56 protein-coding genes (2 of these 56 only partly in view) are annotated in these 56012 nt (G+C 61.3%); 36 read left to right on the top strand and 20 right to left on the bottom strand.

Annotation, left to right across the window (positions count from 1 at the left end; translation table 11 throughout):
- Together purM and purN are read left to right on the top strand one after the other, a co-directional pair.
- Positions 1-452: the 3' portion of a phosphoribosylformylglycinamidine cyclo-ligase gene (gene purM / locus FFR93_RS24285; protein WP_138395061.1), read on the top strand. It extends 622 nt beyond the left edge of the window; 452 of the gene's 1074 nt are visible here — the last part of the coding sequence; its start codon lies beyond the left edge, outside the window; it ends in the stop codon at positions 450-452.
- The gene (gene purN / locus FFR93_RS24280; RefSeq protein ID WP_064706835.1) at positions 449-1120 is read left to right on the top strand and encodes a phosphoribosylglycinamide formyltransferase; all 672 of its coding nucleotides are present in this window, start codon (positions 449-451) and stop codon (positions 1118-1120) included. The genes purM and purN overlap by 4 nt, the downstream gene beginning before the upstream one ends.
- A gap of 257 nt (positions 1121-1377) precedes the next feature.
- Here purN and FFR93_RS24275 read toward each other — a convergent pair whose 3' ends face one another.
- The 3 genes from FFR93_RS24275 to FFR93_RS24265 form a co-directional block, all read right to left on the bottom strand.
- Positions 1378-2547 carry an alpha-D-ribose 1-methylphosphonate 5-triphosphate diphosphatase gene (locus tag FFR93_RS24275; protein WP_138395060.1) on the bottom strand — a complete coding sequence of 390 codons (1170 nt, stop codon included), beginning with the start codon at positions 2545-2547 and terminating at the stop codon, positions 1378-1380.
- Between the two features lie 147 nt (positions 2548-2694).
- Positions 2695-3285, bottom strand: a complete 591-nt coding sequence (locus FFR93_RS24270; RefSeq protein WP_064711163.1) for an NUDIX domain-containing protein — start codon at positions 3283-3285, stop codon at positions 2695-2697.
- A complete protein-coding gene (locus FFR93_RS24265) occupies positions 3282-5420 on the bottom strand; it encodes a molybdopterin oxidoreductase family protein (RefSeq protein ID WP_245296714.1) in 2139 nt (712 codons plus the stop codon). Before FFR93_RS24265 ends, FFR93_RS24270 begins: the two co-directional genes overlap by 4 nt.
- 81 nt (positions 5421-5501) lie before the next feature.
- Here FFR93_RS24265 and FFR93_RS24260 point away from each other — a divergent pair, with 81 nt between their 5' ends.
- Together FFR93_RS24260 and FFR93_RS24255 are read left to right on the top strand one after the other, a co-directional pair.
- A complete protein-coding gene (locus FFR93_RS24260; protein WP_064711161.1) occupies positions 5502-6371 on the top strand; it encodes a 23S rRNA (adenine(2030)-N(6))-methyltransferase RlmJ in 870 nt (289 codons plus the stop codon).
- Between the two features lie 60 nt (positions 6372-6431).
- Positions 6432-7028, top strand: coding sequence for a glutathione S-transferase (locus FFR93_RS24255; RefSeq protein WP_064706830.1), 597 nt, complete (start codon positions 6432-6434; stop codon positions 7026-7028).
- Positions 7029-7123: 95 nt separating this feature from the next.
- Here FFR93_RS24255 and FFR93_RS24250 read toward each other — a convergent pair whose 3' ends face one another.
- Positions 7124-7759, bottom strand: a complete 636-nt coding sequence (locus FFR93_RS24250; protein ID WP_064706829.1) for an outer membrane protein — start codon at positions 7757-7759, stop codon at positions 7124-7126.
- A 363-nt stretch (positions 7760-8122) separates the two neighbouring features.
- On the opposite strand from FFR93_RS24250, the gene FFR93_RS24245 reads away from it, so the two are divergent.
- The 5 genes from FFR93_RS24245 (at position 8123) to FFR93_RS24220 (ending at position 12614) form a co-directional block, all read left to right on the top strand.
- Complete coding sequence (locus FFR93_RS24245; protein ID WP_138395059.1) at positions 8123-8890, top strand: SDR family oxidoreductase; 768 nt, start codon at positions 8123-8125, stop codon at positions 8888-8890.
- Entirely contained in the window at positions 8887-10926 is a 2040-nt protein-coding gene (gene uvrC, locus FFR93_RS24240; RefSeq protein ID WP_138395058.1) for an excinuclease ABC subunit UvrC, read from the top strand. Before FFR93_RS24245 ends, uvrC begins: the two co-directional genes overlap by 4 nt.
- Positions 10927-11088: 162 nt before the next feature.
- Positions 11089-11679 (top strand): CDP-diacylglycerol--glycerol-3-phosphate 3-phosphatidyltransferase, encoded by a 591-nt coding sequence (pgsA, locus tag FFR93_RS24235; protein ID WP_011424811.1) that lies wholly within the window; start codon positions 11089-11091, stop codon positions 11677-11679.
- The gene (moaD, locus tag FFR93_RS24230) at positions 11676-11930 is read left to right on the top strand and encodes a molybdopterin converting factor subunit 1 (protein WP_064706826.1); all 255 of its coding nucleotides are present in this window, start codon (positions 11676-11678) and stop codon (positions 11928-11930) included. Before pgsA ends, moaD begins: the two co-directional genes overlap by 4 nt.
- Before the next feature lie 225 nt (positions 11931-12155).
- Positions 12156-12614 (top strand): molybdenum cofactor biosynthesis protein MoaE, encoded by a 459-nt coding sequence (locus FFR93_RS24220; RefSeq protein WP_064706824.1) that lies wholly within the window; start codon positions 12156-12158, stop codon positions 12612-12614.
- Here the strand turns inward: FFR93_RS24220 and FFR93_RS24215 are convergent, their stop codons facing one another.
- Entirely contained in the window at positions 12615-13511 is an 897-nt protein-coding gene (locus FFR93_RS24215; protein WP_138395057.1) for a branched-chain amino acid ABC transporter permease, read from the bottom strand.
- A gap of 64 nt (positions 13512-13575) precedes the next feature.
- Between FFR93_RS24215 and FFR93_RS24210 the strand changes: the two genes are divergently transcribed.
- Entirely contained in the window at positions 13576-14121 is a 546-nt protein-coding gene (locus tag FFR93_RS24210; protein WP_138395168.1) for a CGNR zinc finger domain-containing protein, read from the top strand.
- Positions 14118-14621 (top strand): hypothetical protein, encoded by a 504-nt coding sequence (locus FFR93_RS24205; RefSeq protein ID WP_064706821.1) that lies wholly within the window; start codon positions 14118-14120, stop codon positions 14619-14621. The genes FFR93_RS24210 and FFR93_RS24205 overlap by 4 nt, the downstream gene beginning before the upstream one ends.
- An 86-nt stretch (positions 14622-14707) precedes the next feature.
- On the opposite strand, the gene ndk is transcribed toward FFR93_RS24205, so the two are convergent.
- Together ndk and FFR93_RS24195 are read right to left on the bottom strand one after the other, a co-directional pair.
- Positions 14708-15130 (bottom strand): nucleoside-diphosphate kinase, encoded by a 423-nt coding sequence (gene ndk / locus FFR93_RS24200; RefSeq protein ID WP_011424805.1) that lies wholly within the window; start codon positions 15128-15130, stop codon positions 14708-14710.
- 81 nt (positions 15131-15211) lie between these two features.
- Positions 15212-15901, bottom strand: coding sequence for a glutathione S-transferase family protein (locus tag FFR93_RS24195; RefSeq protein WP_138395056.1), 690 nt, complete (start codon positions 15899-15901; stop codon positions 15212-15214).
- Between the two features lie 138 nt (positions 15902-16039).
- Between FFR93_RS24195 and FFR93_RS24190 the strand changes: the two genes are divergently transcribed.
- From FFR93_RS24190 to FFR93_RS24160, 7 genes are all read left to right on the top strand, one after another.
- Complete coding sequence (locus FFR93_RS24190; protein ID WP_064706819.1) at positions 16040-16549, top strand: DinB family protein; 510 nt, start codon at positions 16040-16042, stop codon at positions 16547-16549.
- A gap of 145 nt (positions 16550-16694) precedes the next feature.
- Positions 16695-17744: a GGDEF domain-containing protein gene (locus tag FFR93_RS24185; RefSeq protein ID WP_138395055.1), complete on the top strand. Its 1050-nt coding sequence runs from the start codon at positions 16695-16697 to the stop codon at positions 17742-17744.
- 109 nt (positions 17745-17853) lie between these two features.
- Positions 17854-19737 (top strand): ABC-F family ATP-binding cassette domain-containing protein, encoded by a 1884-nt coding sequence (locus FFR93_RS24180; RefSeq protein WP_138395167.1) that lies wholly within the window; start codon positions 17854-17856, stop codon positions 19735-19737.
- Positions 19738-19864: 127 nt separating this feature from the next.
- The gene (locus FFR93_RS24175; RefSeq protein ID WP_138395054.1) at positions 19865-20713 is read left to right on the top strand and encodes a polysaccharide deacetylase family protein; all 849 of its coding nucleotides are present in this window, start codon (positions 19865-19867) and stop codon (positions 20711-20713) included.
- A gap of 87 nt (positions 20714-20800) precedes the next feature.
- Complete coding sequence (locus tag FFR93_RS24170) at positions 20801-21232, top strand: hypothetical protein (protein ID WP_138395053.1); 432 nt, start codon at positions 20801-20803, stop codon at positions 21230-21232.
- Positions 21233-21366: 134 nt separating this feature from the next.
- Positions 21367-23406 (top strand): prolyl oligopeptidase family serine peptidase, encoded by a 2040-nt coding sequence (locus FFR93_RS24165; RefSeq protein WP_138395052.1) that lies wholly within the window; start codon positions 21367-21369, stop codon positions 23404-23406.
- A gap of 98 nt (positions 23407-23504) precedes the next feature.
- Positions 23505-24431 (top strand): Gfo/Idh/MocA family oxidoreductase, encoded by a 927-nt coding sequence (locus tag FFR93_RS24160; protein WP_064711152.1) that lies wholly within the window; start codon positions 23505-23507, stop codon positions 24429-24431.
- Positions 24432-24477: 46 nt separating this feature from the next.
- Here FFR93_RS24160 and FFR93_RS24155 read toward each other — a convergent pair whose 3' ends face one another.
- Positions 24478-24927 carry a DNA polymerase III subunit chi gene (locus FFR93_RS24155; protein WP_064706815.1) on the bottom strand — a complete coding sequence of 150 codons (450 nt, stop codon included), beginning with the start codon at positions 24925-24927 and terminating at the stop codon, positions 24478-24480.
- A complete protein-coding gene (locus FFR93_RS24150) occupies positions 24924-26417 on the bottom strand; it encodes a leucyl aminopeptidase (protein ID WP_138395051.1) in 1494 nt (497 codons plus the stop codon). The genes FFR93_RS24155 and FFR93_RS24150 overlap by 4 nt, the downstream gene beginning before the upstream one ends.
- 144 nt (positions 26418-26561) lie before the next feature.
- Between FFR93_RS24150 and FFR93_RS24145 the strand changes: the two genes are divergently transcribed.
- From FFR93_RS24145 to rsmA, 7 genes are all read left to right on the top strand, one after another.
- The gene (locus FFR93_RS24145) at positions 26562-27335 is read left to right on the top strand and encodes a phosphatase PAP2 family protein (protein WP_138395050.1); all 774 of its coding nucleotides are present in this window, start codon (positions 26562-26564) and stop codon (positions 27333-27335) included.
- 99 nt (positions 27336-27434) lie between these two features.
- Positions 27435-28616: an LPS export ABC transporter permease LptF gene (lptF, locus tag FFR93_RS24140; RefSeq protein WP_064707065.1), complete on the top strand. Its 1182-nt coding sequence runs from the start codon at positions 27435-27437 to the stop codon at positions 28614-28616.
- Positions 28613-29701, top strand: coding sequence for an LPS export ABC transporter permease LptG (gene lptG, locus FFR93_RS24135; protein ID WP_064706812.1), 1089 nt, complete (start codon positions 28613-28615; stop codon positions 29699-29701). Before lptF ends, lptG begins: the two co-directional genes overlap by 4 nt.
- Positions 29701-32031 (top strand): LPS-assembly protein LptD, encoded by a 2331-nt coding sequence (locus FFR93_RS24130; protein ID WP_138395049.1) that lies wholly within the window; start codon positions 29701-29703, stop codon positions 32029-32031. The genes lptG and FFR93_RS24130 overlap by 1 nt, the downstream gene beginning before the upstream one ends.
- Positions 32032-32215: 184 nt before the next feature.
- Positions 32216-33160 (top strand): peptidylprolyl isomerase, encoded by a 945-nt coding sequence (locus tag FFR93_RS24125; RefSeq protein WP_064706810.1) that lies wholly within the window; start codon positions 32216-32218, stop codon positions 33158-33160.
- Between the two features lie 6 nt (positions 33161-33166).
- Positions 33167-34195 (top strand): 4-hydroxythreonine-4-phosphate dehydrogenase PdxA, encoded by a 1029-nt coding sequence (gene pdxA / locus FFR93_RS24120; protein ID WP_138395048.1) that lies wholly within the window; start codon positions 33167-33169, stop codon positions 34193-34195.
- The gene (gene rsmA, locus FFR93_RS24115; protein ID WP_138395047.1) at positions 34195-35022 is read left to right on the top strand and encodes a 16S rRNA (adenine(1518)-N(6)/adenine(1519)-N(6))-dimethyltransferase RsmA; all 828 of its coding nucleotides are present in this window, start codon (positions 34195-34197) and stop codon (positions 35020-35022) included. The genes pdxA and rsmA overlap by 1 nt, the downstream gene beginning before the upstream one ends.
- 35 nt (positions 35023-35057) lie before the next feature.
- On the opposite strand, the gene gmk is transcribed toward rsmA, so the two are convergent.
- From gmk to fabD, 7 genes are all read right to left on the bottom strand, one after another.
- Entirely contained in the window at positions 35058-35720 is a 663-nt protein-coding gene (gene gmk / locus FFR93_RS24110) for a guanylate kinase (RefSeq protein WP_138395046.1), read from the bottom strand.
- Between the two features lie 3 nt (positions 35721-35723).
- Positions 35724-36611 (bottom strand): YicC/YloC family endoribonuclease, encoded by an 888-nt coding sequence (locus FFR93_RS24105; RefSeq protein ID WP_138395045.1) that lies wholly within the window; start codon positions 36609-36611, stop codon positions 35724-35726.
- 19 nt (positions 36612-36630) lie between these two features.
- Complete coding sequence (mltG, locus tag FFR93_RS24100; protein ID WP_064706805.1) at positions 36631-37848, bottom strand: endolytic transglycosylase MltG; 1218 nt, start codon at positions 37846-37848, stop codon at positions 36631-36633.
- Between the two features lie 132 nt (positions 37849-37980).
- Positions 37981-39243, bottom strand: coding sequence for a beta-ketoacyl-ACP synthase II (gene fabF, locus FFR93_RS24095; protein WP_064706804.1), 1263 nt, complete (start codon positions 39241-39243; stop codon positions 37981-37983).
- A gap of 93 nt (positions 39244-39336) precedes the next feature.
- Positions 39337-39573 (bottom strand): acyl carrier protein, encoded by a 237-nt coding sequence (locus FFR93_RS24090; protein WP_003547058.1) that lies wholly within the window; start codon positions 39571-39573, stop codon positions 39337-39339.
- A gap of 287 nt (positions 39574-39860) precedes the next feature.
- Entirely contained in the window at positions 39861-40598 is a 738-nt protein-coding gene (fabG, locus tag FFR93_RS24085) for a 3-oxoacyl-[acyl-carrier-protein] reductase (RefSeq protein WP_064706803.1), read from the bottom strand.
- Between the two features lie 30 nt (positions 40599-40628).
- On the bottom strand, positions 40629-41573 hold the full coding sequence (gene fabD, locus FFR93_RS24080; RefSeq protein WP_138395044.1) for an ACP S-malonyltransferase: 945 nt from the start codon (positions 41571-41573) through the stop codon (positions 40629-40631).
- A gap of 200 nt (positions 41574-41773) precedes the next feature.
- Between fabD and FFR93_RS24070 the strand changes: the two genes are divergently transcribed.
- The 6 genes from FFR93_RS24070 (at position 41774) to FFR93_RS24045 (ending at position 47459) form a co-directional block, all read left to right on the top strand.
- Positions 41774-42817: an aldo/keto reductase gene (locus tag FFR93_RS24070; RefSeq protein ID WP_138395043.1), complete on the top strand. Its 1044-nt coding sequence runs from the start codon at positions 41774-41776 to the stop codon at positions 42815-42817.
- 313 nt (positions 42818-43130) lie between these two features.
- Complete coding sequence (gene rpsF, locus FFR93_RS24065; protein WP_064706801.1) at positions 43131-43589, top strand: 30S ribosomal protein S6; 459 nt, start codon at positions 43131-43133, stop codon at positions 43587-43589.
- Positions 43590-43601: 12 nt separating this feature from the next.
- Positions 43602-43850: a 30S ribosomal protein S18 gene (gene rpsR, locus FFR93_RS24060; RefSeq protein ID WP_004680498.1), complete on the top strand. Its 249-nt coding sequence runs from the start codon at positions 43602-43604 to the stop codon at positions 43848-43850.
- Positions 43851-44006: 156 nt separating this feature from the next.
- Positions 44007-44993 carry a DUF2232 domain-containing protein gene (locus tag FFR93_RS24055; RefSeq protein ID WP_138395042.1) on the top strand — a complete coding sequence of 329 codons (987 nt, stop codon included), beginning with the start codon at positions 44007-44009 and terminating at the stop codon, positions 44991-44993.
- Between the two features lie 22 nt (positions 44994-45015).
- Positions 45016-45594: a 50S ribosomal protein L9 gene (gene rplI / locus FFR93_RS24050; protein WP_138395041.1), complete on the top strand. Its 579-nt coding sequence runs from the start codon at positions 45016-45018 to the stop codon at positions 45592-45594.
- A gap of 368 nt (positions 45595-45962) precedes the next feature.
- The gene (locus FFR93_RS24045; RefSeq protein WP_064707063.1) at positions 45963-47459 is read left to right on the top strand and encodes a replicative DNA helicase; all 1497 of its coding nucleotides are present in this window, start codon (positions 45963-45965) and stop codon (positions 47457-47459) included.
- A 24-nt stretch (positions 47460-47483) separates the two neighbouring features.
- Here the strand turns inward: FFR93_RS24045 and FFR93_RS24040 are convergent, their stop codons facing one another.
- From FFR93_RS24040 to FFR93_RS24030, 3 genes are all read right to left on the bottom strand, one after another.
- Complete coding sequence (locus FFR93_RS24040) at positions 47484-47786, bottom strand: AzlD domain-containing protein (RefSeq protein ID WP_138395040.1); 303 nt, start codon at positions 47784-47786, stop codon at positions 47484-47486.
- The gene (locus FFR93_RS24035; protein WP_138395039.1) at positions 47783-48502 is read right to left on the bottom strand and encodes an AzlC family ABC transporter permease; all 720 of its coding nucleotides are present in this window, start codon (positions 48500-48502) and stop codon (positions 47783-47785) included. Before FFR93_RS24035 ends, FFR93_RS24040 begins: the two co-directional genes overlap by 4 nt.
- Positions 48503-48569: 67 nt before the next feature.
- On the bottom strand, positions 48570-49391 hold the full coding sequence (locus FFR93_RS24030) for an AraC family transcriptional regulator (protein ID WP_138395166.1): 822 nt from the start codon (positions 49389-49391) through the stop codon (positions 48570-48572).
- Between the two features lie 187 nt (positions 49392-49578).
- Between FFR93_RS24030 and alr the strand changes: the two genes are divergently transcribed.
- Positions 49579-50742 carry an alanine racemase gene (alr, locus tag FFR93_RS24025; RefSeq protein ID WP_138395038.1) on the top strand — a complete coding sequence of 388 codons (1164 nt, stop codon included), beginning with the start codon at positions 49579-49581 and terminating at the stop codon, positions 50740-50742.
- 9 nt (positions 50743-50751) lie between these two features.
- On the opposite strand, the gene FFR93_RS24020 is transcribed toward alr, so the two are convergent.
- Positions 50752-51387, bottom strand: a complete 636-nt coding sequence (locus FFR93_RS24020) for a LysE family translocator (RefSeq protein WP_138395037.1) — start codon at positions 51385-51387, stop codon at positions 50752-50754.
- A 165-nt stretch (positions 51388-51552) separates the two neighbouring features.
- On the opposite strand from FFR93_RS24020, the gene radA reads away from it, so the two are divergent.
- From radA to FFR93_RS24000, 4 genes are all read left to right on the top strand, one after another.
- Complete coding sequence (radA, locus tag FFR93_RS24015) at positions 51553-52953, top strand: DNA repair protein RadA (RefSeq protein WP_064692464.1); 1401 nt, start codon at positions 51553-51555, stop codon at positions 52951-52953.
- An 89-nt stretch (positions 52954-53042) separates the two neighbouring features.
- Positions 53043-53660: a CvpA family protein gene (locus FFR93_RS24010; protein WP_138395036.1), complete on the top strand. Its 618-nt coding sequence runs from the start codon at positions 53043-53045 to the stop codon at positions 53658-53660.
- 231 nt (positions 53661-53891) lie between these two features.
- On the top strand, positions 53892-55382 hold the full coding sequence (gene purF / locus FFR93_RS24005; RefSeq protein WP_064711146.1) for an amidophosphoribosyltransferase: 1491 nt from the start codon (positions 53892-53894) through the stop codon (positions 55380-55382).
- A 78-nt stretch (positions 55383-55460) separates the two neighbouring features.
- On the top strand, positions 55461-56012 hold the 5' portion of the coding sequence (locus FFR93_RS24000) for an SDR family NAD(P)-dependent oxidoreductase (protein WP_138395035.1). 189 nt of this gene lie beyond the right edge of the window; only the first 552 of its 741 coding nucleotides appear in the window; the start codon lies at positions 55461-55463; its stop codon lies off the right edge, out of view.

Below are 56012 nucleotides of genomic sequence, written 5' to 3'. Positions count from 1 at the left end.
GCCTCGGCTGGGATGCTCCGGCGCCATTCGCCGATGGCAAGAAGCTCGGCGAAGCCCTACTCGAGCCGACGCGTATTTATGTCAAGCCGCTCTTGAAGGCGATCCGCGAGACCGGCGCGCTGAAGGCGCTGGCGCACATCACCGGCGGCGGCTTCCCGGAGAATATTCCGCGCGTGCTGCCGAAGCATCTGGCGGCCGAGATCAATCTTGCCGCCATCAATGTGCCGCCGGTCTTCTCGTGGCTTGCCAAAACGGGCGGCGTCGAAGCCAAGGAAATGCTGCGCACCTTCAACTGCGGCATCGGTATGATCGTCGTCGTCGCCGAAGAGAATGTTGGCGTGGTATCGAAGGCGCTCGAAGCCGAAGGAGAAGCGGTCGTCACGCTCGGCCGCATGATCGCCCGTGACGAAGGCGCTGCCGGTACGGTCTACAAGGGCACGCTTGCCATATGACCACGCCGCGCAAACGCGTCGTCGTCTTCATATCAGGCGGCGGCTCCAACATGATGGCGCTGGTTGCGGCGGCCAAGGCCGCCGACTATCCGGCCGAAATCGTCGGCGTGATATCAGACAGGGCAGAGGCCGGGGGCCTTGCCAAGGCGGAGGCCGAAGGCATCGCCACCTTCGCCTTCCCGCGCAAGGACTATGCGAGCAAGGAAGCGCATGAGGTGGCGATCTTTTCCGCGCTCGACAGCCTTTCGCCCGACATCCTTTGCCTGGCAGGCTATATGCGGCTGCTGACCGCGACCTTCATCCAGCGTTATGAAGGCCGCATGCTCAACATCCATCCTTCCCTGCTGCCGTTGTTCCCGGGCCTGCACACGCACCAGCGCGCCATCGATGCCGGCATGCGGATTGCCGGCTGCACCGTGCATTTCGTCACCGAAGGCATGGATGAGGGACCGGTGATCGGCCAGGCCGCCGTCCCCATTCTCTCCGGCGACACGGCCGAAAGCCTAGCCGCGCGCGTGCTCACCGTCGAGCACCAGATCTATCCGCAAGCACTGCGGCTCTTTGCCGAAGGCCGCGTGACGATGGAAGGCGGCAAGGCTGTGGGTGCTGGGGGTCTGACCGCTGCGCCTAAGGCTCTGCTTATTTCTATGATTGGCGACAGCGCATAAAGCGCATTTCCATGTGGGGCAGTTCGGACAGCTACCGAAATCTGACAACGCCTTATGCTGCTCTGGCTTGTCTCAATGGCTCTGATTCGAGGGCTGCCCCTCATCCGCCTGCCGGCACCTTCTCCCGTTTTGACGGCGAAAGGGGATATGCCGCACCTTCTCGGTCTCCTGCAAACCCCTCGCATGGCACGTCCCCTCTCCCCGTCTTACGAGCAGAGGGTTCGGGTGAGGGGCGAAAACACAATTAGGGTAATGCATCAAGCGGCCAGCGCCCGCAGCGGATGCAGCGTGCCATCGCTGTAGACGAAGCGTCCGGCGCGGAAGGTGGCGCGGATGCGGTTGATCTCACCCCGCTCGACAGCGACCAGATCGGCGCGCTGGCCAATGGCGATCTCGCCGCGGTCGAGGAGGCCGGCGGAGCGGGCTGCGTTGCCGGTCGCCATGGCGACGGCGGCCGGCAGGCCGCCTTCGACCATATCCGCGAGCTTGAAGATGCCGGGAACGAAGGCCGCCGGATGATAATCGGCGGCGATGATGCCCAAGAGACCGGCCCTTGCGGCATCGAGGGCGCTGAGATTGCCTGACATCGACTGGCCGCGCAGCGCGTTCGGAGCGCCCATCAGCGTCCAGAGGCCCCGCCGGCGCGCCTCTTCGGCCGCAGGTGCGGTGACAGGAAACTCGCTTATGGTGACGCCGAGATCATGCATTTCGGCGACTTTTTCGACGCTGTCATCGTCATGCGAGGCGAGCGACAGCTTGTGTTTCAGCGAAAGCGCGACGATCCCCCTCAGCTTCGCCTCGACCTCGGGATTGTTGCGCATGGCGATGCGCTTGGCGACGATCTCCGCTGCAATTTCCTCGGAGATTGCGCGGCGCTCGGAAATGCTGAGGATGTAGCTTTGCAGGTTGTTGTACTGACCTTGGCCCGGCGTGTGGTCGGTCAGGGACACCATATCGATCTGATCGGCATTCAACAACCGCTCGAGTGCGGGAGCGGCGCCGACATTGGTGATCTCGTAACGGGCATGGACGCGGTGGTCGACCAGAAGATCATCACGCAGCCGGTTGATGCCCTCGATCACCGCCGACGTCGTCTCCAGCGAGCGGACGTGACCATAGACGCTTTCGGTCGCGAAAGAGACGGCGGCAAAGGCCGTAGTGATCCCGGCGGCGGCAAGTTTTTTGTCGAGTTCGTGAATCCCGAAATCGATCGGCATCGTCGCATTCGGCCGCGGCGCGATCTCGCGCTCGATCATATCGCCGTGCAGGTCGACAAAGCCCGGCATCAGCAGCCGCCCGCCGCCATCGATCGCAGCCTGCGCGACCGGCTCCGGCCTGATCTCGGCGATGGCGCCGTCCTCGACACGGACTGACCCTTCGCTCACCACCTCGTCCGGGAGCACGAGGGTGAAATTGCTGAGCCACATGGGCTTTCTCCTGACTGCATCCGATAATCGATAAACCGCAGCGGATAGAACCGCTTCGTGACAGAGGTATGAATTTCCGAGCGCTGCAGCTCAATGCCGGAGCTGTCGTGGGGCAATCGACAATTCCCTCGCAGTCGTCCCTACCCGCTACCTGATTCTATCCCTGTTCAACGCGGCCCATTGCAAAAGCATGATCGTCTTAGCGTCGAAAATCTCGCCGGTCTCGATCATCCGCGCGGCTTCGTCGAGCGGAATTTCCAGCACCTCGATATCCTCATGCTCCTCATCCAGACCGCCGCCTTCGGTCACGCGGTCGGTGGTGTCGATCAGGGCTGCGAAGAAGTGGACGACTTCGGTGATCGCGCCCGGCGACATGTAGCATTTGAAGAGAAAGTGCGCCTCACGCAGGCGATATCCGGTCTCCTCCATCGCCTCGCGGCGGATCGCGGTCTCGGGATGATCGTTGTCGAGAAGGCCGGCCGGCACTTCGATGACCCAGGCGGGATCGCCGTTCATATGCACGGCAAGACGGAACTGGCGGACAAGGACGACGAGATCGCGTTTCGGATCATAAAGCAGAATGCAGGCGGCCGGCGTGCGGTGATAGACCTCCCGCTTCAAGCGCTGCGTCGCGCCGTTACGGTCGATATAGTCGAGCAGATAGCTGCTCAACCGCGTCCACCCGTTCGACAGCGTTTCCTCGCCGACTATTTCCACCCGTGATTTCGACTGCATCATGCTGCGTCCTTGCGAAGCCAGACCTTGTTGTCGTGCACGGCCGCTCCGCCATAGGGCGCGACCGGATCGGCGCCCGTAAGGACGTTGATGCCCTCGCCGTCTACATGCGCCTTGTTCGGCCAGAGCCCCTCGGCAATCAGCACGCCCGGTTTCACCTCGGTGGTGATACGGGCGTGGAGGCGGAGATCGCCGCGAGTGTTGCCGATGCGGACAAGATCGCCATGGACGATGCCGTTGGCTTCGGCATCAACAGGATTGATCATTACCTCGGGCCGGCCTTCCTTCTGACGGGAGGTCTTGGTCTCGGAGAAGCTCGAATTCAGGAAGTTGCGAGCCGGTGACGTAGCGAGACGGAAGGGATGCTCCGGATCGGCGACCTCGATGACGTCGACCTGATCGGGGAACGCTGGCAGCTGGGCATGCGGCCCGAGCGCGCCGATCGCGGCCGGCGGTTTGTTCGGCGCCGGCTGATTGATCCAGTCGGGGCGAAAGTGGAACTTACCGTCGGGATGGGCAAAGCCGTTCAAATAATGGGCCTCCTCGAAAACCGGCTGGCGATCGAACCATTTGTGTTCGAGGAAGTGGTCGTAGTCCGGCAGGTCGCTCGATTTAAGAATGCGGTCGATCATTTCGCGGGCGGTGAAGCCGAAACCCGGGCGATCCGCGACGCCCAAACGTTTTGCCAGTTCCTCGATCACGAAGAGGTTGGTGCGGACGCCAGACGGAGGCTCGACCAGTTTAGGCCCGAGCAGGATGTGGTTCTGGCCGCCGGCTCGATAAATATCGTCGTGCTCGACGAACATGGTCGCAGGCAGCACGATGTCGGCAATCTCGGCCGTTTCGGTCATGAACTGCTCGTGGACAGCGACAAAGAGATCGTTGCGGGCAAAGCCGCGTCTGACGAGGCGCTGCTCGGGAGCGATGTTGGCGGGATTGGTGTTCTGGATCAGCATCGCCGTCACCGGTCCGCGATGGCGCAGCGCCACCGCATCGCCGGTCAGCACTCGGCCGATCTGTGACTGGTCGAGCATGCGGATGTCGACATCCTTCATCGATCGGCCGGTCAGCTCCGCATTGTTCATGCGGAAGATATCGCTGTTCGAATGAAAGGCACCGCCGCCCTCATACTGCCAGGACCCGAGAACGGTAGCGACGGAGGCGGCCGCATGCATGGCGACAGCGCCGTTGCGCTGGCGGGTGAAGCCGTAACCGAGGCGGAAGAAGGTCTTCTTCGTCGTGCCGACCAGGCGGGCAAAGGCTTCGATCTCTTCGACCGAAAGGCCGGTGATGGCCGCCGCCCATTGCGGGGTCTTGGTCTTCAGATGCGCCTCGAGACCTTCGGGATCATCGGCATATCTCGCCATATAATCACGATCAGCATAGCCATCTCGGAAGGCGACATGCATGGCGGCGCAGGCAAGTGCGGCATCCGTGCCCGGCTTGACGATCAGCGCCATATCGGCCTGCTTCATCGTCGGATTGTCATATATGTCGATGACGACGATCTTGGCGCCGCGTTCCTTGCGCGCCTTGATGGCGTGGGTCATCACATTGACCTGGGTCGAGACCGCATTGGTGCCCCAGATGACGACGCAATCGGTGCGGCCCATCTCGCGCGGGTCGGGGCCGCGCAGCGCCCCGGTCGCCATGGTGAAGCCGGTCCAGGCCGGGTTGGTGCAGATTGAGGAGAAGAAACCGGAATAGCGCTTGGCGTGGCGCAGGCGATCGATCGAATCGCGCTGCACCCAACCCATCGTGCCGGCATAGAAATAGGGCCAGACCGCCTCGCTGCCGTCCCTCGCCTCGGCCTTCAAGAAGGCTTCGGCAATCTCATCCAGCGCGTCGTCCCAGGAAATCTGCTGCCATTGCCCTGCCCCTTTGGGGCCGCCGCGGCGTAGGGGATGCATCAGGCGGTCGGGATGGTAGAGCCGTTCGGCATAACGGGCGACCTTTGCGCAGATGACGCCCGAAGTGTAGGAATGGTCGCCCGCGCCGCGCACCCGACCGATGCGGCCGTCCTCGGATATCTCGACCTCCAATGCGCAGGTGGAGGGACAGTCGTGCGGACAGGCCGTGTGGCCGATCTTGCTGTCCAGCTTCGGGGATTTGGCGTCGATGGGGGTCGCAATGTTCATGGCATTTGTATATGCCAAGGCCTGCATGGCCAAAAGCCAGAAAAACGCCCATGACGTGAATTCATACGGACATCAGCGAAAATGAACTACCGCCACATCTACCACGCGGGCAATTTTGCCGATGTGCTGAAACATTCCGTGCTGGCCCGGCTGATCCGTTACATGCAGAAGAAGGAGGGCGCCTTCCGCGTGCTCGATACGCATGCCGGCATCGGCCTTTACGACCTCTCCTCGGAGGAGACGCAAAAGACCGGAGAATGGGTAGACGGCATCGGCAAATTGATGGAGGCGGAACTGGGGCCCCAGGTTTCCGAGCTACTGGAGCCCTACCTTTCGGCAATCCGCGAACTCAATCCTGAGGGCGGTATCCGCTTCTATCCCGGATCGCCGAAGCTTGCCCGCATGCTGTTTCGGCCGCAGGATCGGCTTTCGGCGATGGAGCTGCATCCCGAGGATTATGCCCGCCTGCACCGGCTGTTCGAAGGCGATCACCACGCCCGCATCACTGAACTCGATGGCTGGCTGGCGCTCGGCGCACATCTGCCGCCGAAGGAGAAGCGCGGCATCGTTCTGGTCGACCCACCTTTCGAGGAAGAGGGCGAATATCAGCGTCTCGCCGCCGGGCTGGAAAAGGCCTATCGCCGCTTTCCCGGCGGCACTTATTGTCTGTGGTATCCGCTCAAGAAGGGCGCGCCGATCAAGGAATTTCATGAAACGCTGCAGGCGCTCAATATTCCCAAAATGCTCTGCGCCGAACTCACCGTTCGCAGCGACCGCGGCATTACCGGACTGACCGGCTCCGGCCTCGTCATCGTCAACCCGCCCTTCACCCTGAAGGATGAGCTGCACCAATTGCTGCCCGCATTGAAGGATCTTTTGGCGCAGGACCGTTTCGCCTCGCACCGCGCCTTCTGGCTGCGCGGCGAGAACAAGACGGTCAAGGACGATTGACCGGGCAATCCGCATCCGGGATAGTCCGTGCCGCAGCCCCACAGTCTCATCAGGTGTCCCATGAAGCTCCTCTGCTCACCCGCCTCGCCTTATTCCAGCAAGGTGCGGATGGCCGCGCATTTTCTGGGCATCGAGTTGAACGCCGTCCGGGTCGACACCAATACCGCGCCGGCGATCCTGGTGGACAGCAATCCGCTCGGCAAGATCCCGACGCTGCTGACGGATGACGGCGTCTCGATCTTCGACAGCGTGGCGATCATGCATTATTTCGATCGGCTGACTAAGGGCGGCCTCTACCCTTCCAAAAACGGCAAACGCACGGATGCGGAAGTGCTCGAGGCGCTCTGCGACGGCATTTGCGACTGCCTGCTCACGATCGTCTACGAACGGCGCTTCCGCGACGAGGAAAAGGTCCATCAGCCCTGGATCGACCGGCAATGGAAGAAGGTGACGGCGGGACTTTCCCATCTCGGCGCCAAGCCGCCTAAGCTCGGCAAGAGGCTGAATGGCGGACATTTCGCACTCGCAGCTACACTCGACTACCTCGACCTGCGCTTCAAGGACCAGTGGGAAGCCGATCATGCGCCGCTGATCGACTGGCTGGGTCAGTTCGAAAAGAAATTCCCGGCTCATCGTGAGCTCAAAGCCAGCGCCTGATGCGGAAATCGCGACAAAGCGTCTGTTAACAACGAGCAAACAGCAAAAAGCCGGGCGATAAGCCCGGCTTCTGCATATTGGAATGTTCAATCGTCTTAGAACTTGACGCCGATACCGAGCTTGACGCTGTTCTCGTCGTAACCGCGCGAGAAGCTGCCGGAGTCGAGGTCGTAGTCCTTGCTCTGGTAGTCGGTGTAGCGATATTCCAAGCGCGTCGTGATGTTGTTGGTCACGAAGGCTTCGACACCGGCACCGACGGTATAGCCGTAGTTCGTCTTGCTTTCATCCGAGGTACCGTCGGAAACCTTGATATTGCCGATGGCAAGACCGGCCGTGCCGTAGAGCAGGAAGGGGTTCATGTCGTAGCCGACGCGGCCACGGACGGAGCCGTTCCAGCCATATTTGTTCTCGACGCCGCCCGACGAAACGTCGTCGCCGCTGTAGCCGAGATCGGATTCAACGCCGTAAACGATCTGGCCTGCCTGCCAGTTGTAACCGGTGAAGACCTGGCCGCCGAAACCGTAGGTGTGGCGATCGGAACCGAAGTCGCCCATGTTGTAGGTGCCGGCGCCGCCGAGGTAGAAGCCCTCCCAGTTGCCGGCCGGCTTGACCGGAGCGTCCTGAGCAATCGGTGCTTCCGGAACCTGATCGACAGCATCGGCCGCCTGAGCTACCGAAACGCCCGCAATCGCAAAAGCGGAGGCCATGAGGCCAGCAATGAGTACACGCATACTTTTCTCCTTTCAGTCCCGCGCCGCTTTCATCTGTCTCTCAGCGAAGCATTGGCGGGAAATTGCCAGATGTCCCTTCCGGATCGAGACTGAAATTGGAACTGAATTGCGGATTTGAAAGAGCCAAATTGTGATATCATTGTGGCTGCCACATGGCGGAAATTCGATGTTGCTTGCGAGCAACATACACTTCATTAACCTTACTCGGAAGTTAAACTTGAATTACTTATTTTAGGAAATCGCATTATTAAATAATACATATAATATCCTGATCGCGGAGGCAAGCGACACGGCCTATTTATATAATCTCCGCCCGCCCCTATATAGTCTGCCAACAGACTCGCGGGACCAGAAGGCACGATTTTGAACGACAAAAGACTTCGCGCGGCCCTTATAACAGGGGCTGCCAAGAGAATAGGCCGGGCAATCGCCGAAGACCTTGCTGCAAATGGCTTTTCGGTCGCAATTCACGCCAACGGTTCGATCGGCGAGGCCGAGGAACTGGCGGCGGAACTGCGGCGAAAAGGACAGAAGGCGATCGCGCTCAAGGCCGACCTTACCGATCTCGGCCAAACGGGCGAACTGGTCGCGAAGGCGTCGGAAGCGCTGGGGCCTGTCGATCTGCTCGTCAATAATGCGTCAGTCTTCCAGCATGATTCCGCGCGCAGTTTCAACGCCGCCACATGGGCGCTGCACTTCGACCTCCACGCGCGCGCGCCGTCGATCCTTGCGGCCGCCTTTGCTCAGCAGGTGCCCGCTGAGGCAGTGGGGCTGATCGTCAACATCATCGATCAGCGGGTCTGGGCGCTGAGGCCCAGCTTTTATTCCTATACGCTCTCCAAGTCGGCGCTATGGACGGCAACGCAAACGCTTGCCCAGGCATTGGCGCCGCGCATCCGCGTCAACGCGATCGGCCCCGGCCCCTCGATGCCGAGCGAGCGGCAAACGTTGGAGGACTTCCAAGCGCAGGTCTCAGCCCTTATCTTGCAGCGAGGGCCGGCACTGGAGGAATTCGGACAAACGATTCGCTTCCTCTTCGACACGCCCTCGATCACCGGCCAGATGATTGCCCTCGACGGCGGCCAGCACCTTGCGTGGCAGACGCCTGATGTGGCGGAGATTAAGGAATGAACGGACGAAAGCTGCCGGACGGCGGCGTTCTCTACGACGATACGGATGAGAGCGAAGACGATATCGAGGTGGAAGGCGACCTTTCCGCCGCCCCTCTTGCGGCAACGGTCGACTGGAACGCCGGCAGCCTGAACGAAACCGGGCTCGTTGGCGCGGAACTGATCGGCGAATTCGTCAAAAGGCTGCCGAACAGCCCCGGCGTCTACCGCATGTTCAATGCCGAGGGCGATGTGCTCTACGTCGGCAAGGCGCGCAGCCTGAAGAAGCGTGTCGGCAATTACGCCGTCGGCCGTGTGCATTCCAACCGCATCGCCCAGATGGTGCGCCAGACGGCGAATATGGAATTCGTGACGACGCGCACGGAAACGGAAGCGCTGCTGCTCGAAGCGAATCTGATCAAGCGCTTGCGGCCGCGCTTCAACGTGCTGCTGCGCGACGACAAGTCCTTTCCCTATATCCTCATCACAGGGAACCACCGAGCGCCTGCGATTTTCAAGCATCGCGGCGCCAGGGCGCGGAAGGGCGACTATTTCGGGCCTTTCGCTTCGGCCGGCGCAGTCGGACGCACGATCAATTCGCTGCAGCGCGCCTTCCTGATCCGCACCTGCACCGACAGCGTCTTCGAAACGCGCACGCGGCCCTGCCTGCTCTATCAGATCAAGCGCTGTTCCGGACCCTGCACGCATGAGGTCAGCGACGAGGGGTACGCCGAGCTCGTGCAGGAGGCGAAAGACTTCCTGTCCGGCAAGAGCCAGAAGGTGAAGTCGCACATGGCTGAGGCCATGAACCGGGCGGCCGAGGACCTGGATTTCGAGCGGGCGGCGATCTATCGCGACCGCCTGGCGGCACTTTCCCACGTTCAAAGCCACCAGGGTATCAACCCGGCCGGCGTCGAGGAGGCTGACGTTTTCGCCATCCACTACGAAGGCGGCGTTTCCTGCATCCAGGTGTTTTTCTTCCGCACTGGCCAGAACTGGGGCAATCGCGCCTATTTTCCGAAAGCCGATCCGCAGCTTTCAAGCGCCGAAGTGCTGAATGCCTTTCTCGCGCAGTTCTATGACGACAAACCGGTGCCGAAGCAGATCATGCTCTCGGAAACGGTCGAGGAACTGGAACTTCTCGCCGCGGCCCTCAGCGAAAAGGCCGGCCACAAGGTTTCCATCCTTGTGCCGCAGCGCGGCGAGAAGCGCGATCTCGTCGAGCATGTGGTCGGCAATGCGCGCGAAGCGCATGGGCGAAAGCTTGCCGAGACGGCGTCGCAGTCGCGGCTGCTCGAAGGCTTTAAGGAAACCTTTGGGCTCGCCTATGCGCCGCAGCGCATCGAGATCTACGACAACTCGCACATCATGGGCACCAATGCCGTCGGCGGCATGGTGGTGGCGGGGCCTGAAGGCTTCGTGAAGAACCAGTACCGCAAGTTCAACATCAAATCGACCGACATCACTCCCGGCGACGATTTCGGCATGATGCGCGAGGTGATGACGCGGCGCTTCTCGCGGCTGATCAAGGAAGAAGGCATCCCTGACCGGACGGTGCAAACACCTGCTGCCGACGCCGCCGACATGCCTTTCCCCGCGTGGCCCGACGTGATCCTTATCGACGGCGGCCAGGGGCAGATGACGGCAGTGCGTGGCATCCTGGCCGAGCTCGGCATCACCGACAGCGTGATGGCAATCGGCGTCGCCAAGGGTGTCGACCGCGACGCCGGACGCGAGCGCTTCTTTGCGCCGGGACGCGAGAGTTTCACACTGCCGCCGCGCGATCCGGTGCTCTACTTCATCCAACGCCTGCGCGACGAGGCGCACCGGTTCGCGATCGGCTCGCACCGGGTGCGGCGCAAGAAGGAAATGGTCAAGAACCCGCTCGACGAGATCGGCGGCATCGGCCCGTCGCGCAAGCGCGCGCTGCTGCAGCATTTCGGAACGGCGAAGGCGGTTTCCCGGGCGGCTCTGTCCGACCTGATGGCGGTGGAAGGTATTTCGGAAGCAGTGGCAAAGCAGGTCTACAACCATTTCCACGACGACGCCGCGAAATAACCGGCGTCCGTCGCAAATTCCACGCAAAGGCAGTGAAAAGACAGAAAGAATGTTGACGGTCCATGGCCAAAGCCGTCATCTACCGCATCGGCCCGAAAATCGGAATCGATTTCGTAAAGAGGCGCGGCGCTGTGGCGGCGCATCAATTCAGAGAAACGATCCATGGCATCGCGTGCGTACAGCCTTCCCAACCTTTTGACTTACGGCCGCATCCTCGCCGTGCCGCTGATCGTTCTCTGCTTCTTCGTCGAGGGCAGACTGTCGATCAGCAATACGGCGCGCTGGGTGGCGCTGTGGATCTTCATCATCGCCTCGATCACCGATTTTCTCGACGGTTATCTCGCGCGCATCTGGAACCAGACGTCGAATATCGGCCGTATGCTCGATCCGATCGCCGACAAGCTGCTGGTCGCCTCGATCCTTCTCCTGGTGGCGGCCGATCAGACCATCGCCGGCTGGTCGATCTGGGCGGCAATCATCATTCTCTGCCGTGAGATCCTGGTTTCCGGCCTGAGAGAATATCTGGCGGCGCTGAAGGTCAGCGTGCCCGTGACACGCATCGCCAAGTGGAAGACGACGCTGCAGCTCGTTGCCATCGCCTTCCTGCTCGCCGGCCCGGCCGGCGACGAGATTTTCCCCTATACGACTCAAACCGGCATCGCGCTCTTGTGGATCGCGGCGCTGCTGACCATCTATACCGGCTACGACTATTTCCGTGCCGGGCTGAAACATATCGTGGATGACGAGGAATGACGCGGCTTGTCTATTTCGCCTGGGTGCGCGAGCGCATCGGCAAGGGTGAGGAGGAGATCGACCTCCCCTCCTCCGTCGTCACCGTCGCCGATCTCCTGAATCATTTGAAGACGCTGGGCGAGGAATATGAAGCCGCACTTCAATATCCCGACGTCATCCGCGTGGCGCTCGACATGGAACATGTCGAGCATGACGAGCCGATCGGCGCCGCACGCGAGATCGGAATATTTCCGCCGATGACGGGAGGGTGATTGCGGGAGGCTGATAATGAGCAGCATTGCATCTGCTTCTCTCTCCCTTATTCCTGTGCTTGTCACAGGAATCCAGCCATCGCGCGTCCGCGCGGTGAATGACTTCTTCCGGCTGCTAGCAATGTCTCCCGCGCCCAAGGACTTGGGCGCACTGGATTCCTGTGACAAGCACAGGAATGAGGGAGCTTGCGGATTTGGCAGCGCATCAAAGCGAAGGATTTCGCTGTGAACACACCCACCATCCGGGTCCAGCACGAAGACTTTGACCTGCAAACCGAGGTCGATCTCCTCTCCAAGCACAAACCCGGTGTCGGCGCGGTCGTTACCTTCTCCGGCCTTTGCCGCGACGAAGGCGGCACCCTGGCGGCCCTCGAACTCGAACATTATCCCGGCATGGCCGAAGCCGAGATGACCCGCATCGGCGAACTCGCCATCAGCCGTTTCGGGCTGCTAGGGCTGACCGCCATCCATCGCTACGGCAAGATCGTTCCCGGCGAGAATATCGTGCTCGTCGTCGCAGCCGCCCCGCATCGGCAGGCGGCCTTCGACGGCGCCAATTTCGTCATGGATTTCCTGAAGACCGCAGCTCCATTCTGGAAGAAGGAGCACGGCAACGATGGCGCCGAAGGCGACTGGGTTGCGGCAAAAGACGCCGACGATGCGGCGCGCGACAAGTGGAAATGATCAGAGAACCACTCGCTCCCGGCGGCTCATGACCAAGAGCAGGACCAGCAGCGAGAAGATCACCAAGTCCCGCCAGACAAAGGCGCCATAGGCGCCCCACATGGTTTCGACGACTGCAAGCCCGGCAGCACCGCCTGCCGAACGCAGCGGATCGGAATAGCCGCCCACGGCTGCGATCAGCAGTACCTTGAGCCCGAACATCAGGCCCGCGCCGAAATCCATCGAGCCGTAATAGAAGGTGGCGAGAATGCCACAGAGCGTGGCGACGAGGGCTGCTGCCGCATAGGCAACAAGAAAGACAAGCCTGGCGCTGGTGCCGCAGAGTTCGGCGGCCAGCGGATCGTCGGTGACGGCGCGCCAGTGGCGGCCCCAGGCGGTGCGCCTGAGGATCAGCGTACCGATCGCGACGATGGCGCACATCAGCGCCGTGTCGATCACCTGGATATAGGTGAGCGTCACTTTAAACGAACCATCACTCCAGAAGACAACAACTTCGTTCAGGAAGGGCGGCAGCCAAATCGCGCGGGTATCGGCGGCAAGGCGGGCGGTTTCCATCAGCACGATCATGATGCCAAGCGCGGCAACGATGACCATATTCGGCGATTTGCTAGCGAGCGGCAGCATGATCGAGCGGCCGATCCAAATGCTCGCGGCCAGCGAATAGACAATCGCGGCGCAGGCTCCGATGGCAAGTGCGGCCGGCAGCACCAGCCAGAACCTGACATAGGCGATTTCGCTAAAAAGCAGCAGGATCTGGCCCGAGAAGGCAAAGATCGCTCCATAGGTGATGTCGGCCCGCCTGGTCACGCCGAAGGCGACGGCATAACCGAAGGCGAGCGCGGCATAGAGAGCGGCAAGCGGAACCGCATTCGCCAGCTGCTGCAGAAGATAGGCCATTTCGGAGACTCCGCGTTTGCAAATTATAACTGGTAAAGCCCGTTTCGCCAGTTATAATTTCATTATGAGCTTTTCCTGGACCTCTCACCGTTTCGCCGGCGGCGCGCTGGCCCTCGATGTCGCCAACAGCGTCGTACTGCGCCACGATGCGGCGCGACGGATCGACCGCTTCGCGGTGAGCGAACAGATGCGGAGCTTTCCGCGCGCCGCCGCGGAATTCTGCGCCGAACGGGCCCTGTTCGGCGAGGTCGCGCCGGTCGCGGCGCAAGACGAAGTCGACTTCATCGCGCTTCGAGAAGCGATCGACCGCTATTTCCGCAAGCGTATACTGGATGGCGGCGACGACCACTTGCTGGCCGGACTGCTGGAGGCGCTGGCGAAGACCTTGCGCCAGGCAAGCCCCGCAAGCTTGGCGGCGGCGACCGCCCATTCGGTGCTCCGGCTGATCGCCATGCCTGATCCGGAGCGCATGAAGATCTGCGGCAATTGCGGCTGGTTGTTCATCGATCGCAGCAAGAACAGGAGCCGTGCCTGGTGCGACATGGCGGTCTGCGGCAACCGCGCCAAGGCGAAGCGGCACTATCACCGCAAGAAGGAAGAGATGCCATGAGGAAACATCTAATCGCAGCGGCGGCTGCAACAGGTCTTCTGCTTGCCGCCTGCCAGCGCCAGGCCGAAAACCTGGTCGAGGTCACAGGCCACCTCTTCGTCTTCAACTACCGGGTGGCAAGCGCCACCTATCTGCTGACCCTGAAGAAGACAGGTCCTATCCCCGACGGTTCGGTGATCATCGCCGAATTCGAAAATCCCGCGGGCGGCGCCCCGCTGGTGCTGAACCAGAAGATCTATCCGATCGACGACAAGATCGCGCTGCAGAGCGAAAACCTGCACTGCGTGCGCAAGGACCGCGCCTATTCGGTGAATGTCCGGCTGGTCGATAAGGACGGCAATGTGCTGCAGCAATTGAAGACTGAGTTCCGCTCGGACCTCGACCAGACGGTGCTGCCGAGCAAGCCGCTCGTCATTGGCGCGCTTTATGAAAAGAACCCGGAGGTCTTCAAGCCTGACGGCAGTGTCGATTTTTCGAATACCGACAAATGCCCTTCGTGAAAAATTCCGGCACAAAAAAGCCGGAGCGAGGCCCCGGCTTTCGAGAGTCAATTCAAGGCATTGCAAGCAAATGCCGAAGCATGGCCTCAGCCGACGATTTCGGTGTCGGAGAACCAGTACTTGATTTCCTGGGCAGCCGTCTCCGGAGCGTCGGAGCCGTGAACGGAGTTTTCGCCGATCGATAGGGCATGGACCTTGCGGATCGTGCCTTCGGCAGCGTTTGCCGGGTTGGTCGCGCCCATGATTTCGCGGTTCTTGAGGATCGCGCCCTCGCCTTCCAGAACCTGCACGACGGTCGGGCCGGAGGTCATGCCTTCGACGAGTTCGCCGAAGAAGGGGCGATCCTTGTGTACGGCGTAGAAGCCCTCGGCTTCGCGGCGGCTCATCCAGACGCGCTTGGAGGCGACGACGCGCAGGCCGGCATCTTCGAGCATCTTGGTGATGGCGCCCGTCAGGTTGCGCTTGGTTGCGTCAGGCTTGATCATCGAGAAGGTGCGTTCAATCGCCATAGTCAAATCCTCTGTTTTCTCGGGAAAAGTGGGCGGTCTTTACCCGCCCCAACGCCCGAAAACAAGAGGCCGGCGGCAATTTCACGCCGCTGTCACAGTCCTGCCGCGGCTTTCATGGAGATCGAGGCAGCGTTCGAACCAGGCGATGACGGGATCGGCGGCGGCCAGCATCGCCAGCCCTGCGGATACGCGCAGCCATTGCAGCGCGCCGAAGACGATATAGTCGCCAAAAAGCGGCGTCTGGCCGCCGATGAACGGCTGGAACTTCAGCATATGGCGGAGCGGCTCCAGCTTGGTGGCAAAAGCGGCCCTCTCCGCTTCGCTGTCTGCGGCGAAGACTTCCAGCGGCTTGCCGAGCCTGAGCTCGCGACTTTGACGGAAATAGGCCTTGTCGCCTTCGTCCAGGATGGCGTGGATGTCGAGAAGGGCAATGCGCATGATCGCCGGATGGATGATCATCTGCGAATAGCCTTCCACCATGCGCGACAGCGCCTTGCCGCCCTCGCCGCCGAACAGCGACGGACGCTCGGGATAAGCCTCCTCCAGATAGAGGGCGATGGCGAAACTATCCGAGATCAGCCGGCCATTGTCGTCGAGCACCGGCAGGGTCGACGACACGCCGCCGCCGATGTCGCGGATGCGGGCGTAGGTCGTCGGGATCTCCTCGAAATCGAGTCCCTTGTGCGCGAGCGCCATCACCGCCTTCCAGCAATGGGGCGAAAAGAAGCGACGTTCGTCGGCGCCGCAGAGGGAATAGAGGGCTCTGGTCATGACAATCCTTTCGAGGTCCGATCTGCCTGCATTCGACGACACAAAGCGCGCACGATCAAATCAGGAAATTTCATGGCGCCATCACTCGGATTTCTCGGGAAACCGGCTAGACTACTCCAGCAACGGCAGGGGGACCATATGCTTAGACATTTCAGGATGTTCGCGGCCTATAATCGCTGGGCCAATAGCTTGGTCTATACGGCTGCGGCCGAACTCGGGGCGGCGGAATTTCGCAGCGACCGCGGCGCCTTCTTCGGCTCGCTGCATGGCACGCTCAATCACCTGCTCGTCGCCGACCGGATATGGATGAAGCGCTTTACCGGTAGCGGCGAAGCGCCGGCGGCCCTCGATGCCATACTATTCGAAGAGCTGGATGCGCTTGCCGCCGCACGCAAGACAGAGGACGAGCGCATCATTGCCTGGACGGGGACGCTCGATGAGGCGAGCCTTGCCGGCGACTTCACCTATGTCCCGGTGACGCAGCCGATCCGGGTCACTCAGCCGCTGTCGAGCGCGCTCGCGCACCTCTTCAATCACCAGACTCATCACCGCGGCCAGTGCCATATGACGCTGACGGCGCTTGGCAAACCAAGCCTCGGGCTGGACCTTATCTATTTTCTGCGCAGCGAGGGTCGCGAGTGGATGTGAGACAGCCTTTCTGATCAAGACCGCATTAACCGCCTTTGCCAGTTCCAAGGCAAACCCGGCGCTTCCCGCCTAAAAATTCAGCCTCTCTTAAAGCCTTGCAGGCATAGCGGAATGAAGGGAAAAAGCCGGACCGCGAGGGATCGTCATGCTGACTGCAAGCGCAAACGGACTGGTGTCGCGCGAGGCTGGGCGCGCCGGCCCCCTGACGGATATCGAGAAGATTGCCCAGCACATGGCGCGCCTCAACGTTACCTCGCTGCCGCGTAACTACGAACTCTTTCATGAGGCCATCATTGGGCACAATCCTGGTCTTGCGCAAGACATCGCCGCTCTCGGATCGCAGCCGGAACAGGCGATGCTCGACGAACTCGGGCTGAAATACCGCCTCGTCGGCCATTGCGGGTTGGTGGGCGAGACGTCGCGCAACGAGGCCAGCCGGACGCTACGCGAGGTGGCGGAGAGGCTTGCCGAAGGATTGAGGCACAGAGACGCCTTTGCCCGCGCCTGCGGCACGATCCTGAGATCTGTCGCCGGGCATGAGGACCAGAGCCTTGCCGCCTTCATCGGCGAGGTCGATTACCTCTCCGCCTCGCTCGCGACGGTGATGTCGGCGGAGATGGAAATCGGCGCCAGACTACTGGACGACATCAACAAGCTGGAAACGTTGGAGCGCGGCATTTCGGCAATGCAATCGGCCACCATCGCCGACAGGATCACCGGCCTCGCGAACCGCGTCGCGCTGAACCGGCAGATCACCGAGCTCTACGAACGTGAAGAGGGTGCCGCCGGCAGCGCGCTGATCATGGTCGATATCGACGATTTCACCGAGCTCAACGACCGATACGGCACTCAGGCAGGCAACAAGCTCTTGAAGAAGCTTGCAGCCCTTTTTCGAAAATCGGTCAAGAAGAACGACTTCGTCGCCCGCACCGAGGCCGACGAATTCGCCTTGCTGTTTGCCAATGTCGGCATGCAGGATGCGATTGCTATCGCCGAGCGCCTGCGCGCCTCCGTCGAGGAAAATCTCGTTTTCGCCACCTCCGACAAAGGTGACAGCGGCAGGCTGACCATCTCGGTCGGCCTGGCGCTCAGTGCCGATGCGACAACACCGGGACAGCTCCAGGCCAACGCCCGCGTGGCGCTGCTCGCCGCGCAATCGAACCGCCGCCTGCCGGTGCAGGCTTTCGGCCGCTGAGGCGTATGATGCTCTCAGCACGGACGAGCAAGCTCGCCGGGGGACGAGTGAGCTCGCCGGGGGATTAGCGGTCTTGCCTTGGCAGGCAGTTTCGGCCACAACGCCGGCCATGATCACGCTCACCGATATTTCTGCCCGCATTGCCGGGCGCCTGCTTCTCGACAATGCCAGCCTTTCGCTGCCTTCGGGCACGAAAGCAGGGCTGGTCGGCCGCAATGGCGCCGGCAAATCCACGCTGTTTCGCGTCATCACCGGCGATCTCGGCTCGGAGACAGGGTCGGTGTCGATCCCGAAGGCGGCGCGTATCGGTCAGGTGGCCCAAGAAGCGCCGGGAACCGAGGATTCCCTGATCGAGATTGTGCTTGCCGCCGACAAGGAACGCGCGGCCCTGCTTGCCGAGGCTGAAACGGCAAGCGATCCGCACCGCATCGCCGAAATCCAGATGCGCCTCGTCGACATCGATGCGCATTCGGCCGAAGCGCGCGCCGCAAGCATCCTCGCCGGCCTCGGCTTCGACCAGCCGGCGCAGGCCCGACCCGCCTCCTCCTTCTCCGGCGGCTGGCGCATGCGCGTGGCGCTTGCCGCCGTGCTCTTCGCCGAGCCGGACCTGCTTCTGCTCGACGAGCCGACCAACTATCTCGACCTTGAAGGCACTATGTGGCTGGAAGATTATATCCGCCGCTATCCGCACACGGTCATCATCATCAGCCACGACCGTGACCTCCTGAACAATGCGGTCAATTCCATCGTCCATCTCGACCAGAAGAAGCTCACCTTCTACCGCGGCAATTACGACCAGTTCGAGCGGCAGAAGGCGGAGGCTGACGAGCTGCAGACGAAGGCCAGGGCCAAGAATGAGGCAGCGCGCAAACATCTGCAGAGCTTCATCGACCGCTTCAAGGCCAAGGCTTCCAAGGCCCGGCAGGCGCAATCGCGCGTCAAGGCGCTCGAGCGCATGGGAACGGTTGCAGCCGTCATCGAGGACCATGTGCAACCGATCACCTTCCCGGAGCCGGAGAAGCAGCCGGCCTCACCGATCGTTGCAATCCAGGGCGGCTCCGTCGGCTACGAACCCGGCAAGCCGATCCTGAAGAACCTCAACCTGCGCATCGACAACGACGATCGCATCGCCTTGCTCGGCTCCAACGGCAACGGCAAGTCGACCTTCGCCAAGTTCATCTCAGGGCGACTGTCGCCGGAGAGTGGCGAAGTAAAACTCGCGCCGAGCCTGAAGATCGGCTTCTTCGCGCAACACCAGCTCGAGGACCTGATCCCGGAACAGTCGGCGGTGGAACATGTGCGGCGTCTGATGCCCGCCGAACCGGAAGCCAAGGTGCGCGCCCGCGTCGCGCAAATGGGACTGGCGACCGAGAAGATGGCAACCGCCGCCAAAGATCTTTCCGGCGGCGAGAAGGCACGCCTGCTAATGGGGCTTGCCGCCTTCCATGCGCCTAACCTCCTCATTCTCGACGAGCCGACCAACCATCTCGACATCGACAGCCGCCGTGCCCTGATCGAAGCGCTGAACGATTACAACGGCGCCGTGATCCTGATCTCGCACGACCGTCACCTCATTGAGGCGACGGTCGACCGGCTGTGGCTGGTCAATGGCGGCACGGTCACCACTTTCGAAGGCGACATGGACGAATACCGAGACCTGATCGTCAGTTCCGGCAAGAGGAAAGAAGAGAAGCCGCAGGCCGCCGACGAGACGACATCGAAGGCCGACCAGCGCAAGCTGAATGCTGAAAGGCGCGCCTCGCTGACGCCGCTGAAGAAAAAGATCAACGAAATCGAATCCTTGACGGCGAAGCTGGAGAAACAGATTCGGGCTCTTGATGCGGAACTTGCGGATCCGGCGCTTTATGAGAAAACGCCTGCGAAAGCGGCCGAAAAGGTAAAACAGCGCGGCGAGGCCGCCTCAAAACTCGCCGCCGCCGAGGAAGAATGGCTGATGCTGTCTTCCGAATATGAAGAGGCAATGGCGGGATAGTCACAGTCTTCGAGGAAACGCGGCTGACTGCGACGCGTTAACACAATTCCTGCCGATCTCAACCGATCGTTAACCATACTTCGAAAGGTTGTCTCAACATTCATTGCTGATTTGTTGAGCCCTTTCCATGCATCGTTTTTCCGCGCTGGCCTGCATCGCCCTTGCGGCCGCCCTCTCCGCCTGCGGCACGACCAGACAAATCCCCGACACCTCGATCAAAACTGCATCGTTGATCGCGCCTGAGGGGCGGACACCTTTCGGCAAACCAACCACTGATGATGGAACACCGCCCTTTGCCGGCCCGCATCACCTCTCCGGGCGGACGCTGGAGGTCTCCTCGCTCGCCGATCTCAAGCTCAATGACAAGGAAGTGATCCTAAGCTTCGACGATGGCCCGATCCCCGGCCGGACGGATAAGGTGCTCGCGATCCTCGACCAGTTCGGCGTCAAGGGCGCTTTCATGATGGTCGGCGAGATGGCCGAGATGCATCCGGCGCTGGCGCGCAAGGTGGCGATGGAGGGCAACGCAATCGGCAGTCACACCTATGACCATGCCAACTTGACCTCTTTGCGCTTCGATGCGGCGATGGACGAGGTCGTCAAGGGCGAACTGGCAGTGACCAAGGCGACGGGGACAGACGTCTCGTTCTTCCGCTTCCCTTACCTCGCCGAGAGCCACAGGCTGCGCGCCGCCATCGCCATGCGCGGTCTGGTCGTGATGGATGTCGACATCGATAGCAAGGACTATTTCAGCGCTACACCGGTGTCCGTGACGCAATTGACGATGAACCTGCTGCACAAGCGCGGCCGCGGCATCATTCTGATGCACGACATCCACAAGCGCACCGTAACGATGCTGCCCACCCTGCTTTCGAAACTCGAAACCGAAGGCTACAAGGTCGTGACGCTGAAATTCAAGAAGCCGCAGGCGCCGAGCAACCTCGTTGCCTCGGCCGATCTGGTGATGACCCGCTAGGAAATGCTTTTCGGTCGAGTGCTGACTAAAACTTTTAGACCGCAACGCCGCTGCTTCTAGTCGAGAGGATTTTTGGAGGAACGTGGTTTGCTTCGCTATCTCTGCGGCGTGTTGTTAGCTTCCGTGCCGCTCGTTGCCGCCAATGCTGAATCTGCAAATTTCTGTAGAAACAGTTTCAATCCGAACGAAGCAGTCGAGTCCCGATTCATGGGACTTGAATACGCGCTCACTGCTCATGTTCTCGCGGAAAAATATTGCGGGGCTGAACCGAGGCCGTTGCGTCCCCGATTTCTAGGGTACATCGAGAAGCAGGGATGCGATTCAGGAACTGAGATCTACAAAGAAGTCGAGGCAGCTATCGAAAAAATGGAGGACGCAGGCCTAAACCTGCTCGCTCAAGAAAACCCCAAGCTAACGATGTCTGACGAACAGGTGCAGGAATGGGCTTCGACTGCTACGAAGGAGCTTGGGGGATGCGACGCGCTGAAAAAGGCTCATGACGCCGAAATTGGACAGTAAACACTCCATGTGAGCAGGCTGGCTTGCCAGGGATGAGCCCCTTGGACAATGAGAGCGTGAAGGAGAAAACCGCTCACGTTTATCCGCATCATGCGCTAGATCTATGCGGAATCAACGAAGCCGGCAGCTCAGACATGAACCTTCATCTCGAAGCGGACGAGGATCCGCGCACCCGCCAGTTTATCGACGAACACAATGCCTTTTCCGACGCGGCATTAAGAACACCGCAGTTTGTCGAGGATCGCGAGGCGATCAAGGCGCTGATCGAGCGGCAGGACAGGCTGATCGTGCCGATGCGCCGCGGCGGATGGCTGTTCGATTTCCGGCAGAGCAAGGACAATCCCCTCGGGGTCTGGCTACGCTTGCCAGCCGAGCAGCCGCCGTTGCCGGAGGCCGATTGGGAGCCGGTCTTCGATCTCGACGCCTTCTGCCTCGACGAAGGCAAGCGCTGGACCTGGCGCGGCGCCGTCACCTGCCCGTGGGAGCCGACGCGCGTCCTGCTGATGCTTTCGGACGGCGGCTCCGACCCGGTCCGCCTGCTCGAATTCGACGCCGAGCGCAAACAGATCGTGAAGGGCGGATTTGACACCCCCGCCGCGCGATCGCATGCCACCTGGTTGAGCCGCGACGAGATCTGTTATTTCGGCTCGATCGACCGATTTTCGGCGACCCGCTCGGGATGGCCGCGCGTCGGGCGGCGGTTGAAGCGCGGACAGCGGCCGGAAGATGCCGCCATCATGTTCGAAGCGGCGGACGAGGACGTTTACGGCTCCAATCTGGTCATCGACCCCGCCCTTTCCGGTGCTTCGCCGGATGCAGCATTGATAGAGATCTTCGTCGCGGGCCATGAGATCGGCGTCGCAAGCGCTTTCCTCATCGGAGACGACGGCAAGCGCCAACGCATCGATTTGCCTGAAGAAGCCGACTTTCAGTTCAATCGCGATCATTGCCTCTGGCGCGCAAAGACCGACGAGCGCGTTCCAACCGGTAGCCTCGTGCTGCAACGCTTCGAGCCGCAATCTCAGACGATACTCGGACCGGAGCGAGTCCTGTTCCAACCTGGCGAGGGCCAGTCGGTCGCGCAGATGATGCTGATGCGCGAATGGTGCGTGTTCATCATTTCGGACAGGCTGCGCCCGCGTCTTCTCGTGCTCGACCTCACAAAGCCCGATGCTGAACAGCGGGAAATCGCGTTGCCGGCGGAGATGCAGACGGCTCATTTCAAGCCTCTCTATGCAGATCTGCATCATGGGAACGACACGCTCCACATCGTCGGTCAGGGTTTCCTGCAGCCACCCACTTGCTACCGTCTCGAGCTCTCCGATCGCAGCAAACAGCCGGAGCCGATTTTCACGGCAGTGGCGCCGAGCTATTTCGATGCGACCGATATGTCGTCGGAGCTGCTGGAGGCTGTGTCCGAGGACGGGACCAGGGTCGCTTACCGCCTGGTCCTGCCGCGACAGTGGACCAAGGGCGCACTGCCGGTGCTGATCTACGGCTATGGCGGATTCGATGTTTCGCTGTCGCCGAATTACTCCGGCGTAACTGGCCGCTGGCTGGAGCAAGGCGGCGCCTATGTGCAGGCCTATATCCGCGGCGGCGGTGAATTCGGGCCTGACTGGTATCGCAGCGCCAAGCGGCTGGGGCGGGACAAAGCCTTTGCCGATTTCGTCGCTATTGCCAGGGATCTCGTCGCCCGCGGCTACACCGTGCCGTCGCGCATCGCCTGCCAGGGCGGCAGCAATGGCGGCCTTCTGACGGGCGTGATGCTGACACGCTACCCGGACGATTTTGGCGCCGTCTGGTGTCAGGTGCCGGTTCTCGATATGACACGCTTCCACCTGTTCAGCGCGGGAAAAGCCTGGATGGACGAATATGGCGACCCGGACACGCCGGCGGACCGGGACTTCATGCTCGGCTATTCGCCGCTTCACAATATCCGGCCGGCCAGTGAGATCACCTACCCGCCGATCTATATCGAAAGCTCCACCAATGACGACCGCGTGCATCCCTCGCATGCACGTCGATTTGCAGCGCGGCTGGAGGAAGAAGGACATAAGCCACTCTTCCACGAATTCGGCTTGGGCGGACATGGCGGCGATGGCAATTCCGAGGAGCGCGCCGCCCGCGCAGCGATGGGTTACAGCTTCCTTCGCGAGACCATCATGCGATAGGATACACAGGAATGGGGAGCAGAGCTTGTCGACGCTTCTCTTTCTGCTACAAGAACCTCAATAAATCATACTTTTCCTAGAAGCCCGAGCGAAACACCATGTCCCCTATCAATCTCGCCATCGTCGGCGTCGGCAAGATCGTCCGCGACCAGCACCTTCCCTCCGTTGCCAAGAACCCGAATTTCGAGCTCGTGGCGACGGCAAGCCGTCACGGCACGGTCGAAGGCATCAACAGCTACACCACGATCGAAGCAATGCTCGACGCCGAGCCCTCGATCGATGCCGTTTCGCTCTGCATGCCTCCGCAATATCGCTACGAGGCAGCTTATAAGGCGCTCGTGGCCGGCAAGCACGTCTTTCTGGAAAAGCCGCCCGGCGCAACGCTGAGCGAAGTGGCTGATCTGGAGGCGTTAGCCAACAAGCAAGGTGCGTCGCTCTTTGCCAGCTGGCATTCGCGCTATGCCCCGGCCGTCGAAGCCGCCAAGGCGTTTCTTGCTTCGACGACGATCAAAAGCGTGCATGTGATCTGGAAGGAGGATGTCCGCCACTGGCATCCGAACCAGGAATGGATCTGGCAGGCGGGCGGTCTCGGTGTTTTCGATCCCGGTATCAATGCGCTCTCAATCGTCACCCATATCCTGCCGCGGCAGGTCTTCATCACTGGGGCTGTGCTGGAATTCCCGGAGAATCGCGATGCACCGATCGCCGCCGACATTCACTTCCGCGATGCAGACGGCCTGCCGGTTCATGCCGAATTCGACTGGCGCCAAACCGGCAAGCAGAGCTGGGACATCGTCGCAGAAACGGCGGCCGGCCAAATGGTCCTCTCCGAGGGCGGCGCCAAGCTTTCCATCGACGGTACGCTGACATTTGCCGAACCGGAACAGGAATATCCTTCGCTCTATCGCCGCTTCGCCGAGATCATCAAGGCGGGCAAATCGGATGTCGATCTCGCACCGCTGCGCCACGTCGCCGACGCCTTCATGCTCGGCAAGCGGAAATTCGTCGACGCCTTCCACGATTGAGTCATCTGGCGGTCCTTGCCCGTCGACTCCGACGGCAAGGACCCGCTCAAGCCTTCTTCTCCCACCGCCCTTCCGGTGTCTGCTGCCAATAGGTGAGGTTATGCCCCTCGCCTTTCAGCCTCTTCCACTGCGCTCGCGCAGCTTCCAACTGCTCCTGATCGTGGCCGTCGAACATGAAGACAACGCGCTCATAGGCATCGGGCGGCGGCGGCTCGGCGCCGTCGACAATGAAACGAACCGTCGCCGCATTGGCATTGTCCGAGGTTACCGTCAAAAGCACCGGCTGGTTTTCGGCGAAATCAGCCGTGTCGGTCCCATGCGGCAGGAAACTCTCCTCACGAAAAGTCCAAAGATGCGCATCGAGAGCATCGCGCCGCGCGACATCGCGCGTCTGGACCGCTACGCGCCAGCCGCGCTCGACGCTTTTGTCGAGGAGCGGCGGTAGCGCGTCTTCCAGCCTGGTTTCGGTGAGATGATAAAAGAGAATATCCGTCATCGGGATTCATAATGGGTGCGAACGAGCTCGTCGAGCAGACGGACGCCGAAACCGGAACCCCAGGACTGGTTGATCTCATCCTGCGGCGAACCCATCGCCGTGCCGGCAATGTCGAGATGCGCCCAGGGCGTGTCCTGCACGAAGCGTTTGAGGAAATGCGCCGCCGTGATCGAGCCGGCCTGACGGCCGCCGGTGTTCTTCATGTCGGCAAACTTGCTGTCGATCAGCTTGTCGTAATCCTTGCCGAGCGGCATGCGCCAGAGCTTCTCGTTTGTCGAAAGGCCGGCTGCCGCCAGCTGCGAGCAAAGCTGGTCGTCATTGGAGAATAAACCGGCATGCACATTGCCGAGCGCCACGACGATCGCGCCGGTCAATGTGGCGAGATTGATCATGAACTGCGGCTTGAACCGATCATTGCAATACCAGAGCGCATCGCAGAGCACGAGGCGGCCTTCGGCATCGGTATTGATCACCTCGATCGTCTGGCCGGACATGGAGGTGACGATGTCGCCCGGACGCTGGGCGTTGCCATCAGGCATGTTCTCGACCAGGCCGATGATGCCGACGGCGTTGACGGCGGCCTTGCGCGAAGCGAGCACATGCATGAGGCCGGTGACGGCTGCGGCGCCGCCCATGTCCCCTTTCATGTCCTCCATGCCGGCGGCAGGCTTGATCGAAATGCCGCCGGTATCGAAGACGACGCCTTTGCCGATGAAGGCGACAGGGCGGTCCTTGGCCTTGCCGCCCTTCCACTGCATGACCGCCAGACGCGGCGGACGCACGGAGCCCTGCGCGACGCCGAGCAGCGCGCCCATGCCAAGGCGGCGCATTTCCTTCTCGGTCAGGATTTCCACCTCGACGCCCAGCCCTTCGAGTTCCTTTGCCCTGGCGGCGAATTCGACCGGCCCAAGCGCGTTCGGCGGTTCATTGACGAGGTCACGGGCGAGATTGACGCCGCCTGCAATCGCTTCGGAATCGGAAAACGCCTTTTTGGCACCGGCCGCATCGGCGGTGACGATCGTCACCTTGACGGATTTTGCCGGCTTCTCCTCATCGTCGTTCTTCTTTGTCTTATAGGCATCGAAGCTGTAGGCGCGAAGCAGCATGCCGAGCGCGAAATCCGCGGCTGCGCGTGCGTTGGTCTCAAGCCCGGGCACGTCGACGAAGATGGCGGCCTTGTCGGTATTCTTGATTTTAGATGCCGTGGCGCCACCGGCCTTCAGCCAGTCATGGGCGGTTAGTTCGCCAGCCTTGCCCAGTCCGACGACGACGATGCGCTCGACGGGAGCCCCCTCCGGGGCGACAATATCGAGCGCGGCCATTGACTTAGCGGAGAACCGAGCGATTTTCGTAGCCCTTGCGATCACGCCTGCAGGGTCGGCCGTTTCGGCGCCTGCGGCGCTCTCGGCCTCCGCAGTTTTCAACAGGATTGCCAGTCCGCCATTGAGCTTTGCCGACTTCGAGAATGAAATTTCGAACTTTGCTGACATGTCTTCTCCGCTGGGATTCTTTGAAATCCGTCCCTGGCGGATAATTTCGCGTTTGGCGGGTCTGTCAATGGCTTGCGACTATTGTTATGGTCGCCCGCGGCCGTCCAAGCCCTCATGTTTTCGTCAGCTTCGTAGATATTAGCGTTGACAGTTTTTTCGAAAAATCCATGGCGAAGGCCGGTGATCCGCCTGCCGAAAACGGCTTTCGGTGCATTCCTGCTTCTGTTCTGGACGTGGTGGGCGCTGCTTGCCGTCTTTCGCGCCTTCCCCGCAATAGACATCTATTTTTCCCAGCTTTTTTTCGTGGGCGCAGATTGTGACGCGAGTGCCGCTGCCGGAAGCATCTGCGGCGGCTTTCCCTATCGCGATTCGGGGAATCTCGACCTGCTGCGCACCATCTTCTTCCGCCTGCCCTATGTCGTCGCGATCGTAATGCTGTGGAAATTCATCGAGTGTTACCAGCAGCACGGCGCGACCTTCAACGCCGAGCGGGCGCGCAAGCTCAAAGTCGCACTAGGAACGCTGCTGATCGGGCCGGTGCTGCTCGTCAATGTTATCCTGAAGGAACATTGGGGCCGGCCGCGACCGCTGCAGACGGATATGTTTGGCGGGGCCCTGCATTTTGTCGAGGCCGGTTCACTGGCCGGCAAATGTATCTCGAACTGCTCCTTCGTCTCCGGCGAGGCTGCGAGCGCGGGATGGCTGTTCTGCCTTCTGCTCTTCGTCCCGAAATCGCTGCGTTACGCGCTGGTGCCGCCTGTCGCCGTGATCTCGATCCTGACACCGGCCCTGCGGTTGTCCTTCGGCGCGCATTACCTCTCCGACGTAACGCTCGGATGGCTCTCCTCGCTTGTCGTCTTCGCAGCGCTGCTGGCGCTAACTGAGTCGCAACAGAGCCAAAAAAATTCTGAAATTTGAATGAATTTTTGACACCTGCTTGTCGCAAAAGCGCGACAAAGAGCGTAGAGGGTTTCTCCTGCAAGCCGTTTGGGCGTGCAGGTGCTTTCAAGGGCCGGCATGAAACTACTCGAAACATACATATTGCGGCGGGTCGGCCAGATGTTTCTCGTGGCGCTCCTGCCCGTGCTGGCGATCATTTGGACGACCCAAGTCCTGCAGCGCATCAACCTCGTCACCGACAGCGGCCAGTCGATCGGCTCGTTCGCCAAGCTGGCGACGATGATCCTGCCGTCGATCATTCCCGTGGTGCTGCCCTTCGCCCTCGTCATCGCCATCACCCAGACGTTGACGACGATGAACAATGATTCCGAGTTGACCGTCATCGACGCGGCCGGCGCACGGCGCAGCATTCTGGTCCGCCCGATCCTGCTGCTTGCCGCCGTCATCAGCGTCTTTTCCTTCTTCGTCGACAATATCGTCGAGCCACGAGCAAAGACCGTGGCGCGTCAGATGATCGCCGAGACCTACGCCGATCTTCTCTCCTCGGTCATCGAGGAGAAGACTTTCCGCAAGCTCGACGACGGTCTCTATGTCCAGATCTCGCAGCGCCTCGCGGGGCGTATGCTGAAGGGCCTGTTCGTCGCCGACGAGAGGGACCCCGCCTACGAACTCATTTATTACGCCAAAGAAGGCGCCGTCGACGATACCGGAACGACTCTGATCATGCACGATGGCGAGGTGCATCGCAAAACGCCCGACGGCAACGTCTCGGTCATCAACTTCGATTCCTATTCGTTCGACCTCTCGGACATGACGGAGAGCCGCGGTCAGGCGACGCTGAAGGCCAGCGATCGTGACCTGTGGTTCCTGTTCAATCCGGATCCGAACGACAAGGACTATACGATCCGCCCGCAGAGCTACCGCGCCGAACTGCATCGGCGGCTGACGGACTGGATCCTGCCCGTCGTCTTTGCACTGTTTTCGCTGGCGATCGCCGGCGACGCACGCTCGCACCGCGAAGCACGGCTGCACCCGATGGTGAGCGCGCTCGCCTATGCTTTCGCGCTACGTTGGGCTGCCTTCTACGCGGCAAACCAAATCGACACCGATCCGGAATATATCGCCGTTCTCTACGCCATCCCGATCGTCAGCAGCATCGTCTCGATCATCTTCCTTGGCCTGCACAAGCGACTGGTCATGCCTTCGTTCATCTGGGATCGGATATCGCTTTCCTGGAGACGAATGCAGGGAAGACTGCTTGCCGCGACCAGCAGGTCCGGCGGGGGCGCCGCCCAATGATGTTCGGGACATTGTCGCGTTATTTCTTTCGCCGCTACCTGGCGACGACTGGCTGGTTCCTGATCGGCGTGTCGGCCATCGCCTTCCTCCTGGATTTCAGCGAGACGGCCGGACGCATGTCTGGCCTGCCCGGCTATACGATCGGAGGCGGCATCGTGATGACCGCCGTGCGCCTGCCGCTCATATTGCAGCAGACAATCCCCTTCATCGCGCTCTTCGTCGGCATGACAGTGCTGATCGGACTCAATCGCAAATATGAGCTCGTAGTCACGCGCGCGGCCGGCATTTCGGTCTGGCAGTTCATGCTTCCCTTCATCGTCGGTTCACTGGCGCTCGGCGTGCTGACGATGACGGCGCTCAACCCGCTTGCCGCCTGGGGACAGCGCCAGGCGCTGCTTGTCGAATCCGACTGGCGGGGCGAAAATGCGGTTCTGCGCAAGGCGCCGCAGATTCCGTGGCTGCGCCAGATCAGTGGCCGCGACGACGTCATCATCGGCGCCCAGACGGTCCAGGAGAACGGAACCAAGCTGATAGACGCCGTATTGATCCATTTCGATTCGGGCGGTCGAGTCATTTTGAGACAGGATGCCGCCACGGCAAAGTTGGAAGATGGTTACTGGCAGCTTAACAGCGTCGTCGAGCGTAAGCCTGGCGAAATCCCGCTGCGCAAAGCTTCGGTCCAACTTCGCACCAATTTGAAACAGGATTTCGTCCAGGAGCGGCTGACAGCGCCGGAAACAATTGGTTTCTTTGACCTTTCCAACCGCATTGCGGCGGCTAAATCCTTCGGTATCTCGACCAAGGCATTGGAGACACAATTCAACTCTCTGTTGTCCCAGCCATTGCTGTTGGTAGCCATGACTCTCATTGCTGCAACAGTGTCCCTAAAATTTAGCCGGTTCAACCAATCCCGGTCCGTGATTCTGGGTGGAATCCTGTCGGGCTTCATGCTTTATGTCATCACCGTGCTTGTTAAAGCATTCGGAAGCAGTGGAGTCGTGCCTCCCTTCGTGGCGACCTGGATACCGGTTGTCGTCGCGCTGGCCTTGGGCGCGACTATTTTGCTTCATCAGGAGGACGGCTAGTGGCGGTAGGCGACCGCAAGTATTTTAGTAAACAAATGGTTGCCCTGCTTGTCGGTGCGGCTTTATGTTCCTATTTCGGCAGTGCTCCGGCCTCCTATGGCCAGGCCGGCACGCCCGAGCAAAATATCGAGAATAACATTCCCGAGGGGGCCAAGCTTCTGCTTTCGGCCAACGAACTCGTCTATAACCGTGACGCCGAAGTCGTGTCGGCAGTCGGCGGCGTACAGATCAACTATGGCGGCTACAAAATGGTCGCGCAGAAGGTCGAGTACAATCAGAAGACCGGCCGGATGATGGCGCTCGGCAATGTCGAGCTCGTCAGCCCGGACGGTAACCGCATCTATGCCGACAACCTTGACGTGACCGACAATTTCGCCGACGGATTTATCAATTCGCTGCGCATCGAAACAGCCGACAATACCCGTATCGTCGCCGAAACGGGCGAGCGTGTCGGCGGCACGAAGATGATCCTCAACAAGGGCGTCTACACAGCCTGCCTTCCCTGCGCCGAAGATCCGAAGCGCGCACCCTTCTGGCAGGTCAAGGCCAAGCGCGTGATTCAGAACGGTGAGACGCATACGATCCGTCTGGAGCGGGCACGTTTCGAGCTGCTCGGTTACCCTATTGCCTTCGTGCCGTTCATCGAAGTTCCCGACAATACGGTGAAGCGCAAGTCCGGCTTCCTGTTCCCGACGATGAGCCTGTCGCAGAACCTCGGCTTTGGCCTTTCCATTCCTTATTATTACGTGATCTCGCCGAGCATGGATGCGACGGTTACCGCAACCGGCTACACGGCCCAGGGATTCCTTGTCGAAGGAGAATTCCGTCAGCGTTTCGAGAACGGCACGCATATCCTGCGCGTCGCCGGCATCGACCAGGCAAATCCGGGTAATTTCAGCTCTGGTACCAGCGATGCCGAAGCCGAGCAGCGCGGCATGGTGGCGTCAAAGGCCGAATTCCGCATCAATCCGCGCTGGACGTTCGGCTGGGACGTCATGGTGCAGAGCGACAACAATTTCTCGAAAACCTACAAGCTCCGCGGCCTGAGCGGCACGGATCGCACGAACCAGATCTACCTGACGGGGCTTGGGAAACGTAATTATTTCGACATGAGGGCGTTTTATTTCGACGTCCAGGATGCCGACCGGACGAACACGGCCGAAAAACAGCAGGCCATCGTCTATCCCGCGTTTGATTATCACTATGTCGCACCTCAGCCGCTAGCAGGCGGCGAACTTTCTGCAGACGTCAACCTGACGAATATTTCGCGCACACATGATGACTTCTACACCGTGGACGGATTCGACCGCTTCCGCGGTCTAAAGGGCCAGACTTCGCGCCTGACCGCCGAACTTCAGTGGAAACGCACCTATGTCACGCCGACCGGCCTGGTGATCACGCCGCTCCTGGCCGCGCGCGGCGACGCTTTCGCGCTGAACATGGACAATCCGACCGGTTACGCCGGCGATTATCTTGATGACAATTCCGCCACCCGCTCGATGCTCACAGCCGGGCTGGAGGTGCGGTATCCGATCCTGATGACAACTGATAACAGCACGCATATTCTGGAGCCCATCGCCCAGATCTATGCGCGCCCCGACGAGCAACTCGCCGGCCGGCTGCCGAACGAGGATGCACAAAGTTTCGTCTTCGATGCCACCTCCCTCTTCGACCGAGATAAGTTCTCAGGTTACGACCGCGTCGAGGGCGGCACCCGCGCCAATGTCGGCTTCCAGTACACCGGGACTTTTGACAGCGGTTACAAGCTGCACGGCATTTTCGGCCAGTCTTATCAGATCGCCGGCCAGAACTCGTTCGCGACCGATGACCTCGTCAATGTCGGCGCCGATTCGGGCCTCGAAACCGACCGCTCCGATTATGTCGGCCTCGGCGGCGTGGAAACGCCGTACGGTGTTTCCGTTGCCGCCTCCTACCGGCTCGACGAGAAGGATTTCGAGTTTCGCCGTGGAGACCTGACGACGGCCTACCAGAACGACACTTTCCAGACGCAGGTGACCTACACCCATCTCAGCGCCCAGCCGGCCTATGGCTTCGCCGAGGATAATGACGAGATCCAGACGAGCAGCAGGGTCAAGTTCAAGGATTACTGGTCGATCTTCGGCGGCATCGCGTGGGATCTGAACAACGATGTGATCAGCCGTCGGACGCTCGGCCTTTCCTATGAGGACGAATGCACGATCTTCACGATCGCCTACACGGATAGCAGGGACTCTGAAGACGAGTCGGCAAGCGACTGGACGATCGGCGCGCGGCTGACGTTCCGGACGCTCGGCGACATCAAGATCGGCTCCGATACCCTCTCCAATTAATGGGCGAACGGCGCAAACATGGCCTCAAGTCATTCTTTCGCCGTAAGCCTGTGCAGGACATTGCCGCCAGTCGATATTCGAGGCATAGGGGTTTCGCGCCATGGCGGAGGCGATTTCCGCGTGTCTCGCACTGTGGTAAGGACGCCGCGAACAACGGCTCGCGGCGCTATTGGGAGGTCAACAGATGATTGACGCGAAAAAAGCCATAACCGCCTTTCTCACCGGCGCAGCGCTTGCCTTGCTGACGGGCCTTGCCGCCCCGGCGCTTGCAGCAAGCGAAGTCCAGGCCGTGGTGAACGGCACCGCCATCACCAGCGGCGATGTCGCCAAGCGCCAGGCTTTCCTGCGCCTGCAGAAAGCGCCGGCCGACGCCAAGACCGCCAAGGAGCAGTTGGTGGACGAAACGCTCAAGCGCCAGGAGGTCGCCCGCGTCCGCATGTCGGTTTCGCAACAGGACGTCGATGCGTCTTTCGCGCGTTTTTCGGCCGGCAACAAGCTTTCCGTCGAGCAGATGTCGCAGATCCTCGATCGCGCCGGCGTCGGCGTCGACCATTTCAAAAACTTCATCGCCGTACAGATGAGCTGGCCGCGCGTCGTCAATGCGCGCTACGGCTCGAGCTCGCGACTGTCGAACTATGACCTCGTCTCGCGCATGATGCAGAACAACAAACAAAAGCCGGTGACGACGGAATATATGCTGCAGCAGATCATCTTCGTCATTCCTGAGGCCAAGCGCGGCGCCATCACGGGCAAGCGCAAGAGCGAGGCCGAGGCATCGCGCGCGAAATATCCCGGCTGCGATCAGGCTAAGGTCTTTGCCGCGACGATGCGCGACGTTTCGGTGCGCGATCTCGGCCGCATGCTCGCTCCTGAGATCCCGCCGGATTGGAAGCCTCTGGTCGAGCAGGCCAAGGGCAACACGACAGGCACCCGCGTCACCGAGAAAGGCGTCGAATATCTGGCGATCTGCAGCCAGCGCCAGGTCTCCGACGACCAGGCCGCCGAAATGGTTTTCCGCCAGGAAGATCTCGACAAGTCCAAGGCCGGCAAGAATGGCCCGCCGGAAAACGAGAACAGCAAAAAATACCTGGAAGAACTGCGCAAGAAGGCGCAGATCGCCTATCGCTGACCGACGATGGCGATACCCTTTTCACGACCACTTGCGCTGAGCCAGGGCGATCCCGCCGGCATCGGGCCGGATATCACCCTGATGGCCTGGCTCCGGCGGCGTGAACTCGGGCTTCCGCCTTTTTTCCTGGCCGGCGACCCGGATGTCCTGGCCTTGCGGGCCCGCCAGCTTAATCTGGCGGTTTCCATCCGTGAGATCGACAAGGCCGGCGATGCAACAGGCGTATTTGCCGAGGCGCTGCCGGTCATGAGCGTGCCGGCCGGCATCGCGGTCGTGGCCGGCGAGCCGCATCCGGCAACGGCCAAGAGCACGATTGCCGCGATCGAGAAAGCAGTCTCGCTCGTAATCGGCGGCGAGGCGCTCGCGGTCGTCACGAATCCGATCGCCAAGGCCGTGCTGTACGAGGCGGGTTTCGGTTTTCCCGGCCATACAGAATTCCTCGCCGATCTTGCCGCCAGGGCGACCGGAAGGCCGGTGACACCGGTGATGATGTTGTCGGGACCAAGACTCAGGGCCATTCCCGTCACCATCCACATCCCGATCCGAGACGTGCCGCAGGTGCTGACGGAGGAATTGATCATAGAGACCTGCCGGATCGCTCACGAGGATCTGATGCAGCGCTTCGGCATCGAAGCGCCGCGACTCGCCGTAGCCGGCCTCAATCCGCATGCGGGCGAAACCGGGATGATCGGCAAGGAAGACGAGGACGTCATCCGCCCGGCAATCGAGCGCCTTCGCGACGAGGGTATCGATGCGATCGGCCCCCTGCCCGCCGATACGATGTTTCATGACGAGGCGCGGGCGCGATATGATGTGGCCATCTGCATGTATCACGATCAGGCCCTGATCCCGGCCAAGGCGCTTGGTTTCGACGACAGCGTCAACGTCACGCTCGGCCTTCCCTTCGTGCGAACCTCGCCGGATCACGGCACCGCTTTCGGCATTGCCGGCAAGGGACTGGCGCGTGAGCAGAGCCTGATTGCGGCGTTGAAGCTCGCCGCCCAGCTTGGCCGCACCGCGGAAAGCCGCCGCTGATGGCTGCACTCGATGGGCTGCCGCCGCTTCGCGACGTCATTCAGCGTCACGGCCTCGATGCGCGCAAAGCGCTTGGGCAGAACTTCCTGCTCGACCTCAACCTCACGCAGAAGGTCGCCCGCACGGCAGGCGCGCTCGAAGATACCACCGTTTTCGAGGTCGGGCCCGGCCCCGGCGGGCTGACCCGCGCGATCCTGTCGCTTGGCGCCAGGAAGGTGATTGCCATCGAGCGGGACGCGCGCTGCCTGCCGGCGCTTGCCGAGATCGCCGATCACTATCCCGGCCGACTTGAGGTTATCGAAGGGGATGCGCTTAAAACGGATTTCGAGTCATTGGCACCCGAAGGCCCCGTCAAGATCATCGCCAACCTGCCCTATAATGTCGGCACGCAGCTGCTGGTCAACTGGCTGCTGCCGAGGACCTGGCCGCCGTTCTGGCAGTCGCTGACGCTGATGTTCCAGAAGGAAGTCGGCGAGCGTATCGTCGCCGGCGAGGACGACGACCATTACGGCCGACTCGGCGTGCTCTGCGGCTGGCGGACCGAAGCACGCATGGCCTTCGACGTATCGCCGCAAGCCTTCACGCCCCCGCCTAAGGTGACGTCGACGGTGGTGCATCTTGTCCCCAGGGAGAACCCCATCCCCTGCGCCGTCGCCAATCTGGAAAAAGTAACGCAGGCCGCCTTCGGCCAGCGCCGCAAGATGCTGCGCCAGAGCCTGAAGCCGGTCGGCGGCGAGAGCCTGCTCATCAAGGCCGGAATAGATCCGGCGCGGCGGGCGGAGACCCTCTCAGTCGAAGAATTCTGCCTTCTCGCAAATAGCCTTTAGAGCCACACTTGCTGTTGGACGCATAACGAATGCGCTTAGAGTGCTGGAGTCTCTTCCAGCAACTCGCGGACAAAATCGAACATTCCGTGACGGCGATCGCGGCGCAGGCGTTCGGCCTTGACGATCGATTGGACGGCGTCGAATGCATTATTGAGATCGTCATTGACGATGACATAATCATATTCGCGCCAATGGGCGATCTCGGCGCGGCTGTTGACCAGGCGCGTCTGAATGACTTCCGCGGAGTCCTCGGCACGGCGGTGCAGCCGCGACTGGAGTTCCGTCATGGTCGGCGGCAGCACGAAAATCGAGACGACGTCGGCCGACATCTTCTCCTGCAACTGCTGGGCGCCCTGCCAATCAATATCGAAAAGCATATCGCGACCTTCGGCCATGGCCTGTTCGACCGGCTCGCGCGGCGTGCCGTAAAAATTGCCATGCACCTCGGCCCATTCGAGAAGCGCGTCGCTATCGCGCAGCCGCTCGAATTCGCGCACGCTCTTGAAGTGGTAATGCACGCCTTCGACCTCGCTCGGGCGGCGCTGGCGCGTGGTGACGCTGACGGAGAGGCCGATGTGCTTGTCGGTCTCCAGAAGCGTGCGCGCAATGGTCGACTTGCCGGCGCCCGACGGCGACGAAATGACAAGCATTAGACCGCGGCGGGCGATCTGCACGGGCGAGGATTTCGCCGGTTTCATGTCCTACTCCAAATTCTGGACCTGCTCGCGGAACTGGTCGATCACGACTTTCAGTTCGATGCCGGCGGCAGTGATGGCCGAGGCATTCGACTTCGAACAGATGGTATTCGATTCGCGGTTAAATTCCTGTGCAAGGAAGTCCAGTCGGCGCCCTGCAGGTCCACCTTTCAGCAGGAGATCGCGCGCTGCAGTTATATGCGCCTTCAGGCGATCGATCTCCTCGCGCAGATCCGCCTTTGTCGCCAACAAGGCGGCCTCGGCATGCAGCCTGTCACGGTCAAGCGCGGCCATGCCCTCCATCAGCAACGCGACCTGTGCCGCAAGCCGGGACGCGATCTCAGGCTGAGATCGCGACGGATCCGCCTCGATCGTCCGCGTCAGCTCTTCGATCGTCGCGACATGATCGAGAAGAACGCGGGAAAGCGCCGCTCCCTCCTGTTCGCGCATCGCCCGGAGATCGGCAAGCGCGGCCGAGAGGCCGGCGACAATATCGGCATCACGGGCGGCAAGCGCCTCTTCGCCATCCTCGCCTTCACGGAACTCCACGATTCCGCGCACCAAAAGCAGCGTATCGAGCTTCAACGGCGCCGGATCGATCACGTCCACCAACTGCTCGCGCATGGCAAGCACGGCGGCAAGCGCTTGTTTGTTCAGCACCGCCTCGAAACGGTTCTCGTCGGCGGTAACCGACAGGGATGCCTGCAGATTGCCGCGGCTGAAGGTTTCGCCGGCAAGGCGGCGGACCTCCGCCTCCATGCGTTCGAGGCCGGGCGGCAGGCGCAGGCGCAGGTCGAAACCCTTACCGTTGACCGAGCGCAGTTCCCATGCCCAGCGCCAGCGGCCGCTCGTTCCCTCGCGCCGCGCAAAACCGGTCATGGACTGCAAAGCCATCCGAGCCTCCCGAAAGTTGTCAGTTGATCTTCTTTTTCTTCGGCGGCACGACGGCCGCGCCATTTTCGCCCGGCTGCTCTTCCGGCTGACCATCGACCGCTATGTTCGGGTCCGAACCCTTGTCGGCCTCGAGCTTGCGCCAGCGCTTGACGTTGGCATTGTGCTCCTCAAGTGTAGCGGCAAAAACGTGGCCGCCGGTGCCGTCGGCCACGAAATAGAGATCCTGGGTCTTCCAAGGGTTGGCGACGGCTTCCAGCGCATCCTTGCCGGGATTGGCGATCGGCGTCGGCGGCAGGCCCTTGATGACATAGGTATTGTATGGCGTGTCCCGCTTCAGGTCCGACTGGTAGATCGGCCGGTCGGCCGGTTTTCCCTCGCCACCGAAAAGCCCGTAGATGATCGTCGGATCAGACTGCAGGCGCATTCCCTTAGCAAGCCGGTTCAGGAAAACGGAAGCGACATGGGCACGTTCGTCGGGAACGCCGGTCTCCTTTTCGACGATCGAAGCGAGGATCACGAACTCTTCTTTGGATCGCAGCGACAGCGAGGGGTCACGCTTATCCCAAATTTGATCCACGAGCTTCTGCTGTGCGGCCGCCATCTGTTCTATGATTTCCGAGCGCTTGGTGCCGCGCGAGAACTTGTAGGTGTCCGGGCGCAGGCTGCCTTCGGCCGGCAGTGCGGCCGGCAGATCGCCTTCCAGCACCGGGTCCTGGAGCATGCGGTCGAACATCTGGCGGACCGTCAGGCCTTCGGGGAAGGAAACTGAATAAAGAATGGACTTGCCTGATTTCAGCAACTCCATGATATCGCTCATGGAGGCTCTCGCTTTGATCTCGTATTCACCGGCCTTCAGGCTCTCGCCGGCGGAAAGATGCGTCGCCGTGAGATAACGGAAGATACGGGCATCGGAGATGATCGCGTTGCGCTCGAGATTCGAGGCGATTTCCGCCAGGCCCGCACCGTTGCGAACGATGAAATTGGTGTTGGTCTGCAGCGGCCCCGGGCTCTGATAGGTCGAAGTCGCGTAGTAGAAGCCGATGACGGCAAGGACGCAGACCAGGACCGTCATCGTCATGATGAAGTTCAGGAAAAGTACGATCTGGCTGCGGGCGTTCTTGGAACGTTTCGGCGGCTCCGGAACACGTTCGGGACGCAGGGCTTCGCTCGGCGATTTCGGGATGATCGGTCCCTTCTGCGCCTGGGTATCGCTGCTCTGGTTCGTCGTGTCGCTCACCGGCAATCCTCTATAAACTGCGCCCTCATTTCGCTATTTCGCGAAGCAATGCGGCAAAAACAGGTTCTGCCACCGTTCAACGAAGCCGCTGCCGGTCGTTGTGCTTTCACACGGCCTGCTACGACGCGGCCCTTATTGTGCGTAGCGGCTCAGCACAAGCGATGCGTTCGTGCCGCCGAATCCGAACGAGTTGGACAGGGCCACGTTGATTTCTCGCTCACGAGCCTTGTGCGGAACAAGATCGATCGCCGTCTCGCGTTCGGGATTGTCGAGATTGAGCGTCGGCGGCGCAATGTTGTCACGGATGGCAAGTGTCGCGAAGATCGCCTCGATCGCACCGGCAGCACCGAGAAGATGTCCCGTCGCCGATTTGGTCGAGGACATGGATATCTTGGACGCTGCGTTGCCGACCAGGCGCTCGACAGCCCCGAGTTCAATCGTGTCGGCCATGGTCGAAGTACCGTGGGCGTTGATGTAATCGATGTCGGCCGGCGTCAGGCCGGCGCGCTTCAGCGCCATCGCCATGCAGCGGCCGGCACCCTCGCCGTCTTCGGAAGGCGCAGTGATGTGATAGGCGTCACCCGACAGGCCATAGCCGACGACTTCGGCGTAGATCTTGGCGCCGCGGGCCTTGGCATGCTCCAACTCTTCGAGCACGACAATGCCGGCGCCCTCGCCCATGACGAAGCCGTCGCGATCGCGGTCATAGGGGCGCGAAGCTTTCTGCGGATCGTCATTGTGCTGGGTCGACAGCGCCTTGCAGGCGGCAAATCCTGCGAGCGAAATACGGCTGACGGGAGATTCCGTACCGCCGGCGACCATGACGTCGGCGTCACCAAGAGCGATCAGCCGCGCGGCATCGCCGATCGCATGCGCGCCGGTGGAGCAGGCGGTGACAACCGAATGATTGGGTCCGCGCAGCTTGTGGCGAATCGAGACCTGGCCGGAAACGAGGTTGATCAGGCGGCCGGGGATGAAGAAGGGGGAGATGCGGCGGGGACCCTTGTCGCGCAGGGTGTAGCCTGCCTCGACGATGCCTTCGATGCCGCCAATGCCGGAGCCGATCAGCACACCGGTGGCAATCTGATCCTCATCCGTCTCGGGATGCCAGTCGGCATCGGCAAGCGCCATGTCGGCGGCGGCCATGCCGTAGATGATAAAGGGATCAACCTTGCGCTGCTCCTTCGGCTCCATCCACTGATCGGCACTGAACGTGCCATCGGTGCCGTCGCCGATCGGGATACGGCAAGCGATCTTGGCGGGAAGGTCATCGACTTCGAATTCGGTGACCAGACGGGCACCGTTCTGGCCGGCAAGCAGCCGAGACCACGTCACCTCAGTTCCGCATCCCAAGGGTGATACCATGCCGGTACCGGTGATGACGACACGTCTCATCGCGTGGTTTCCCCCGTCTCTTATATTCTATGGAGAAATATGCCGAAAAGAAAAGGGCGGACTCCAGGCCCGCCCTTTCTCAAATATACAGTATCAGGCCTGGGCCTTCTCAATAAACTTCACTGCATCGCCGACCGTCAGGATCGAGTCGGCAGCGTCGTCAGGAATTTCAACGCCGAATTCTTCTTCGAAAGCCATGACAAGTTCGACCGTGTCGAGCGAGTCAGCGCCCAGATCGTCGATAAAGCTGGCGCTCTCGACAACCTTGTCGGCATCGACGCCAAGATGATCAATAACAATTTTCTTTACGCGTTCTGCGATATCGCTCATGTCGGTTTCCTCGACCTTATGTCCTGATCGGAATGCCGTTGCGGCACCCCTACCCTGTTTCAGCCTGCGATGTTTTCAGACATCCTCGGCAAACTCGTTTACCCGGCTTCAGAGATGTCCCAGGCTTGCGAAAAGCCCGCCGGTCCGTCTGCTTTCTCGGGACGACTGTTCACAGTCATGGCCCGCTTAACATGGTTTAAGTCTGCCGCAAAGCCAGAAAATCAACGCTTCGTGATTGCTCAACATGCTATTGGCGGGAAATAATCCGATGCCAACAGTTTGTCGTTTCAGATCATAGCCATGCCGCCGTTTACATGCAGCGTCTGGCCGGTCATGTAGGCAGCCTCGGAGGACGCAAGGTAGGCAACGGCCGACGCGACCTCGCCGCCGGTGCCCATCCGCTTCATCGGAATCGCCCCCATGATCGCTTCCTTCTGCTTGTCGTTCAGCTTGCCGGTCATGGCGCTTTCGATGAAGCCGGGCGCGACGCAGTTGACCGTCACGTTGCGCGTCGCAATTTCCTGCGCCAGGGACTTGGTGAATCCGATCATGCCGGCCTTGGAGGCGCAATAATTGGCCTGCCCCGGATTGCCGGTGACGCCGACGACCGAGGTGATATTGATGATACGGCCGTAACGGCGGCGCATCATCGGATGCGTCAACTCGCGCGTCAGGCGGAACGTCGCCGTCAGGTTGACTTCGAGAACAGCGTCCCAATCCTCGTCGCTCATGCGCACGAAGAGGCCATCCTTGGTGATGCCGGCATTGTTGACCAGAATATCCACCCCTTCGAGATCGGCTTCCGCCTTCTGGCCGAGCGCCTTGACCTCCTCACGGTCGGACAGGTTTGCCGGGAAGATCTTGACGCGCTCGCCGAGCTCGGCCGCCAGCGCCTCCAGCTTCTCGACGCGGGTGCCGTGCAGGCCAACGATGGCGCCCTGCTTATGAAGAAGACGGGCAATTTCCTCGCCGATGCCGCCCGATGCGCCGGTGACGAGAGCCTTGCGGCCGGAAAGATCGAACATGGAAACGTTCCTTATATCTGAAAATATCAATCAGGCCATGAGGGCGGCGACGGCCGCGTCGATATCCGCGGGGCCGCCGACGGAGATGCCGTTGACTGTTTTGTCGATGCGGCGGGCCAGGCCGGTCAGCACTTTGCCGGACCCGAGTTCGTAAAGCGTCGTGACGCCGTTTCCGGCAAACCATTCCACCGTCTCGCGCCAGCGGACCTGCCCTGTGACCTGCTCGACGAGAAGCGCGGCGATCTCCTCGGCATTGGTGACCGGAGCCGCGCGGACATTGGCGATGACGGGCACGGCCGGATCGGCCTTCTTCACGCCAGCCAGCGCCTCGCGCATGGCCTCGGCCGCCGGCGCCATCAGCGTCGAATGGAAGGGAGCGGAAACCGGCAGCAAGATGGCGCGCTTGGCGCCCCTGTCGGTGGCAAGGCCGGCCGCCCTTTCGACGGCCGCCTTCTCGCCCGAGATGACGATCTGACCGCCGCCATTATCATTGGCGATCTGGCAGGCGCCGATTGCGGCGGCCTCCTCGCAGACGGCCACGACGTCGGCATGTTCCAGGCCGATGATCGCCGCCATGGCGCCGACGCCGACGGGGACGGCCGCCTGCATGGCATTGCCACGGATGCGCAGCAGCCGCGCAGTGTCGGCGAGCGAAAAAGTACCGGCGGCGCAGAGGGCCGAATATTCGCCGAGCGAATGGCCGGCAACGTAGGCGACCCGGGACTTCAGATCGAGCCCTTTGGCCTGCAGAACGCGGACGACGGCGATGGAAACCGCCATCAGCGCCGGTTGGGCGTTCGCCGTCAGGGTCAACGTGTCCTCCGGACCGTTGAACATCACATCCGAGAGCTTTTCACCGAGCGCCTCGTCGACCTCTTCGAAAACGGCGCGAGCTTCCGTGAAATTCTCGGCCAGATCCTTACCCATGCCGACGACCTGACTGCCCTGGCCGGGAAAAGTGAAAGCAATGGTCATTCTCATGTCCCTGATTGCGCCTATCGAGGCTGTTTTGCCTCCAATTGACATTCTTTCCGGCAGAGTCAAGTGGCGGCAGATTCTCCGCAAAGCCTTTCGTCCGCGTGCAAAAGCCCGGTTTTTGCTCTTGCGCTCCGCCAAATCCGGCCTAGATTCGCGCAGACTTCCCCAAGGCTTCCACCTCTCTTCCAAGGTTTCCCATGAAGTACAATTCTCTAGGCCGCACGGGCATCTCCGTTTCAGAAATTTGCCTGGGCACCATGACCTGGGGCTCGCAGAACAGCGAAACCGACGCTCATGCGCAGATGGATTACGCCGTCGAGAAAGGCGTCAATTTCTTCGATACCGCCGAGCTTTATCCGACGACGCCGGTCTCGGCCGAAACCCAGGGCTGGACCGAAGATTATATCGGCAGTTGGTTCAGCAAATCAGGAAAACGCAAAGACATCGTGCTCGCCACCAAGGTCGCCGGACGCGGGCGCGATTATCTGCGCGGCGGAGCAGGCGCCGATGCGAAGAACATCCGCCTGGCGCTTGAGGCCAGCCTCAAGCGGCTGAGAACCGATTATGTCGATCTCTACCAAGTCCATTGGCCGAACCGCGGCCATTTCCATTTCCGTCAGAACTGGAGCTACGATCCGTTCAAGCAGGATCGGCAGGAGGCTGTCGCCAATATGCTCGATATCCTGGAAACGCTTGACGCGCTAGTGAAGGAGGGCAAGATCCGCGCGATTGGCCTTTCCAACGAGACCACCTGGGGCATCCAGAAATATCTGACGCTCTCCGAACAGAAGAGCCTGCCGCGCGTTGCAAGCGTCCAGAACGAGTACAATCTGCTCTACCGCCATTTCGACCTCGATCTCGCCGAACTCTCGTATCACGAGGATGTCGGGCTGCTCGCCTATTCGCCGCTCGCGGGCGGCATCCTGACCGGAAAATATGTCGATGGTCAGAGGCCGAAGGGGTCGCGCGCGTCGATCAATCCCGATATCGGCGGCCGGCTGCAGCCGCTGCAGGAGCCTGCAACCAAGGCCTATCTGGCGCTTGCGGCCCGGTACGGCCTCAACCCGGCAGTCATGGCGCTCGCCTTCTGCCGATCAAGGCCCTTCATGACCTCGGTCATCATCGGCGCGACGTCGATGGAGCAGTTGAAGGTCGATATCGGCGCGGCCGACCTGACGCTTTCGGACGAAATCCTGGCGGAGATCGCCAAGGTGCATCGGCAGTATCCGCTGACGCTCTGATCTATCCCCGCATCTGCCCGACGCCTGCCGATTGAGCTGCGTCGGGTTCAAATGTCCGATTGCGCTTGCCTTTCGCCGAAAAATCCGTATAAGCCGCGCTGTTCGTTAACCCGGTCTTCTGGCTGGTGGCTGAACGGAGGGCCGATTTTCACCTGGAAATCGTTCGGAACGGAAGCGTTCCAGCCTCCCGTGTCTCCGCTCTCGACCGTCTCGGAAACGCTTTTCTTGCCTGGGTACGCCCAATCAGGAGCAGTCGTTGAGGCTTAGCCGCCGAATATCGGGTTGAACCAAACGCAAGAAAGGCAAAGCTGTCATGGCTCTTTATGAACATGTATTCCTTGCCCGGCAGGATATTTCCGCTCAGCAGGTCGATGCCCTCGTAGAACAGTACAAGGGCGTGATCGAAGCTAACGGCGGCAAAGTCGGGCGCATCGAGAACTGGGGCCTCAAGTCCCTTACCTATCGCATCAAGAAGAACCGCAAGGCTCACTATGCCCTGATGGACATCGATGCACCGCCGGCTGCGATCCAGGAAATGGAACGCCAGATGCGCATCAGCGAAGACGTTCTTCGCTACATGACCATCGCCGTCGAAAAGCACGAAGAAGGTCCGTCTGCCATGCTGCAGAAGCGCGACCGCGACGATCGCGGCCCGCGCGAAGGTGGCGACCGTGGCCCGCGTCGCGAATTCGGCGACCGTCCCCCGCGCCGTGACGGCGAGTTCCAGCGCGCGCCGCGTCCGGATCGCGCTCCCCGCGAAGACCGTGCATAAGGAGATATAAGAATGTCTGAAGCTTCCTCCGCTCCGGTCCGCCGCCCGTTCCATCGCCGCCGCAAGACCTGCCCGTTCTCCGGCGCAAACGCGCCGCGGATCGACTACAAGGACGTACGCCTGCTGCAGCGCTACATTTCCGAGCGCGGCAAGATCGTTCCGTCCCGCATCACGGCCGTTTCCCAGAAGAAGCAGCGCGAACTCGCCCAGGCGATCAAGCGCGCCCGTTTCCTCGGCCTGCTGCCCTACGTCGTCGCCTGATCGGCTGAGACGATTACTTCAAAGGGAAGGCATTCGTGCCTTCCCTTCTCCCTTCCGCGATGGGCGCGGATCGGAATTCTTAAAACCCATGTTGAGACGTTTCTGAATTCAATTCAGTAACAGCCTCTAACTGCTTGACGAAGCAGGACAGCGACCTTGAAACGACCGGATATCAAAACGCTGCTGATCGGCGCACTCGCCGGATTGACCGCCGCACTGCTGGTGCTGGGCGCGAGCATACAGCCATCGTTTTTCAGCGCGCTCCTTTATACGGCCTCGGCGCTGCCGATCCTGCTGGTCGGGCTCGGCTGGGGCAATGCCGCCGCGATTGCGGCGGTGGTCTCTGCAGCGGCGCTCGCTGCGATCCTCACCTCGCCGTCCTTTGCCCTGATCATGACTCTGGTGACGCTGCTGCCGGCGGGCTGGCTGAGCCACCTCGCCAATCTCGCCCGTCCCGCCTCCGAACTCGGCGGCCCTGACGATCTGCTGGCTTGGTACCCGCTCTCCGATATCCTGCTGCATCTGTGCGGCCTGGTGACGTTCGCCGTCATCGTCATCGGCGTGATGATCGGCTATGGCCCCGAGATCACCGATCCGATCGTCGATCTGCTGATCACCTCGGTCAAGCAGCAGCAGCCGGAATTCATGCCCGATCCCGCGGCAACCGCGCAGACCAAATCGCTGATCCTGCTCATGCTGCCGGTCGTGCAGGGCGGCATGTGGGTCAGCATGCTGTTTGCTGCCTATTACTTGGCCGTGCGCATCGTCGCCGCATCCGGCCGGGGCCTTCGGCCGCGCGAGGATATTCCGTCGTCGCTGCGCATGAACCGCAATTCGATCTTCATCTTCCTGGCCGGGCTCGCTGCCTGCTTCTTCGGCGGCGTCCCGGCGCTCGTCGGCGCCACGGTGATCGGCACCTTCGGCGCCGGCTTCATGCTCTCCGGCTTCGCCTCGCTGCATTTCCGCACACGCGGCAAGGACTGGCGGATACCGGCCCTCATTCTCTGCTACCTGGCTTCGATGCTCATGCTGCTGCCAGCTCTCCTCATCCTGGTCGTGGGTCTCAGCGATACGCGCAAGGCGATCGCACTGACCCCGGCGAAAGATGCCGATGCCCCCAAACAACCCGATACGAAAATCTGAGACACAAGAAAGGAACAAGAAAATGGAAGTCATCCTTCTCGAACGCATCTCCAAGCTCGGCCAGATGGGCGAAACCGTAAAGGTTCGCGACGGCTTTGCCCGTAACTACCTGCTGCCGCTCGGCAAGGCGCTGCGCGCCAACGCCGCCAACAAGACTCGCTTCGAAGCCGAGCGCGCGACGCTCGAAGCCCGCAACCTCGAGCGCAAGTCGGAAGCCCAGAAGGTCGCCGACGTTCTCGACGGCAAGTCCTTCATCGTCGTGCGCTCCGCAGGCGAAACCGGCCAGCTCTACGGCTCGGTCGCTGCCCGTGACGTCGTCGAGATCCTCGCTGCCGAAGGTTTCAATATCGGCCGCAACCAGGTTCATCTCAACACGCCGATCAAGGCGATCGGCCTGCACAAGGTCGAGCTGCAGCTGCATGCCGAAGTCGAAATCAACGTCGAACTGAACGTTGCCCGTTCTGCCGAAGAGGCAGAGCGCCAGGCCAAGGGCGAAGAACTCACTTCGGTCGACGCGATCTACGGCGTCGACGAAGACGCGCTGCGTCCGGAAGATTTCTTCGATCCGGAAGCCGACGGCATCGACGAAGACCAAGCATAATTCTCGCCGGACATTCCGCGAGAGGGAAGCCCGGCCACCGCGCCGGGCTTTTTCGTTTCCGTTCGTCTCGCCGCCATCGGATCACTTTTTAACAGGGGATTGCCCGGATGTTTTTGCTGCGTGCCCGATGTCCTCGCGCTAACATATCCTTCACCGGAACGGATGAGCTGAGTCGGATCCGTACCGTGTCCCGCGGGTGACACTGCCAGTATTTCTTAGTTGTGGCGCCCGGGACTGTGGAGAAGTCGAACAATGGGCACAGCGTTCAGGATTTAGGCGAGACGAGCCTCCGCTCTTTTCGCGGCCCCTTGATTTTCTCTAGCCGGAATTGCAAATCCGGAGTTGGATAAAAGACAGAACGGATGATGATGAACGACGCCGCTCGAAAGATCGCAGCCGTTGCTCCGTCGGAGCAGCATTACCGCGAAGCACCCAACAATATCGAAGCAGAGCAAGCGCTTCTCGGCGCCATCCTGATGAACAACGACGCCTATTACCGGGTGTCGGACTTTCTGAAGCCGATCCATCTCTATGAACCGCTGCACAGGAAGATCTTCGAGGTTGCGGGCGACATCATCCGTATGGGCAAGATCGCCAACCCGGTGACGATCAAGACCTTTCTAAAGGCCGACGAGAAGGTCGGTGAGATGACGGTGTCGCAATATCTGGCAAGCCTCGTCAGCAATGCCGTCACCGTCATCAATGCCGAGGATTACGGCCGGGCGATCTATGATCTCGCGCTGCGCCGGGCCCTGATCACCATCGGCGAGGATGTCGTCAACATCGCCTATGACGCGCCGCTCGACATGCCGCCGCAGTCGCAGATCGAAGATACCGAGCGCCGTCTGTTTGAACTCGCCGAAAATGGCCGCTACGACGGCGGTTTTCAGTCCTTCAACGATGCGGTGGCGCTCGCCATCGACATGGCGGCCGTCGCCAAGGAACGCGACGGCGGCCTTTCCGGTATTTCCACCGGCATCCATTCACTTGATGCCAAGATGGGCGGTCTGCAGCGTTCGGACTTGATCATCCTCGCCGGACGCCCCGGCATGGGCAAGACCTCGCTTGCGACCAACATTGCCTATAATATCGCTGCCGCCTACGAGGGCGAGGTGCAGCCGGACGGCAGCATGAAGGCCAAGAACGGCGGCGTCGTCGGCTTCTATTCGCTCGAAATGTCCTCCGAACAGCTCGCCACCCGCATCATCTCGGAGCAGACGGAAGTCTCCTCCTCGAAGATCCGTCGCGGCGATATCAACGATGCCGATTTCGAAAAGCTCGTCGCCTGCTCGATGATGATGCAGAAAGTTCCGCTTTATATCGACCAGACCGGCGGCATCTCGATTGCCCAGCTTTCAGCGCGCGCGCGCCGCCTCAAGCGCCAGCGCGGTCTCGACGTGCTGGTGGTCGACTACGTGCAGCTGATGACCGGCTCGGGCAAGTCAAGCGACAACCGCGTCCAGGAAATCACCCAGATCACCACCGGACTGAAGGCGCTCGGCAAAGAGCTCAACGTTCCGATCATCGCTCTGTCGCAGCTATCGCGTCAGGTCGAAAGCCGTGACGACAAGCGCCCGCAGCTCTCCGACCTTCGAGAATCCGGTTCGATCGAGCAGGATGCCGACGTCGTGCTCTTCGTGTTCCGCGAGGAATATTACGTCAAGAACCAGGAGCCGCGCGATCCCCATGATCCGAAATATCCGGAATGGGAAGCGCTGTTCGACAAGGTGAAGGGCACGGCCGACGTCATCATCGCTAAGCAGCGTCACGGACCGACGGGCACGGTGAAGCTCGCCTTCCAGGCGGAATTCACCCGCTTCGCCGATCTCGCAGATCCTTCCTTCATACAGTACGAGGAACATTGACGCGCTACCCGCGCGTCAATTCCTTTAGAGCCCGGCTGCCCGCAACAGCGCGACCGTTGCGACGCCAACCACGACGCTCGCAAGCATCGGCAGGCGGCGTGCGGCAATTGCCGTTGCCGCACAGGCCAGCGTCTCCGCCCAGCCGGCCGCAAAGGCGGTCGGGGCAATGACGGCCATCAGCACGGCCGGCGGAATGGCTTCGATTGCCGTTCTCCGGCGCCCATCGATCTCGACATGCCGGATCAAGACGAGGCCGCTGATGCGGGTGAAGATTGTTGCCGCAGCCATCGCCAGGATGGCGAAAAAGATGCTGAGGTCGAGCGTCACGCCGCCTGCTCCCGCGCCCTGCCCTGCCAGAGGGCCACTGCCAGCCCGGCCAGCGCACCGGCGGCGATATACCAGACACCCGCTAGGAAATGATGGACCGCAACCGATGCAAGACCACTTGCGGCAAGAACGGCGCCTGTTTCCGGCCCTCTCCAGAAGCCCATGACGAGCACGACGAAGACGGCCGGAAAGGCGAAGTCGAGGCCAATGACGGCTGGGTCGCCGAGAAAGGCGCCAAGCAATGCGCCCGCCAGCGAAGAGCCGACCCAGGTGAGGTAGAAGGGCGTGACGATGCCAGCATACCAGGCGGGTGTCAGCCGCATGCTGCCGGCACGAAACTCCGCCATGGCCCAGAGTTCGTCGGCAAGGAAGAGCATAGCGAGATAACGTTTGATACCGGTAAAGTACTGCATCTTTGTGCCGATCGACGCACTCATCAGCACGTGGCGGATATTGACCAGCAAAGCCGCGAAGCCGACGCCGACCCAGCTTGCCGGATGCGTCCAGATGTCCATCGCCACGAACTGCGAACCGCCTGCAAAGACGAGTGCGCTCATTAGCGTCGTTTCCAGCGGAGAAAGGCCCTTGGTGGCGGCGACCGCGCCGAAGACCAGGCCAATCGGCAAGACAGCGACAACAAGCGGAACAATGGCACGCATTCCGGCAAAAAATTCGCCGATAAGAAATTCGCCGGATGGCCGGCTGTGATGCAACATGGCAACCTCCCGATCAAGATCGCGGAGAGTTAGCCCAGCGCGCCATGGCTGTATTGAACGAAAGTGATCAGCCCGCTCGGAATTGGCCGGGCGTCACGCCCGTGCGTGCCTTGAAATGTCGGGTGAAATGCGCCTGATCGGCAAAACCGCATTCGAGCGCGATATCAGCCGGCATGCGGCCCTGCCGCAGCAGCCGGCGGGCCACCTGCACGCGCCGATCAGTCAGGAAGGCGTGCGGCGTGATGTGATATTCCCTGCGGAAGGCGCGGATGAGGTGAGCGCGGCTCAATCCTGCCACGCCGGCCAACTCCTCAAGGCCGACATCGCTGTCGAAATTCTCGATCAGATATTCGCGGGCGCGGGCGACAGCGCTTCGCTCCCGCGTGTCGACGGGAACGATGATGGCGCTGCCGTGACGCGCAAAGATCGCCGCCAGCACGGAGAACATGCCTTCATCGGATTCCAGCGCGCCTGCACCGCTTTCGAGCGTGCGATGGGCGGCATGAAAGGCATTGGCGAGTTCAGGATCGCGCGGAAGCCCGCCGGAGAAAGACGGCGTCGCATGGAATGCCTTGCCGGTGACGTCCTCCAGAATGTCGACGAACAGCTTCATGTCCGGATAGATCATGCGGTAACGGTAACCCTCGCCGCCCGGAGCACCGTCATGAACGACGCCCGGGTCTATCAGATAGAGGTCGCCCGGCCCGGTTTCCTCCCGTCTGCCGCTGAGGGTGGCGATCTGGGTGCCGCTTTCTATCGCGCCGATGCTGAACGTGTCGTGCGCATGCGGCGCATATTCATGCGTTAGGAATGTGGCGCTCAGGCACTCCATGTCGTGGAAGCGGCTATCCCGCCAGAAGCGGGCCGATTCCACGTCGGCAAGCGGCATCGCCTCCGCCGCCTCTTTCTGCGATACATTCTGCATCCGCCTAAATTAACGCGGAAGCCTGCGTCCGTCTTGAACAAAAGTGATCGTACGATAGGCAAAGGTGATATGTGACCGCCTGCGCTTTTCCTCGGCCACAATGCTCTCTAGACTGGGCGAGGCAGCTCCTTTCATTTCTTCACGGCGACTCATGACAGATTTTCCAATCCCCTCCGAAGACGACGATCTTTTCACTTCCGCAGGCCTGCGGCTGACCGTCGATCTGAGCGCACTCACGGAAAACTGGCGCGACATGGCGCGGCGCTCGGGTGCAGCGCGCGCCGCAGCCGTCGTCAAGGCGGATGCCTATGGCATGGGCATCGAGGATGCCGGCGAAGCGCTATACCTTGCCGGCGCCCGGGATTTCTTCGTCGCGACCGTCGATGAGGGCGTCACGCTTCGCCTCTATGCGCCCGAGGCGCGCATCTTCGTACTCTCCGGCATATGGCCGGGCACGGAACGGCGGTTCTTCGACCATGATCTGGTGCCGGTGATTTCCTCCGACGAACAGCTCGCCTTCTGGATGGCGGTGCTTGCCGATTACGGGGATTACCCCTGCGCGCTGCATGTCGATACCGGCTTCAATCGGCTGGGGCTGCACATGGACGATGCCTTTGCACTCGCCGACGACGTCTCGCGGCCGGCAAGCTTCGCGCCAGTGCTCATCATGAGTCATCTCGCCTGCAGCGACGATCCCAGCCATGCGATGAACCGCCGGCAACTCGAATCATTCCGCAGGGTTACCGCCGCCTATGAAGGCATCGATGCAAGTCTTGCCGCCTCGGCCGGCGTCTTTCTCGGCGAGGATTATCATTTCGACCTGACCCGGCCGGGCATATCGCTTTACGGCGGCGAAGCGGTCTGCGGCATGGCCAACCCGATGCGGCCGGTCGCAACCGCCGAAGCGCGTGTCATCCAGGTGCGCACCGTCGAGGCCGGCGAGACCGTCAGCTACGGGCGGGCACTGCAGCTTCGCCGCGACAGCCGACTGGCGATCGTCTCAGCCGGCTACGCCGACGGTTATATGCGCAGCCAATCGAGCGGCGGCGTGCCTCTGCGCCAGGCGGTGCCGCAAGGAGGACAAGGCTTCATCGCCGGACATAAGGTGCCGGTTGCCGGCCGGATTACCATGGACCTGACGATCTTCGATGTCACCGACCTGCCCGAGAACGCCGTGCGCGCGGGCGATTATGTCGAACTGTTCGGAAAGAACATGCCTGTGGATGAAGTGGCGCGGGCGGCGGGCACGATCGGATACGAGATCCTCACCAGCATGGGGCTGCGCCACGAACGGCGCTACATCACCGAAGAGTAAGCCTGGCAATCATCGGCTACTCAGGGCAAGGCGCACACCGAGCGCCACGAACAGCGCGCCCAGGCCGCGATCGAGCCATCGCTCGATCTTCTGGTTATGCCTGAGCGCGTCTGCAAGGCGCCCGCCAAGAAGCACGAGCGGCGGTTCAATGAAGGCGGCGACGGCGATGATGAGCCCGCCATGAAGCATGAGCTGCGCCCATGCAGGCCCTGCCCCCTCCACCACGAATTGCGGCAGGAATGCCAGGAAGAATATCGCCACTTTCGGATTGAGCAGAGACACCAGGATTCCCTGGCGATAGATCCTTGCGGCCGGCATTTCCCCACCAGATGCGCTTATCAGGCCACTGTCGCCGCTGGCGCACAGAGCCTGAATGCCCAGCCAGACAAGGTAGGCGGCGCCGAGCCATTTGACCGCGGAAAAAGCGAAGGCAGAGGCGGCAAGCACGGCGGAAAGGCCCAGTGCCGCCATCAGAACATGCAGGCAGGCGCCTGACCAGACGCCGAACAGTGCGGAGAAACCGGCGCGTTTCCCGCCTCTCATCGTGTGGCCGAGAATGAAGGCTATGTCCGGGCCCGGCGAAAGGTTGAGCAAAACCGCCGCCGACAGAAATGCAAGCCAGTGCGCAAGCGAATAGTCGAACATCTTCCACCGTTCTGATGATCAGAGGCGAAAAGCATAGGCACGGCGAAGGCTGATGGGGAAATCATTAGTTTTGATCCGTCCCGATAGCCATTATCTCAGGCACGATAATGATTCGATGAAGCTCTCGACGGCTTCATCTGTGGAACGCGACTGAAAGAAAGATTGATGGCGAAGGCCAGGACACAGTTCATCTGCCAGAATTGCGGTGCGGTTCATAACCGCTGGGCCGGCAAATGCGACAATTGCGGCGAGTGGAATACGATTGTCGAGGAAGACCCGATGGGCGGAATCGGTTCCGGGCCCGGCAAGACGCCGAAGAAGGGCCGGCCGGTGACGCTGACGGCGCTTTCGGGCGAGATCGAGGAAGCGCCGCGAATCCATACCGCCATGTCGGAGCTCGACCGGGCACTCGGCGGCGGCTTCGTGCGCGGCTCGGCGGTGCTGATCGGCGGCGATCCCGGCATCGGCAAATCGACGCTGCTGATGCAGGCCGCCGCCGCTCTTGCGCGGCGTGGTCATAAGATCATCTATGTCTCCGGCGAGGAAGCGGTGGCGCAGGTCCGTCTGCGGGCACAGCGTCTTGCCGCTGCCGATACCGACGTGATGCTGGCGGCCGAAACCAATGTCGAGGATATTCTGGCGACGCTCGCCGAAGGCAAACGGCCTGATCTCGTCATTATCGATTCGATCCAGACGCTGTGGAGCGAACTCGCCGAATCCGCACCGGGAACGGTGACGCAGGTGCGCACCGGCGTCCAGTCGATGATCCGTTTTGCCAAACAGACGGGAGCCGCCATGGTGCTCGTCGGACATGTCACCAAGGATGGGCAGATCGCCGGGCCGCGCGTCGTCGAGCACATGGTCGATGCGGTGCTCTATTTCGAAGGCGACCGCGGCCATCACTACCGGATCCTGCGCACGGTCAAGAACCGCTTCGGCCCGACCGACGAGATCGGCGTCTTCGAAATGTCCGACAAAGGACTGCGCGAGGTCGCCAATCCCTCCGAGCTCTTCCTCGGCGAGCGCAACGAAAAATCCCCCGGTGCTGCCGTCTTCGCCGGCATGGAGGGCACGCGGCCCGTGCTCGTCGAGGTGCAGGCGCTGGTGGCGCCGACTTCGCTCGGCACGCCCCGGCGCGCTGTGGTCGGCTGGGACTCGGCCCGGCTGTCGATGATCCTGGCCGTGCTGGAGGCCCATTGCGGCGTCAGACTCGGCCAGCACGACGTCTATCTCAACATCGCCGGCGGTTACCGCATTTCCGAGCCGGCGGCGGATCTGGCCGTCGCCTCGGCGCTGGTTTCCTCGCTCGCCGGTATTGCCCTTCCCGCCGATTGCGTCTATTTCGGCGAAGTCAGCCTGTCGGGCGCTATCCGGCCGGTTGCGCACACCGCCCAGCGCCTCAAGGAAGCCGAGAAGCTGGGCTTTTCCGCAGCGCTGCTTCCTTCCGCCTCCGCCGAGCTGCCGAAGGGTTCCGGTGGGCGGTGGAGCGAGGTCGAAAGCCTGCCGGATCTGGTCGCGCGCATCGCCGGCTCGAAGGGGGCGCTACGTGTGGAAGACGAGGTTTGATCCTTTCATTGCCGGGAACGGTGATGATATAGGAGGCACACGATAGGCGCGACACGGCCGCCGAGCGGCAGTCCTGGAGTTGAATTTACATGCCCATTACGATTTTCGACGGTATTGTCATCGGCGTCGTGCTCTTCTCCGCCGTGCTGGCGATGGTCCGCGGCTTTTCGCGCGAGATCCTTTCGATCGCAAGCTGGGGCGGTTCGGCCGCCGCCGCCTACTATCTCTATCCGTACCTGCTGCCCTATGCGAAGCAGTACACCGATGACGACCGCATCGCGATCGCCGGATCGGCAGCAGTCGTCTTCCTGATCGCGCTGATCGTCATCTCCTTCATAACCATGAAGATCGCCGATTTCATCATCGACAGCCGCATCGGCGCCCTCGACCGCACGCTCGGCTTCCTGTTCGGCGCGGCCCGCGGCCTGCTGCTGATGGTCGTCGCCGTCGCCTTCTGGAACTGGCTCGTCGATGTCGAACACCGGCCAATCTGGGTCAACGAGGCCAAGTCGAAGCCCTTCCTGGATTCGATGGTCGTGAGGCTGAAGGCGGTGCTGCCGGAGCAATTCGCCGAGATGATACAGGCGAGCTTCCGTGATAAGATGCAGTCGCCGGAGCAGGGCAGCCAAGGCGCCACGCCGCCGGCGACCGATCAAGCGCCCGCGGACGACACACCTGCAGGTGGCGCACAGCAGCCGGCGAATTGACGCAGTGCTCAGCAGCTTGACTCGCCTTTCGGCAATTGCCATTTGAGCGGGACGTGAAATAAGGGTCCGGCCGGGCATTCCAGCTCCGCCGGACCTAAGCCGTTTCAGAGCCGGCGACCGGCTTTGAAAGCAGATGTCGTTCAGCACGAAGTTATCGGAAACCTGCGAGAATTCCGGTATGGTGCTTTTGGTAATGCCGATCAATTCTTGTGAGAGCAGAGGCCCGCAGAAATGAACCAGTCCGATTCCTTCCCGACCGACGATCCGCTCGACGGAGATACGCTGCATGAGGAATGCGGCGTTTTCGGAATTCTGGGACATCCCGATGCCGCGGCACTGACGGCTCTCGGCCTGCATGCCCTGCAGCACCGCGGACAGGAAGCTGCCGGCATCGTCTCCTTCGACGGCAAGCGCTTCTATCAGGAGCGCCATATGGGCCTTGTCGGCGACCACTATACAAATCCGATGACCCTCGCCCGCCTTCCCGGCAGCATAGCGATCGGTCACACGCGCTACTCCACGACAGGCGAAGTGGCGATGCGCAACGTGCAGCCGCTGTTTGCCGAGCTGGAAGAAGGCGGCATCGCCATTGCCCACAACGGCAATTTCACCAATGGCCTGACGCTGCGCCGCCAGATTATCGCAACCGGCGCCATCTGTCAGTCGACCTCCGATACCGAGGTCGTCCTGCATCTCATCGCCCGCTCCCGCCACGCTTCCACCTCCGACCGATTCATCGACGCCATCCGCCAGATGGAAGGCGGCTATTCGATGCTTGCCATGACCCGCACGAAGCTGATTGCCGCGCGCGATCCCACCGGCATCCGTCCGCTTGTGATGGGAGAGCTGGACGGCAAGCCGATATTCTGCTCGGAAACCTGCGCGCTCGACATCATCGGCGCCAAATTCATCCGCGACGTCGAAAACGGTGAGGTCATCATCTGCGAAATCCAGCCTGACGGCTCGATCAGCATCGATGCCCGCAAGCCCAGCAAGCCGCAGCCGGAACGTCTCTGCCTGTTCGAATATGTCTACTTCGCCCGCCCGGATTCAGTGGTCGGCGGCCGCAACGTCTATACGACGCGCAAGAACATGGGCATGAATCTCGCCAAAGAATCGCCTGTCGATGCCGATGTCGTCGTGCCCGTGCCGGACGGGGGCACGCCCGCAGCGCTCGGCTATGCGCAGGAAAGCGGCATCCCCTTCGAATACGGCATCATCCGCAACCACTATGTCGGCCGCACCTTTATCGAGCCGACGCAGCAGATCCGCGCCTTCGGCGTCAAGCTGAAGCATTCCGCCAACCGTGCGATGATCGAAGGCAAACGCGTCGTGCTGGTGGATGATTCCATCGTGCGCGGCACGACGTCGCTGAAGATCGTTCAGATGATCCGCGAGGCCGGTGCGCGCGAGGTCCATATCCGCGTCGCAAGCCCGATGATCTTCTTCCCGGATTTCTATGGCATCGACACACCGGACGCCGACAAGCTTCTCGCCAACCAGTATGCCGACGTCGAAGCCATGGCCAAATATATCGGCGCGGATTCGCTTGCCTTCTTGTCGATCAACGGGCTTTACCGCGCCGTCGGCGGCGAGGACCGCAACCCGGCCCGCCCGCAGTTCACCGACCACTACTTCACCGGTGACTATCCGACCCGGCTGCTCGACAAAAACGGCGAGTCCATGGGCAACAAGCTTTCGATGCTTGCCAGCAACGGCTGAGCCGCTGCCGCTTTGACTTTCGCTTCCGAGGGGCCTATTGCGCCCCTCACCTTCGCAAGCAAATCCGGAACCGGACAGATGAACATCAATCTTGAGGGCAGGATCGCACTCGTCACCGGTGCGTCGCGCGGCATCGGCTACTTCACAGCCCTGGAACTTGCCAAAGCCGGCGCCCATGTCATCGCCTGCGCGCGCACGGTTGGCGGGCTTGAGGACCTCGACGATGCGATCAAAGCCGTCGGCGGCAGCGCGACCCTCGTGCCCTTCGACCTTGCCGACATGAATGCGATCGACGCGCTCGGCGGCTCGATCTTCGAGCGCTGGGGCAAGCTCGACATCCTCGTCGCCAATGCCGGCGTGCTCGGCGTCATTTCTCCGATCGGCCATATCGAGGCGAAGGTGTTCGAGAAGGTGATGACGATCAACGTGACGGCCACATGGCGGCTGATCCGCTCGGTCGATCCGTTGCTCGCCCACTCGGATGCGGGCCGCGCCGTAATCCTGTCTTCAGGGGCCGCGCATAAGTGCCGTCCCTTCTGGGGCGCCTATTCCGCGTCGAAGGCCGCCGTCGAGGCGCTGGCGCGCACCTGGGCCGGCGAGACGCAGTCGACGGCGTTGCGCATCACCAGC

The organism is Rhizobium sp. MHM7A (assembly GCF_005862215.1).
GTDB classification, from domain to species: domain Bacteria; phylum Pseudomonadota; class Alphaproteobacteria; order Rhizobiales; family Rhizobiaceae; genus Rhizobium; species Rhizobium bangladeshense.
This window is presented reverse-complemented; position numbering and strand designations above follow the sequence as displayed.

What these genes read in the sequence shown, in the direction of transcription:
- FFR93_RS24255 (WP_064706830.1), top strand. Translation starts at nt 6,432, where the DNA reads ATGAAGCTCCTCTGCTCACCCGCCTCGCCTTATTCCAGCAAGGTGCGG.
- FFR93_RS24090 (WP_003547058.1), bottom strand. Translation starts at nt 39,573, where the DNA reads ATGAGCGATATCGCAGAACGCGTAAAGAAAATTGTTATTGATCATCTT.
- FFR93_RS24020 (WP_138395037.1), bottom strand. Translation starts at nt 51,387, where the DNA reads ATGTTCGACTATTCGCTTGCGCACTGGCTTGCATTTCTGTCGGCGGCG.
- FFR93_RS24125 (WP_064706810.1), top strand. Translation starts at nt 32,216, where the DNA reads ATGATTGACGCGAAAAAAGCCATAACCGCCTTTCTCACCGGCGCAGCG.
- purF (WP_064711146.1), top strand. Translation starts at nt 53,892, where the DNA reads ATGAACCAGTCCGATTCCTTCCCGACCGACGATCCGCTCGACGGAGAT.
- FFR93_RS24150 (WP_138395051.1), bottom strand. Translation starts at nt 26,417, where the DNA reads ATGTCAGCAAAGTTCGAAATTTCATTCTCGAAGTCGGCAAAGCTCAAT.
- uvrC (WP_138395058.1), top strand. Translation starts at nt 8,887, where the DNA reads ATGAACGGACGAAAGCTGCCGGACGGCGGCGTTCTCTACGACGATACG.
- FFR93_RS24165 (WP_138395052.1), top strand. Translation starts at nt 21,367, where the DNA reads ATGAACCTTCATCTCGAAGCGGACGAGGATCCGCGCACCCGCCAGTTT.
- fabD (WP_138395044.1), bottom strand. Translation starts at nt 41,573, where the DNA reads ATGACCATTGCTTTCACTTTTCCCGGCCAGGGCAGTCAGGTCGTCGGC.
- ndk (WP_011424805.1), bottom strand. Translation starts at nt 15,130, where the DNA reads ATGGCGATTGAACGCACCTTCTCGATGATCAAGCCTGACGCAACCAAG.
- FFR93_RS24250 (WP_064706829.1), bottom strand. Translation starts at nt 7,759, where the DNA reads ATGCGTGTACTCATTGCTGGCCTCATGGCCTCCGCTTTTGCGATTGCG.
- purN (WP_064706835.1), top strand. Translation starts at nt 449, where the DNA reads ATGACCACGCCGCGCAAACGCGTCGTCGTCTTCATATCAGGCGGCGGC.
- rplI (WP_138395041.1), top strand. Translation starts at nt 45,016, where the DNA reads ATGGAAGTCATCCTTCTCGAACGCATCTCCAAGCTCGGCCAGATGGGC.
- lptF (WP_064707065.1), top strand. Translation starts at nt 27,435, where the DNA reads ATGAAACTACTCGAAACATACATATTGCGGCGGGTCGGCCAGATGTTT.
- moaD (WP_064706826.1), top strand. Translation starts at nt 11,676, where the DNA reads ATGACGCGGCTTGTCTATTTCGCCTGGGTGCGCGAGCGCATCGGCAAG.
- FFR93_RS24275 (WP_138395060.1), bottom strand. Translation starts at nt 2,547, where the DNA reads ATGTGGCTCAGCAATTTCACCCTCGTGCTCCCGGACGAGGTGGTGAGC.
- FFR93_RS24035 (WP_138395039.1), bottom strand. Translation starts at nt 48,502, where the DNA reads ATGTTGCATCACAGCCGGCCATCCGGCGAATTTCTTATCGGCGAATTT.
- FFR93_RS24195 (WP_138395056.1), bottom strand. Translation starts at nt 15,901, where the DNA reads ATGACCAGAGCCCTCTATTCCCTCTGCGGCGCCGACGAACGTCGCTTC.
- lptG (WP_064706812.1), top strand. Translation starts at nt 28,613, where the DNA reads ATGATGTTCGGGACATTGTCGCGTTATTTCTTTCGCCGCTACCTGGCG.
- gmk (WP_138395046.1), bottom strand. Translation starts at nt 35,720, where the DNA reads ATGAAACCGGCGAAATCCTCGCCCGTGCAGATCGCCCGCCGCGGTCTA.
- FFR93_RS24030 (WP_138395166.1), bottom strand. Translation starts at nt 49,391, where the DNA reads ATGCCGCTTGCCGACGTGGAATCGGCCCGCTTCTGGCGGGATAGCCGC.
- rpsF (WP_064706801.1), top strand. Translation starts at nt 43,131, where the DNA reads ATGGCTCTTTATGAACATGTATTCCTTGCCCGGCAGGATATTTCCGCT.
- FFR93_RS24070 (WP_138395043.1), top strand. Translation starts at nt 41,774, where the DNA reads ATGAAGTACAATTCTCTAGGCCGCACGGGCATCTCCGTTTCAGAAATT.
- FFR93_RS24155 (WP_064706815.1), bottom strand. Translation starts at nt 24,927, where the DNA reads ATGACGGATATTCTCTTTTATCATCTCACCGAAACCAGGCTGGAAGAC.
- FFR93_RS24105 (WP_138395045.1), bottom strand. Translation starts at nt 36,611, where the DNA reads ATGGCTTTGCAGTCCATGACCGGTTTTGCGCGGCGCGAGGGAACGAGC.
- FFR93_RS24045 (WP_064707063.1), top strand. Translation starts at nt 45,963, where the DNA reads ATGAACGACGCCGCTCGAAAGATCGCAGCCGTTGCTCCGTCGGAGCAG.
- FFR93_RS24180 (WP_138395167.1), top strand. Translation starts at nt 17,854, where the DNA reads ATGATCACGCTCACCGATATTTCTGCCCGCATTGCCGGGCGCCTGCTT.
- FFR93_RS24185 (WP_138395055.1), top strand. Translation starts at nt 16,695, where the DNA reads ATGCTGACTGCAAGCGCAAACGGACTGGTGTCGCGCGAGGCTGGGCGC.
- FFR93_RS24010 (WP_138395036.1), top strand. Translation starts at nt 53,043, where the DNA reads ATGCCCATTACGATTTTCGACGGTATTGTCATCGGCGTCGTGCTCTTC.
- fabG (WP_064706803.1), bottom strand. Translation starts at nt 40,598, where the DNA reads ATGTTCGATCTTTCCGGCCGCAAGGCTCTCGTCACCGGCGCATCGGGC.
- rsmA (WP_138395047.1), top strand. Translation starts at nt 34,195, where the DNA reads ATGGCTGCACTCGATGGGCTGCCGCCGCTTCGCGACGTCATTCAGCGT.
- radA (WP_064692464.1), top strand. Translation starts at nt 51,553, where the DNA reads ATGGCGAAGGCCAGGACACAGTTCATCTGCCAGAATTGCGGTGCGGTT.
- alr (WP_138395038.1), top strand. Translation starts at nt 49,579, where the DNA reads ATGACAGATTTTCCAATCCCCTCCGAAGACGACGATCTTTTCACTTCC.
- FFR93_RS24265 (WP_245296714.1), bottom strand. Translation starts at nt 5,420, where the DNA reads ATGAACATTGCGACCCCCATCGACGCCAAATCCCCGAAGCTGGACAGC.
- fabF (WP_064706804.1), bottom strand. Translation starts at nt 39,243, where the DNA reads ATGAGACGTGTCGTCATCACCGGTACCGGCATGGTATCACCCTTGGGA.
- FFR93_RS24205 (WP_064706821.1), top strand. Translation starts at nt 14,118, where the DNA reads ATGAGGAAACATCTAATCGCAGCGGCGGCTGCAACAGGTCTTCTGCTT.
- pdxA (WP_138395048.1), top strand. Translation starts at nt 33,167, where the DNA reads ATGGCGATACCCTTTTCACGACCACTTGCGCTGAGCCAGGGCGATCCC.
- pgsA (WP_011424811.1), top strand. Translation starts at nt 11,089, where the DNA reads ATGGCATCGCGTGCGTACAGCCTTCCCAACCTTTTGACTTACGGCCGC.
- FFR93_RS24270 (WP_064711163.1), bottom strand. Translation starts at nt 3,285, where the DNA reads ATGATGCAGTCGAAATCACGGGTGGAAATAGTCGGCGAGGAAACGCTG.
- FFR93_RS24260 (WP_064711161.1), top strand. Translation starts at nt 5,502, where the DNA reads ATGAACTACCGCCACATCTACCACGCGGGCAATTTTGCCGATGTGCTG.
- FFR93_RS24215 (WP_138395057.1), bottom strand. Translation starts at nt 13,511, where the DNA reads ATGGCCTATCTTCTGCAGCAGCTGGCGAATGCGGTTCCGCTTGCCGCT.
- FFR93_RS24175 (WP_138395054.1), top strand. Translation starts at nt 19,865, where the DNA reads ATGCATCGTTTTTCCGCGCTGGCCTGCATCGCCCTTGCGGCCGCCCTC.
- FFR93_RS24190 (WP_064706819.1), top strand. Translation starts at nt 16,040, where the DNA reads ATGCTTAGACATTTCAGGATGTTCGCGGCCTATAATCGCTGGGCCAAT.
- rpsR (WP_004680498.1), top strand. Translation starts at nt 43,602, where the DNA reads ATGTCTGAAGCTTCCTCCGCTCCGGTCCGCCGCCCGTTCCATCGCCGC.
- FFR93_RS24160 (WP_064711152.1), top strand. Translation starts at nt 23,505, where the DNA reads ATGTCCCCTATCAATCTCGCCATCGTCGGCGTCGGCAAGATCGTCCGC.
- FFR93_RS24210 (WP_138395168.1), top strand. Translation starts at nt 13,576, where the DNA reads ATGAGCTTTTCCTGGACCTCTCACCGTTTCGCCGGCGGCGCGCTGGCC.